We start from the raw sequence: 57,671 nt of genomic DNA, 5'->3' as shown, positions 1-57,671 counted from the left end.
AAATATCGCGCATAATCGTAATCTCTAACCGCGCCTGCTCCATATCACCCAGTTCCACGTAAAACCAAGCAAGATGGGCGTGAAACCAGAAAAAGCCCGGCGTGGGAAAACGGCTAATCTCAATCAGCGCGCTTTCAAAATCATGAGCCCGGGCCATACGCCAGCAGTGCGCAAAATGATACCAACCTGGGTGATTGGGACTCAAAGCAATGGCTCGGTCTAGTAAGGCAATTGCACGGCTCTCCTCTCCCAAGAAAGCAAAGCAATGGCCCAATTCGGCCAGAACGTCGGCATGACCATCATTCAGGCTTAGCGCTCTTTCGGCAGCATCACGAAAACCGGCTTCATCGCCTTTGTAGAACCGTATTGTGGCCAAGGCGGTTTGGGCAAATGCATCTTCGGGATCGGCCCTAACCGCGTTGCGTGCTGCAGTGTACGCTTCACTCAATGCATCGACGCCGAGCCTTTTGTTAAGGTGAAATCGGTGCTCTTCCAATAACACTGTCGCATAGCATGCCCAACCAAGCGATGCCCCAGGATCACGCTCAAGGGCTTTCGGAAAGGCGTCACGCAGCATGGCGTGAAGCTCGGGCGAGTAGGTACAGTAGAATTCATGGAACCGCGCGACCAGCTCACAAATCTCCCAAGTGCCTAGCTCACCTCGGCGGGTATTGTTGCGGTCTATGTGGTCGGCGATGGCCCCATAACGGCTGGCCACGCGCCCCACGATAAGCCCCGCGATCTCATCCTGAATGTCAATAAGATCAGCGACATTGTCATCGCGATCAAATTGATCTGTTAACAGGATTTCACCAGTATCGGTGACACTAACCTGCACAGTGGCACGGATGCGCGGCGAAGACTTACGTATGCTCCCTTCGACAATATAACCAACACCGAATTCACGCAACAACGCGTCCGGTTGCAACCCGCTTTCGGCCATCTGAGTTGTCGTGCGACGGGAAAATACGAACAATTCTCGAAAATGAGATAGGTTAACGATAATTTGTTCCGTCAGCCCGTCAGCGACGAAGGCGTCGGCGGCATCCGAACCCAGCATCTGAAAGGGAAACACCGCGATGGTGGGGCGATTGTTGCGGTGCGCTTCGACCATAGCCGCTGGTGTTTGGAGCAGGTCCTCTGCTCCGTCGTCGGGAAGTACGTCGGCCACAAAGCGAAATCCGTGACCATGAAGCGTCTTGATCGTATGCTGCTCGCGACCGGAGTCGCCGACTGCAAGCCGCGCTTCTTTGATAGCTGTAGATAGGCTGGCATCCGAAACAATTCGATCGCCCCACACCAGTCTGACCAGTTCATCTTTCGTCAAAACCCTGTGCCGATTTCCGATCAAGGCCTTCAGTATGCGCATTGTCTGAGGCGTCAAGGGATGGCTCACGTCATCACGCTGTATCCGGGCGAGGTTCGGATCGAATACGCAATTGTTGAATTTGATGATCATAGATCCTGAGCACCTGCAAAGACCGCGTTGGAGTACATATAGGTGAAATCCCTCGTGAATGCTCCAGAAAACTCAGGAAATTCTCAGGAATTCATTCAGACCCACAGTCTGGCACTCTTTATAACCTTCTCAACACACAGCCCGCACCTCGGGCTCGGCGCTTAAGAGGGACTTAGAATGAAGTATAGACACGCGTTGCCGCAGCTGCGTGGCCAAAAAATGATGACCGATGGAGGGCTGGAAACCGTTCTGGTGTTTAAGGAAGGAATAGACCTTCCCTTGTTCGCCGCCTTTAAGGCGCTAGAGACCGAGGCCGGGATCGAGGCCGTTACGCGCTACTTCGACCAGATGGCCAACATTGCTGTCGAAACCGGCCGTGGTTTTATCATGGATACGCCAACGTGGCGCGCAAGCACAAAATGGGGGGGCGAACTGGGTCTTTCGGCGGCCGAGCTGAAGGAAATCCACCGCGAAGCCATCGCAAGTTTCATCAAGCTACGAGAACAGTACGAAACACCACAAAGCCCGTTTGTGATCAATGGATTGGTTGGCCCCCATGGAGACGGCTACGCCCCAGAATCAGAACTGTCGATAGAGGAGGCGCAGGTATATTACTCTGAACAGGTTCAATGGTTTAGCGAACTTGGCGCTGATATGGTGTCGGGCATGACCATCACCTCCATATCCGAGGGTATCGGCATCGTTAAGGCAGCTCAGGCGGTGAATATTCCCTCGGTCGTGTCCTTCACCGTCGAAACCGATGGTCGCCTGCCATCAGGCGAAGGGTTGGCCCAGGCCGTCAATGCGGTAGACCGGGCCACCAGCGGGGCGGCGGCGTATTATATGATTAATTGCGCCCACCCCGATCACTTCCTCGATGTGATTTCAGACGGTAGCGACTGGTTGAAACGTGTCGGAGGTTTGCGCGCGAATGCGTCCCGTTTGTCACATGCTGAGCTAGATAGGGCGGAAGAACTGGACGATGGGAACCCTCAAGAGTTGGGTCAACTATATCGCCGCGTGGCTGAACTACTGCCGAATTTGAATGTGGTAGGCGGCTGCTGCGGTACCGATCACCGCCACATAAGGGAAATCTGCGCGGCACTCGACTCTGTCTAACAATCGATTCACAGCGCGCAAATCAACTCAGAGTCAGTACACGCAATTAGCCAGCGTGGCTGACTCATAGTCCCACCGTTGCAGTAATGGCAACGCAGCCCTTTGAGGTCAAAATCATGAGCATCGACACTCTCAAAGCAGAGCTGATTAGTTTGTTGCCGAGGCTTCGGAGATATGCGCTGTCGTTGACGAGAAATCATGCTGATGCCGATGAGCTCGTTCAGGATGCCTGCCTTCGAGCGCTGTCCTATGCAGATCAACGGAACAACGAACAACCACTCGCCGGCTGGTTGTTCCGTATCTTGCATAACGCCTGGATATCAGAAATCCGCAAAAGGAAGGTGCGCACCGGTCAGGGAAATATTGCAGCCGAGGATGCAACGGAGTTGATGACCCGCACGACGGGCGAAAACCACGCAATGGCGTCAGATGTGTACGCGGCTATCATGTCACTCCCGTCGCATTTGTCTACAACGCTGCTCCTCGTGACGGTCGAGGGGCATTCGTACAAAGACGCGGCCGAACTTTTGAATGTGCCAGTAGGCACTGTGATGAGCCGGATCAGCCGTGCACGGTCGCAACTTGTCCATCAAATCGACCCTCAAACGGGAAGTTCGTCTAAGGTAGACGAATGAAACCCGCACTCTCCAAGTAACTCGCTGATTTTCGCCGTTGTGAGCACGTTGTTTATGATGTTTCTCTGGATGTGGTTTGCTGCGAGAGTCATGTCTCATGGGGCGCCTTGCTGCCGCGATGAAAAACTCGCAGCCGAGCCACAAATAGTGGCATTAGGGTCTCGTCCGCCCTGCTTCATCAGCTCACCGGATCGCAGGCACCGTCCAGGCAGAATATTCTTGTACAGCAGCTGGTTTCTGTCGAACATCACGCCAGATAAAGCGTCGCTTGAATGGCGTCAGACGCTACCTAAGTCCAATCGTGATAGGAAGACCATGAATAAGTCGGAAATTTTAACTTATTGGTTGAATTCTGTGTGGGGTTCGGGTGAATTTGAAAGTTTTGAGACGCTTTTTTGCAAGGGCGCTACAATTCGTGGAGCAATGACACGGGAGTCATTAGAGCCACGAGAGATAATTGAGTTTGTTGCTAATTTCAGGAGCCTCGTTCGAAGCTTCAGGGCTGAAACTGATATGAGCATAGAGGAGGAAAATTGGCTTGCGTCAAGAGTGAAGATGCACATAATGCCAATTGATGGAGGTGATGAGTTTGTTGCTGTTGATCATTTTTTTGTACGCTTCAATGGGTCTAAAATATCGGAAGTCATCAGCCATTTAGACTATTTTTCCTTTTTTGAAGGCACGGGGCAGCTTCCAAAAGACGCTCTTGCAGCGTGCATGACGGGTGATCGCCTCACTTGGCACAATTAGCGTTGGAGCAGCAGCGTTACCTTATCTTATGTCGAACAGATCATTAAACTCCTTGCTTTGCGTAGAATGTACTACAAAGAATTTAAAGTGCCTCCTATGTCAAAGCCAAATCAGCTAAAAAATGATACCTAACAAGGAGAGATGCTTTGTCTGGCACTGGGCGTAATGTGAAAGGTCGAGCCTTGGGAAGGTTAGAAAGTTATAGGCAATTGAAGAGAGCCATACCCGGTTTGGATAATATTTACACAATCATCCCAACACTAATCCATGGCTCCAACAACGACACGCCGAGTATTTTGATCATCGGAGCTGGCGGTGGCAGAGAAATTGAAGTGATAAAAAGAAGTGGCGCTTTGGGACAGGTCACTGCTATCGACCCATCGGCTGAAAACTTAAATTTAGCACGCGCTGTTACCGGATCCGATTCCAATATAAAGCTCATCAATGGAACAATGGACATTTTGCCTCATGGAGAAACTTTTGACATCATAACGTCTCTTTTTGTCATGCACCACCTGCCGGATGATTGCGAAAAGCTAGAATACTTGAGATCGATCAAAAAACACTTGGCAAAAAGCGGCGTTTTGATTCACGCTGACGCGTGCCTCGAAGAGGCTCGAGAGCTCGAGAGATTGGTTTCGTATTTTGAGGCGACTTCTGATGCCCTTGGTATTCCAGACGAGATAGTCTCTTTGGAGCTGAGTTCAATAAAGAATTTACCGTTGATATCGGAAGAAAGGACATATGAGCTTTTTGCTCAATCCGAAATTTTTAATCCCCAAGTAGTATTTCGAACGCTGTGGTATCGCTGTTGGGTTGGTAAAAACACCTAACAGGCCACTGAATCCGGTTGACTGGTAACAGAACTCATTCCACCATGGAGAACAGCGTCCCGCTGGCCTGACTAATTAAGAGATCTGCTAAGCGCTGGTCAGAGAAACGTTAATAGTCTTCAAAAAGATCTTCGCCTAGAATGATCAGCACATTGGGACGGAGAGGATGCCAGTCTAGACAAGGATGGGCACGACGACCAAATTAGTAGCATCATCAGATAATTTTTTGGGCCGGGATCATGGGGGCAAGGCGACTCGTATAGTTTGAGTTCAATACACCGCAACGCTCGGTATTCCACCTTCGCGCACGGTGGCACGATACATTCCGTTACAGTTGAATGGCGTCGCGATGTTGCCCAAACGGTCAACTGCGATGACACCGCCGCTGCCACCGCGCGGTGCCAGATCTTTCTGCACAACGTAGGTCGCCGCAGGGATGAGATCCTGTTTGGCGTATTTCATGCGCGCGGCGATTTCATAGGCCGCGGTGCGCTGCAAGAATATTTCACCGTATCCGGTTGCCGATACCGCGCAGGTTTCATTATCAGCGAAGGTGCCTGCACCAATGCAGGGCGTATCGCCAACGCGGCCCGGAGCTTTGGCGGTCATGCCTCCGGTCGAGGTCGCAGCGGAAAGGTTGCCGTACAGATCCAGCGCAACAGCGCCCACTGTTCCGTGACGTCGCGCGGGATCATCGCTTTCCTGCCCGACTTTGCGCAGTTTCATAGTCTCTTGCAGCATGTCCCAGCGTTTCTGGGTGAAAAAGTAATCCTTACCTTCAAAGGGTACGCCCGCAGATCGCGCCACGTCGAGCGCATTTGGCCCGATCAGAAAGACCTGATCGGTCTGCTCCAAAACGGCGCGGGCGACCTGTACGGGATTGCGCGGACCAAAGATGCCGGCGACGGCACCGGCGCGACGGTCCTGACCCTGCATCACCGCGGCATCCATTTCGTGTTCGCCGTTGGCGTTGAATACCGCACCGCGGCCCGCGTTGAACAGCGGTTCATCTTCTAATTCGCAAACGGCCCGTGTCGCGGCGTCCAGAGCCGTCCCGCCGTCGCGAAGAATGGTTTCGCCGACCTCAAGGCACCTGGCCAGAGCCGCCAGCAGGGCGGCTTGTTCTTCTGCGGTCATTTTGTCCTTGGGCGGCACACCGGCCCCACCATGAATGGCGAGTGCGTACATCAGATTGCTCCAGTTTCAGCTGTCATTGCGGTCCTTCGCCAGGGCAGTCGGCATTCAAGGACCGGTGCTTGGCCAGTCTTTCTGCCTGCCTGCGAAGGGAGAGGCACCCCGCAAGAGATGTGCTCCTGCGGGCGAGGGTTGGTTTTGTTGTTCAGAGCGACGTGATTTTTGCGGAGCGAGGCAGCGCAGGCGCGCCTGCAACCAATCCCCGCTTAGTGTTGCAAGATCTGGTTCAGGAAACGCTTGGCGCGCTCCGTCGCCGGGTGTTCAAAGAAGCTGTTCGGATCATTTGCCTCGATGACGCTGCCTTCCTCCATGAAGACGACCTGATCAGCAACCTCGCGGGCGAACCCCATCTCATGGGTGACGCAGATCATGGTCATGCCATCACGCGCCAGTTCGATCATCACCTCCAGCACTTCTGAGATCATCTCGGGGTCCAGCGCCGAGGTGGGTTCGTCAAACAGCATGACCTTTGGGTCCATTGTCAACGCGCGGGCAATGGCCACGCGCTGTTGCTGGCCGCCGGACAGCTGGCCGGGGAATTTCCGGGCCTGTTCGGAGATCTGAACCCGCGACAGCAGGTGCAGGGCCTTGTTCTCGGCTTCTGCACGACCGACCCCGAGCACCCGGCGCAGGCCAAAGGTGCAATTGTCCAGCACCGTCATATGCGGGAACAGGTTGAACGACTGGAACACCATGCCGACGGTCTGGCGAATGGCCTCGATGTCTTTCAGGTCTTCGGCCAGTTCGACACCATCCACGAGGATCTGTCCGCCGTTATGCTGTTCCAGGTTGTTGATGCAGCGGATCAGCGTTGACTTGCCGGAGCCCGAAGGGCCGCAGATCACAAGTTTCTGACCCGGTATGACATCAAGCGAGACATCGCGCAGCGCATGGTAGTCGCCATACCATTTGTTGACGTCTTTCAAAGAAATGATCGGGGATTGCGTGGTCATTTGGGATTTCCTTGCAAGGGGTCAACGACGGGAGGCTTCGATGCCGCGCTCGAGATGGGCGCCGTATTGAGCGATCGAGAAACAGATGATGAAGAAGAACAGCGAGACCATCAGCAGGCCTTCGACATGCAGGCCGATCCATTCTGCGTCCTGGAAAACCGCCCGCATGGTGCCGACCAGTTCCAGCAGACCGACGATCATCACCAGCGTGGTTTCCTTGAACAGGCCAATGAAGTTGTTGATCAGTGCCGGCACCGAATTGCGCAGGGCCTGCGGCATGACGATGTAGATCACGGTTTTCCAATAGCCGCAGCCCATCGCATAGGAGGCTTCGACTTGACCGCCTGGCAGCGCCTGGATCGCACCCCGCAGGATTTCGGCCTTATAGGCTGCCGAAACAAAGATCATCACCGCCAGAACCCGCAGCAGACGGTCGATCTCCATGCCGCCGGGCAGGAAGATCTGCAACATCAGCGAGGCCATGAACAGGAAGGTAAGAAGCGGGACTGCGCGCACAAATTCGATATAGCCGACGCAGATCCAGCGGATCACCCGCAATTTCGACTGCCGCCCCAAGGCCAGCAGGATCGACACCGGCAGGGACAGGCACATTGCAATCGCGCCCAGGAAGAAGGTCAGCATCAGACCGCCAAAGACGGTTGAGGGCATTGCTTCGAGAATGCCGCCGCCCTTGAGTAGGAGCCACAACGCCACCGGCAGGAGGGCGATATAGGCCAGAATGAATTTGCGCGGCATGCGGCGCGAGAACAGGAGCGGAAAGGCCAGAACGCCCAGAAGGAAGGCGGCATTCACCCGCCAGTGCTCCGGGGCGGGGTAGGGGCCATAGACAAAGACGTTGTAGAAATCGACGATCGGAATCCAGCAGGCCGCGTGCGGGACGCAATCTGCCCGGCCTTCGCCGGTAAAGACCGCCGAAAACAGCATCCAGTCCAGCGCCGCGGGCACCTGCCAGAGCAGGATTGCGGTGATCAGGATCGTGACCAGGGTGCTTGGGATAGTCTGAAACAGGTTGCGTTGCGCCCATTTAACCGCTCGCTTCAGCGAGAGCGGGGCCTTGGGCTGGCTGCGCGCAGTAACAGGCGCGCCGAAGAGGTTATCCGTGGACATCGCTCATCTTTCCTTGATTTGCACAGCTTTGTTGACGCGCCCCATAACCCAGGACAAAGCCAAGTTTAGGACCATGTAGGTGAGCATCACAATGGCGATACATTCGATCGCTTGGCCGGTGATATTCAACGTACTGCCGCCGGTGGTGCCCATGACATCGAGGAAGCCAATCGCGGTCCCCAAGGACGCCGCCTTGAGAATATTGATATAGTTTGAGGTCATCGGCGGCACGATGGCACGCAACGCCTGCGGGATCACCACCTCGAGCATCACCAGCTTGCGAGAGGCGCCGAGCGCCTGAGCGGCCTCTGCCTGTCCCTTGTGGACGCCCATGACCGCCCCGCGGATCACCTCGGCGCAATGGGTCGAGAAATAGACGGTCACCGCGGCCCACATCGTCATAATCTCGGGCGACAGCGTCATACCGCCATCAAACCCAAACCCTTTTTTCACGGGATAGTCGATCTGGGCAGGCACGCCGGAAATCAGTGTCGCGAACACAGTGATTGCCGCCACCGCCGTCAGCGCTGCCAACGCACGCAGAGGCCGGGACAGGTGACGCAGGCGCAGCCAAACTGCGGCGACGCCGCCGACACAGCAGATTAGGAACAGAAACAATGCCGCTGAATTATATTGCCAGTCAAACGTCGGCAGGAAGATTCCCCGGTTCGAGACAAACCCCATATCAAACAACGGTATGGCCTGACGCGCGGCAGGCAGCGCCAAAAAGAGCCCGTACCAGACGAAGATATGCACCAGGACCGGCACGTTACGCAGGTACTCCAGCACCACGCGCGCGGTTGTTGATAATAGCCAGTTCGGGGACAGCCGCGCCATTGCCAGCGCGAGCCCCATCAGAGTGGCAGTCACGATGGTCACAACCGCAAAGAACACGGTGTTCAATGTGCCGACCCACCAGGCATAGGCATGGCTTGCGCTTTTGGGGGAGTAGTCGATCAGCGAAAAACTGATGTCATACCCGGCGCGTTCGGTAAGGAAGCCAAAACCGCTGGTCACGCCAGAGCTTTGCAGGTTACGCGCCGCGTTGAAACCGGCGGTTCCAAGTATCGCCAGCAGACCGGCAAGCGCCATGCCCTGAAGCAGGAGGTTGCGCAATTGTCTGTTGTTCCAGAGCTTTTGCATCTTATGGGCCCTTCGGCTGAGAAACGGCGAAGCGGCAACTGCCGCTTCGCCAGCAGGATCAACGGATCGGGTAAGCGTAGAGTAGGCCGCCGTCGCTCCATTGCGCATTCAGGCCGCGTTCAAAAGCCAGCGGGGTTGCGTCGCCCAGGTGACGGTCGAACAGCTCGCCGTAGTTGCCAACCGCTTCAATCGCGGCGCGGGCCCAACCGGCTTCCAGTCCCAAGCCTTCTCCAATGCTGCCTTCTGACCCCAACAGACGCTTGATGGCGGGACCTCCGGTTTTGGCCAGTTCGGCGGTATTCGACTGGGTCACACCCAGCTCCTCTGCCGAGATCAGCGCCATTGCGGTCCAGGTCGCCACTTCGCGCCAGCGGCCTTCGCCTGCCTTGACGTAGGGGCCAAGCGGTTCCTTGGAGATGGTTTCCGGCATCAGGACATGGTCGTCCGGGTTCGGCATGCCGACGCGGTTGGCAGCCAATGCCGAGCGGTCGTTGGTGATCACGTCGCAACGGTCCGCCAGATAGGCCGCCTTTGCTTCGGCTGTGCTTTCGATAATCAACGCCTTGTAGCTCATGCCGTTGGTTTCGAAATAGTCGTTGACGTTGCGCTCGCTGGTGGTGCCGGGATAGGTGCAGATCACCGCGCCATCCAGCTCTGCGGTGCTGGTGACGCCCAGGGCTTTCTTCACCAGGAAACCCTGGCCATCATAGAACCAGGGGGTGGTGGTATCGACGCCGTTGCGCATGTCGCGGGTCGCTGTAAAGGTTGTGGTGCGCGACAGAACGTCGATTTCGTCCGAGACTAGAGCCGTCAGACGGTTCTTGGAGCTCATAGTCGAGTATTCGACCTTGTCCGGATCACCGAGCACAGCCGCTGCCAACGCACGGCAGTAATCAATGTCAAAGCCTTGCCACACGCCGTTAGCGTCCGGAGTGGCGAAACCAGCCTTGCCCGGATGGATACCGCATTTCAAAACGCCACGCTCCTTCACTTCATCCAGTTTGTCTGCAAGCGCCGGGCTGGTAAAAATTGCTGCCGAAGCAAAGGCAGCTAAAAATGTACGAGCAATCATGCCAATCTCCCTCATTGTGCGTCCAATAAGTAGTCGCAAAATCTAGTTTTGTATACAATAATTTTGACGATCAGTCGGAGACATGGGGAAGGATCCCTCAACAATCTGAATATTAACGTTTTTTACGAGATCGGACGGTCTCATCCGGACTGCTGGCTGTCTGCAAATAGGCGGCTCACGCTACGTGTTCGCCTGTACCGCCACCAGGCGTTCAATCAGCGCATGCGAGTTCAGTAGGATGTGGCTTTCCATCCGGTCGCAAGCACCCTGCACATCACCCTTGTGACAAGCCTCAATAATGTCGCGGTGGTCGCGTAGTGACCTGTCATGATCCCGCAGCGATTTCGTCAAGGAAAGAAGCCGCTCGGTGTAGCTAGCGTTCAACTCTTCGATCAACAAAAGAGTATGTGGCTTGTTTGCAGGACTGCTGAGGGCACGATGAAACTCAAAGTTAAGTTGACTCCATTCCGCCTCATTACAATTCGCCATCTTTTCATTTATTTCAAACGCTTGATCCAGTTGTTCTGCAGTAAGCACCGGTATCGCCAGCTTCAGCATCCAGATCTCAAGCTGACAGCGGACTTCATAGTACTCTTTGATCATCGCCGGGTCGATGCTAGCTACAACAGTGCGTCCTGTTGGCGAGATTTCCACCAAACCTTCAGTGGCCAGTTCTTTCAGCGCTTCACGAACTGGTGTGCGACTAACCCCCAGAAGCTCGGCTAGCTCTGTCTGCCGCAGCGCTTGACCGGGTACATAATCATTACTTAGCACAAGCTCCCGCAGACGCTCGGTGGTTTGATCGGCTTGGCTTTTCTTCTTCTCTAACGTCATATTGATCCCGCTTACGGTGAGATGTCGAGCCCTAACAATAGAACGAATCCGACGAAAACGTATACTAAATCGATCCGGATAGGCGCTGAATGTATGCGTACGACAGAGGTGGTCCTGGAAATTCGACCAGTTTGCCGCGGTGCTAAGCTATAACTTTGGTTTCATTTCAGGCGGCAACCTTCAGGTCCGGAGCTCGTCTACCATAGGCCTCGTCCGGCGTCATGATCCCATGTGATGAGTGCGGGCGTCTTTCGTTGTAGTAGCTGATCCAGCCACCGATTCCGTCCCGGGCTTCGGAACCGGTTTCGAAGGCGTTCAAGTAGACGCATTCATATTTGAGGGATAGCCAGAGCCGTTCGATCATGCGTTTGTCGATCCAGCGTCCCCGGCCATCCATCGAGATTTTCACCGTCGCATCGCGTAGGACGTCGGTGAAATCGGTGCTGGTGAATTGGGAGCCTTGATCGGTGTCGAATATCTCAGGGGTGCCGTATGCTGCCAGCGCTTCTTTCAACGCCTCGACGCAGCCCCCCGCGTCCATGCTGTTCGAGAGCCGCCAGCTCAGCACCTTCCGGCTGTGCCAGTCCATGATGGCAACGAGGGAAAGAAATCCCCGGCGCATAGGGATGTAGCTGATGTCCGCGCACCAGACCTGGTTGGGCCGGGTGATGGGCAAGTCCTTCAGAAGATGTGGATATATCTTGTGCTCCGGGTGCTTCCTACTGGTCTTCGGCTCTTGGTAAATCGGCACCAAACGCATGAGCTTCATCAGCCGCCGCACACGATGTCGCCCACATCTGTGGCCCTCCCGCTGCATGTGGCGGGCCATTTGTCGGGACCCATACGACGGTGTCTCCAGGAACTGCCGGTCGATGATTTCTATGAGCTTCAGGTTCTCGGCGCTTTCCCCGCGCGGCTGATTGTAGAGAGACGAGCGCGCCAGTGACAGGAAACCGCATTGCCGCCGGACACTGAGATCAGGATGATCTTTCTTTACCGCTTTTTTACCTCCAGTGCCGAGGACGAGATCGGAGGTTTCCGATATCGTAGCAGCGCCCGTGACCCCAATGGAGCCGCGTAAGCACTGCGGAGCATCCCGCTTCACGACCAGCTGCCCGAGTTTGGCGTGAAACTTTTCGACAGCTGCCGTCGATATCGTCGGCTCGGCGATCGACTGACCTCTGAAGGCCTGTACCATGTTCTCGATCCCGGTGTTCGTCGGGAAAACAGCGCCCCACGCTGTTTTCTGTTCCTCCTCACTCCAGCCGCTATTCATAGTAGGATGGATGCCATACTTCGTGGCAAGGTCTGCCGTCGTCAGCTCCTCATGGAGGACTTCCAGAGCAACCTACGCCTTGAACTCCGCCGAATAGCGTTTCCGTTTGGTCATTTCTGCGCGTTCTTCCTCAGGCGCTACACCTTAACACATGGTCCGAAATCCCGCGACCACATCTATTTCGCGCCGTCGATCCACCGTACGTCGGCGCTGACATGAAAAATCGTGATCTGATTGGAATAGATTCTGCCACTGGCGCGTCTTCTGTCCTGAAACACACAAATAGCACTCATTCGAAGCGAACAAGGACAGAGCATGTACAAGGTTGGATCATCGGCCTCCGAGGTCATGAAAGGCAGCAACGGTGCCGAGATTTTCTTTGCCTTCGCGGGGCATGACATCGTTTACGCCTATGGTGGAAACGACGTGGTCCACGCGGGCGATGGCGATGACATCGTTTTTGGCGGCTCCGGTGACGACATTATTTCCGGCGGGTCGGGCGACAACTGGCTTTATGGCGATTCCGGCTCGGACATCCTCAAGGCCAGCGGCAGCGGCTACAACTACCTGAACGGCGGGTCTGGAGTGGATCTTGCCAGCTTTAAGGACATGGATTTTGGCATCACCGCGAGCCTTACAACCGGGGAATATGAACGCGAGGAAGGTGCCTATAACCCCACGCTTGGACGGTTGGTCGGCATCGAAAACCTTCAAGGCTCAGCCTATGACGATTTTCTCAGTGGTGACAGCGCTAATAACGCGTTCTGGGCCGGCGGTGGCAATGATCAAATTTGGGCCGGCGACGGAGACGACATACTTTATGGCGAAAGCGGCCGCGACAACTTGGGTGGCGGCCGTGGGGATGACAGCCTCTATGGAGGCACGGGCAACGATGTCCTTTACGACATCTATGGACAGAACCATTTCGATGGCGGCGATGGTCAAGACACGGCCGACTTTCTTGGCTCTTATGTCGGCGTTTACGCCTCACTCCGCAACCTGACCGGATTTGCCCATTCCGACGATATGTATACCTATCTGGACTCCATCGAGAACCTGTTTGGCTCCGGTCAGGATGACACCTTGAAAGGTAGCGAAGTCGACAACATCATCAATGCCAATGGGGGTGACGATGAGGTCTGGGGATACGGTGGTGAAGATTTGCTAAGGGGTGGTGACGGTCGAGATGAGCTATTTGGTGGCTATGGGGATGACACGCTCAACGGGGGTGTGGGAAATGATACAATGGAAGGCGGCGCGGGCAACGACCTTCTGGTCGGCGGCGGGGGTAAGGACGTCTTTGTGTTCAAAACGGGTTCTGGTGTCGATCGGATTACAGATTTCCGCGAAAACGACAAAATCGACCTTTCGGAGCATTGGAGCGCGTCTTATTGGCCCGAGTATCCCGATTGGGACGACATCTCCGCCATCACCAACGAAAACGACCTGACAATATATGTCGGCAACGATGAGATTGTTCTGGTCGATTATCTGGACAGTGGGTTTTGGTTCTCGATGGACAATTTCATTCTTTGATGCCGCACGGCGTCGGCGAAAACCGCACCACTCGAGCAAACCCCCGCTCGGGTGGAGGCAGCCGTTTTGGTGGGGCACACCGTGGGCCGCAAAACCAAGGAGAACCAGCACATGACATCCCGCCATCTTCAGACCGGATTGGCTCTTATCTTTCTTGTCTTGGGGGGCTGGTGCCTCATCGCCCCGGCAATGGTAGTGCGGTTCGCCTTTCAGCCCGAATTCAACGAGGCGACGCAGCAGGCCCGGTTCATTATGGGCTGTTTCGGCGCGCAGGCGGTGCTGAACGGGACCCTCCTGTTAACCGCACGGTTCACGCCGATGACCTTCCTTGTCTTTGGCCTTGTCGGGTCGGTTGCGGTCTTTGTGTTCAACGTTTGGTTTTGGCTGGTCGAGCCGATTTTAAACGCCTGGATGTTGCTGGATCCGGCGGGCAACATTGGGATTCTGTCCTGCGGTCTGTGGGGTTGGGCGCTGGCGCGACGGGAACAAACGCAGGCCGGCAACTGACCGCGACGGCGCGCCGTTTCGCGCAAAATCCGCAGCGAATGACGTATGCGCAAGGTCATCTAGTAACTGTCCAAAAAAGACTGCCTCCAAAAGACGACGCCGTTATTTCTTAGGTCAAATTACAACGGTTCTCTGGTGCATTGGCTGTAGTGTGATTTCTCGTAGTGGTGGTATATTACGCTTCGTTCGAGAAGGCGTTACAATTGCTACTGAGGGGGAGTACTAATATGACGGTAACTACGGAAACGGATCGAAAGGCAGATGGAGTCAAAGGTGCATTGTCATCGCGGGTAGTGAAGGTCAACGGCGCGAATATCTATGTCGAAACCGTTGGCAAAGGGCCGGCCATTCTGCTTATGCATGGTGGATTCGGGCTTAGTCATAATTATCTGCGCCCGTATTTCGATCAACTGTCCACAAATTTCCAAGTTATTTATTACGACCATTTTGGAAATGGCAAATCCGACAAGCCGGACGATTATAGGGTAATGACGTTTGAACGTCTGGCCTCGGACGCGGATCAATTGATGACGGCATTGGGGCATGATCGCTTTACCCTGATCGGCCATTCCTGCGGGGGGTTTATCGCTCAGGAATTCGTCATTCGGTATGCCGACCGGCTGGATGGGCTGGTCTTGGTCGATACGGCGCCAGCGCTGGATTTCGAACTGCACGTTTCGGGCAGCGACGTGCAGCTGGCGGCCCTGGACAAACTGTTTTCGCAGCCCATGGCGGACGATACGGAATGGCGTTCGACTTGGAACACCGTCTTGCGAATGTATTTTCATCAATGGAGTGAAGAGGTTGGCGCCGATCTGGATGCGCGCACGGATTATGAACACCGGGCCTGGAACGCCTCGGGCGATCTGTTCTATACGTTCAACGCGGTGGGCAGATTGGGTGCGGTCGCAACCCCAACGCTGGTCATCTCGGGCCGCCACGACGGCATCACCCCGCCGGACTCCGGCGCCGAACGGATCGCCGCAGAAATGCCCAACGCCGAGCTTTCAATATTTGGCGAGTCCGGGCATTATCCGTTCATCGAAGAAAGCGATGCGTTCTTCGATAAGCTGAACACCTGGCTTTCCCGGTGACGCTATGCAAAACATCAAAGACTAAAACCACTCACATCATATCGGCCGGCTGGTTCGCGCAAGCGCATCGGTCGGGTGTTTAATTGGGATCTTACGAATTCAATCAGAACGGGCGCGGCATTCGGCACCGGAATAACCAAGGTCGCTGTATCGCACGATACCGCAGGGGGCGTGTGGATTTGGGTATGCTTATCAACATCCGCAGCAGTCTGTTGAAAAATGGCACTGCGCATCAGAATCTTCATTGGGTCGCGTCAGGCCCTGATTTTGCATGCCGGATCATAATTGGAATGACCGCTGGGTATTTCTGGTTACTGCATCTCGCAGCAAAGGGCTCCAATCAAGATGCTCTTGAAAATAAAAAATAGGGACACGAAGGCATGAGCGATATTTCTCCACTTGACGAATGGAAGCGCAACCAGATTGAACAGATCTCGGACACGGACCTGAACGAGGTCAGTCTTCTGACCTATCTGACCAAGACGCTGTTCGGTTTCGGGGCCGCCGACAAGCTGGCCGAAGAGCTTGACCTACTGTCGGTTTCCCGGCCACTCTTTGTGACGGACGCGCCGCTTTTGAACAGCCCCATCGGCGACACCATCCGGGACATGGCAGAGGGTCATGTCGTCTATTCGGGCACGCCCGAAAACCCGACGGAACAAAGCTGCCGGGACGCGGCGGATATGTATCTGGCGCACAATTGCGATGCCATCGTCGCGGTTGGCGGCGGGTCCCCGATGGATCTGGCCAAGGCGGCGGCGTTGCTGGCGTCGCACCCCGGAGAGCTGGCGACCTATGCGCTGGCAAACGGCGGACTGGACCGGATCACAAAAGCATGCCCGCCCATCATCGCCATTCCGACAACGGCGGGAACCGGCAGCGAAGTGGCCCGGACAACCGTGATTATCACGGCCGGCGGCCAGAAACTGCCTATCGGCAGCCCCTATCTGATTCCCGCGCTTGCGATCTGTGATCCGGCGCTGACGCTGAGCCTGCCACCGCGCCTGACTGCCGCAACGGCCTTTGACACCATCGCGCATTGCGTCGAAAGCTTTTCGTCCTCGCGGATCAACCTGCCGGCCGAAGCGATTGCGCTGGATGGCCTGCAGCGCGCGGTCTGCTTTGTCGAAGAAGCGGTCCAGGACGGGTCCGACCGGCGGGCGCGCTGGCATCTTCTGATGGCCGCGATGCAAGGCGGTTTGAGCTTTCCCAAAGGTCTGGGCGCGATCCATGCGCTGGCGCACCCCTTGGGCGAAACCGGCGTGCATCACGGGACGGTCAACGCGATCCTATTGCCGCATGTCCTGCGCCAGAACAGCAAGGCGCTGGGATCGAAAATTTCGCGGATGGCTCAGGCGCTTGGCCTGGCCTCGCCCGATATGCTGCCGGATTTCTTCACCGATCTGAAACAGCGCACCGGGCTGCCCACGCGGCTGTCGGAAATGGGCCTGAACGAAAGCATCCTTGAGGCCATCGCGGCGAAGGCGGAGATCGATTCCTGTAACACCACAAACCCGCCGCCGCTGATAAAATCGCAGTATCTGGACATTCTGCGCGCCGCGTTCTGAACGCGCGCAGGTCCCGGCGGCACAATTCGCCAACCACCGGGCCCTGCGTTTTAAGGCTGAACGGGCGTGGCGAAGGTTGGCGAAAGGCCGGCCTAACCTGCGCCAGCCACCCCAAAGGCATAGAACGGCAATCAGGCCAATCACTCGGTTGCCGCTACATCGACAGCTCGGGCGCGGCATAGGCAAACCGCCCACGGCTGACGGTTGCGACCACATTGGTCTCCCGCAGATCCGCGGCGCCGCAGCCCTCCGAAAAGGGATCGCGGTCCAGCAGGACAAGATCGGACAAGCCGCCGCTTTGGATGCTGCGGGTTTCGGCCGGCTGGCCGAACAGGGTGCTCGCCGCCGTGGTATAAAGGTGCAGCGCTTCGAGCGGGGTAATCGCCTCGACCTCGCCAAAGGCCTTGCCGGTGGCGGTTTGCCGTTCCACGGCGGCGGCCATTCCTGCTAGCGGTTCGAGGCTGCCGGCCGGCGCGTCCGAGCTGAACACAACGGACATGCCCCGATCCAGCAGGCTGCGCACCGGATACATATCCTGCGTGGTGTCATAACCCATAACTGATTGAAACCCGTCGCCCATCGAGCTGATAAAGCTTGGCTGGGTGACAACGGCGGCGCCGGCCTCGGCCAGCGTCTCGATAGCCGATGTGGTGGGCAGGGCCACATGCTCGATCCGCATCGGGCCGGGGCTTGTTCCGATCCGCGACCCTTCCAAGAGCGCGTTTGCCGCTTGTGCGATGGCGAGGTCCCCGATGGCGTGGATGCCGCATTGCCAACCGTCGCGCACCGCTTGGGTCACCTGATCGCACAACTGATTGCCGGGGTACATAATCATCCCCGGCTTGCCGCTGTCGCGATAGGGCGCGTTGAAGGCCGCGGTGCGGGCGCCGACAATCCCGTCTTCAAAGAATTTCAGCGTGGCGACGCGCCAATCGGGGTGCGCCACCGCCGGGCGCAAACCGCGCTCAACCGCGTCGGCGGGATCGAGCCGCAGCATGAAGTCCATGCGCTGCGGATAGTCGGGATCGGCCTTAAGCTGCTCCCAGACCTGCCATTCATCATCGAAACTGTTGGTGAACCCAACCGCGGCCTCGCAGCATCCGGTGACACCGTATTGCAGGAGCTTCTTGGCCAGGTTCTTAACCGCGGCGCCGACGTCTTCGGGGGCGGGTTTGGGCACATGCAAATTGACCAGATGCATGGCCATTTCGCGCAGAACGCCGGTCGGTGCACCGCCATCCCTTTCGATCTGCCCGCCCAGCGGATCCGCGGTGGTTTCATCAATCCCGGCAATCCGCAGCGCTGCAGAATTGCAGGTCGCCGAATGGCCGCAGAACCGCCGCAGATAGATCGGGCGCCCCTCGCCGACCGCGTCCAGTATGTGCCGATCCGGCAACCGCCCTTCCTTGAGCTTGAAATCGTTCACGCCGATGCCAAAGATCCATTCATCCGGCCCCTTGCTCCGGGCCTGATCGCGGATCAGATCACAGATATCGTCAAAGGATTCGGCCTCCAGATAGCTCCGGCACAGGGTGTCATGGCCGATCCAATACAGATGCACATGCGCATCGACAAAGCCCGGAACGATGGTTTTTCCGTTGCAATGAAACTCCTTGCACCCGCTGGGCGCATCGGCGTCATCCCCCACCCAAACGATGTTGTCGCCGTCCAGCAGAACGGCCTCGGCCATTGGCTGGTCTGGGTTGAGGGTTCGAATGTTGGCGCCGCGCAACAATAGTTTGGATTGCATGTATATACCTCCGGTTGAGGTGGATATTGCGCGACCTGCGTTGGGCAAATCGTATCTCGCGATACAAAGTATCCCGGTTTTCAGGCTGCCTGACGCTGTATACCGGTATACCAGCCCGGCTTTCGTTTCGTGATCTAATCACTCCCAATCAACAGGGGGTACGAAAATGTCTTCATTCATCAAACCGATCAAACCCGGACTTCAAATGTCGAGGCGCGGCTTTCTGAATACCGCGGGCACCGCATCGGCGCTGGCGATGATGCGGCCGGGCATGTCCATGGCAAGCGGCAACCCGCTTGTCATCGGCACGTTTGGCACGGAGTCCAACATCTGGTTCGATAAAGCCTGGGCGAAACCTTTCACCGCCGCAACGGGCAAGGAGGTCGTGCTTGAGGGCGTAAACCCCCTGGATGGCAAAATTATCGCGATGGTCGAATCCGGCAAAACGGTTTGGGATCTTTGTGACAGTGACGGCTATAGCGCTATCCGTCTGGGCCGTATGGGCTATCTTGAAGAGATTGACTATTCGGTGGTGGACAAATCCAAGGTCCGCGAAGGTTGGGCCTGGCAGCACGGGATTGCCAACCATTCCTACAGCTACGTGCGAGCGGTCGATACACGCCAGTTTGATGGCGATCAGCCCAAAACCTGGGGTGATTTCTTTGACACCAAGACCTTTCCCGGCAAGCGGTCGGTCTGGCGGTATATGGTTGGTGCGCTGGAAGGCGCGCTAATGGCCGACGGCGTGCCCGCCGATCAGCTCTACCCGCTGGATATCAAGCGCGCGATTGCCAAACTGAAGACCATTGAGGATGACCTAATCTTCTGGAACAACGGCGCCGATGCTTTCCAGCAACTCGTGGACAGCGAAGTGGCCATCGGTTTTGTCTGGCATAATCGTGCCCTGCGCGCGAATGAGGCCACAAACGGTGCCATCTCCTGGGACTTTGACCAGGGCCTGTTCTGCCCGGCCTCCTGGGTCATGCCAAAAGGCGGCTCACAGCCTGAGGTGGCGCAGCAGTTCATCGCATCCTCCCTCGTGCCTGAACGTCAAAAAATCGTGTTTGATGGCCTGGCCAGCGGCACAACCAACCCAGCCGCCGAGACTCTGATGTCGGCTCAAGAAAAGCTCGTGAACCCCGGTACGACTAAGAACCTAGGCATGCAGATTCAGCGTGACGAATATTGGTATGCTGACAACTACGATGATGCGCTGAACGCCTTCCTCGATTCCTTCTCGTAAGGTTTCGGGCTAAGATATCCGGTGGCAAGGCCGGTTTTCCCGGCCTCGCCCAATTTGCAAGGCTTGTCATGACACAAAGGACAGATATGTGGCGCTAACAAACAGCCAATGCGCACCTGCGCTCCGGGTCATGCGCCTTTACGTCTTATGCGTCCCCGCAGGATTTTGACGCGCGAGGGCGGGCAACTCGCCGCGCGCACTCGGCATGGCCTGCTCCAGGGGCCGTGCGTTCCATTCCAATCTTCGGATCGCTGGTGGGCTTGGCCGCGTGGCAGGGCGTTGGCGATCATTTCAAGCGGCGGACGTATCGCATGTCAATTCACTCCCAACCTCACCCGGCAGGCGCAGACCAGGTTGAGGCCCCCCTTCCCGTATCGGGCAATGATGCCCTGCTGAACATCGCGCTTTTTCAATCCGCGCTGGACAAGGCCGCGGGCCTTGACACGGCGGGTTATGTCAGCGGCTATCGCGGATCGCCCCTGGGCGCCCTGGACAGTGTCGCGGCGCGGCGCACCAAGGAATTCGAGGCCGCTGGCGTCGTGTTCGAACCGGGCCTGAACGAAGATCTGGCCGCAACGGCGGTCTGGGGCACGCAACAACTCGCTTTTGATCCCAAACGCAAACACGACGGTGTTTTTGGCATCTGGTACGGCAAAGGGCCGGGGCTGGACCGGTCCATCGACCCGATTAAACACGGCAACTTTGCCGGGACCAGCCCCAAGGGCGGTATTCTGCTTTTGGTGGGCGACGATCCAACCGCGAAATCCTCATCGGTCGCTTATCAATCCGAACAGGCGCTGATCTCGGCGCTGGTGCCCGTGCTGAACCCGTCGAACGTGCGCGAGATGACCGAATTCGGCCTGCACGGGATCGCCATGTCTCGGGCCAGCGGGTGCTGGATTGCGCTGAAGTGTCTGACCGATTTGGTGGACAGCAGCACCTCGCAACCCTTTACCGCCGAAGAGTTCGACGCGCAGATCCCCGAAGGATTGCCGGACGATCTGCACATCCGCTGGCCGGATCTTATGCTAGAACAAGAACGCCGGCTGCTGCGCAAGAAGCTGGACGTTGTGCGCCGCTATGTGCGGGCCAATGGATTGAACCGGGAAACGCTGACGCCGCGGACGCCGAAATTGGGAATTGTCGCCTCGGGCAAGACCTATGCCGTGGTGCATGAGGCGCTTGGCCATCTTGGGCTGACCGAGGCGCAGTGCCAGAGCCTTGGCATCGGCCTGTTCAAAGTGGGGTGCCCTTGGCCGCTGGAGCCGGAGACGATCCGCGATTTCGCGCGCAAATACCCCGAAGTGCTGGTGATCGAGGAAAAGCGCAATCTGATAGAGGATCAGCTTGCTCGCGTGCTGTACGGCCTGCCCGACGGGCGGCGGCCCGCCCTGTCCGGCAAAGAAACCCCGGATGGCACGCGCCTGATGGAATCGGACGGTGAATTGAACGTGCAGGATGTGCTGCCGGTTCTGACCGCGCGGCTGTCGGCCCTGGGCATTGCCCATGCCGCGCCGCCGGTCCTGCCGGATCTGGCGCAGGTGCCCGCGCTGTCGCAGCGGTCGATCTGGTATTGTGCCGGCTGCCCGCACAACCGGTCGACCAAGACCATCGAAGGCAGCCGCACCATCGCGGGAATCGGCTGTCATTCCATGTCCATCTTCATCGACCCGGCCAATACCAGCGGTGCCACGCATATGGGCGGCGAGGGCGCCAGTTGGATCGGCCAGGCGCATTTCACCAACGAAAAGCACGTGTTCCAGAACATCGGTGACGGCACCTTTGCCCACAGCGGGCTGACGGCGATCCGCGCGGCGGTCGTGTCGGGCACCTCGATCACCTATAAGATCCTCTATAACGATGCGGTTGCCATGACCGGCGGTCAGGAGGTCGAAGGCGGCATCACGGTCGAAGACATCTACCACCAACTGCGCGGCATCGGCGTGACTGAAATCCGCGTGCTGTCCGAAGATCCCAAACGGTTTGGGCGCGGCGCGCCGTTCAAGGCCCTGCCACGCGGCGCCTTGAAGGTGATCGAAGCCGAGCTGCGCGAGGTGCCGGGCTGCACCGCGATCATCTACGATCAGGTCTGTGCCGCCGAAAAAAGGCGGCGGCGCAAACGCAACCTGATGGAAGACCCCGACAAGCGGATTTTCATCAATGACCGTGTGTGCGAAGGCTGCGGCGATTGTGGCGACGTGTCCAACTGCGTGGCGATCAAACCGCTTGAAACCGCCTTCGGCCGCAAGCGGCAGATCGACCAGACTGCCTGTAACAAGGATTATTCCTGCGCCGAAGGGTTCTGCCCCAGCTTTGTCGCACTGAGCGGATTGAAGAAACGCAAGGCCCGGCCCGTAACGGACGGCGATACGGCCGCCCTGCCGGACAGCCCGGTGGCAAAGCTGGACGGGGCCGAGCCCTACAATGTCGTTCTAACCGGAATCGGCGGCACCGGTGTGGTGACTGCAGCGGCCATGATCGCGGGCGCGGCCCGTGTCGAAGGGCTGGAGGTGCTGACCCTCGATCAGACCGGGCTTGCCCAGAAGAACGGACCGGTGCAAAGCCATGTCCGCCTGGCGGCGGCGTCCGGCGCGATTGACACGCCCAAGGTGCCGTCGGCGCAGGCCGATGTCATCATCGGCTGCGACAGCGTCGTGGCCGGATCGCTGCCCAGCCTGTCGCTGATGGCCTCGGCCCGCACACGCGTTGTTCTGAATTCGGATACCGAACCGCTCGCCGCTTTTGCCAAGTTGCCCGATCTGCAAACGGATTTTGCCGCCTATCGCGCCGCAATCGCGGATCTGACCGGCCAGGCGGCGGTGTCCGAACTTGCCGCCAAGACCGAAGCGATAACCGCAACCGGCAGCACGGCAAGCGTGAACATCGTGATCCTGGGCTATTGCGTGCAATCGGGTCTTTTGCCGATTTCGGCGGCGGCCTTTGAACAGGCCATTCGCCAAAGCGGCAAGGCGGTGGATCAGAACCTGCGCGCATTTACCCATGGCCGCAGCCTGGCCGCCGGCACCGCCTGGACCGCCCCGGCCGAACCGGCGCGCGATCCCGCCGACCACTTCAGCGGCGAATTGGCCCAATACCAAAACCGCGCCTATGCGGAGCGGTATCGTGCCGTTCTGCGCAGCGTGCGGGAGGTCGAACCCGAAGACCAAACCGCGCTCAGCGCGGCGGTCACCGTGTCCTTGTACAAGCTGATGGCCTACAAGGACGAATACGAGGTTGCCCGGCTTTATGCGGAAACCGATTTCCTGGACCGGATCAAGGCAGAGTGGGAAGGACGCCCGAAGATCAGCTTCCATTTCCTGCCGCCAGCCTTGGGTGCCCTGCGCGGCGGGCGGCCGGCCAAGATCACCTTTGGCGGCTGGATGCTGCCGGTGCTGCGGATTCTGGCAAAGGGCCGGGCCCTGCGCGGCAGCTGGTTCGATCCCTTCGGCTATGCGCAGGATCGCCAGCTGGAGCGCGCCTTGCGGGACGATTACATTCGAACCATGACGGCGTTGCAGCGCCCGCTGGACGACGCGGCTTATGCCGCCGCTCTGGCCTTTGCACAGCTGCCCGAGGCCATTCGCGGCTATGGGCATGTCAAGACCGCCTCGGCGCGCCGGGTTCTGACCAAATGGTTCGAACTGCAGGAAACGCTTGGGATCATTCCGGGCAAAGAGACGCTTGGCCGGTTCCTGACCTAGGGCAAATCGCCGAACGCCTGCCAGATGCGCGGCGCTTGGGCGATCGGCTCCGGCGAGACGGACGTTTGCCGGGCCGCCGTGCCCCTTCGAATTTGAAATCACAAATCCAAAACCAAACCAAAACTATAAACACACGAGGAAACCCGATGTTTTCACAACGTATCACCACCCTGACCGGCCAGGATCTGGGGGGGTGGGATCTGTTCCTGAAATCGCGGGCCATGGTGGCCGCGGGCGAAAAGATCACCGAACTGACAATCGGCGAACACGATATCCCGACCTCGGCGGACATCCTGGACGCCTTGCACAGCGCCGCCAAAGCCGGACACACCGGCTATGCCGACATTCCCGGCCTGCCGGACCTGCGCGACAAGGTGGCAGAACGGGTGCAGGCCACCACCGGCGTGCCCACCACGCGGGACAATGTGATTATCACCGCCGGCGGGCAGGCGGGGCTGCTGGCCACGCAATTGCTGACCTGCGATCAAGGCGATCACGCGCTGTTCATCGACCCGTTCTATCCGACCTATCCCGGATCGATCCGCGCGGCCGGCGGCGTGCCGGTGGCGGTGAATGCGCTGGCCGAACGGGGCTTTCAGCTTGATGTTCCGGCCATTGATGAGGCTGCGGCGCGCACGGGCGCAAAATCCCTGCTTATCAACACGCCGAACAACCCCACCGGCACGATCTATGGCCGCGCCGAGCTTGAGGCGCTGGCCGAGGTGGCCAAGGCGCGCGACTTTTGGGTGATCTCGGACGAGGTGTATGATTCTCAGATCTGGGAGGGCGCGCATCTGTCGATGCGGGCGCTGGACGGCATGGCCGAACGGACCCTTGTGATCGGGTCGATGTCGAAAAGCCATGCCATGACCGGTAGCCGCGTCGGGTGGATCGTCGGCCCGAAAGCCGCCATCGCGCATCTGGTGGCGCTGTCGACCCACAGCACCTATGGCGTGCCCGGCTACATTCAGCACGCCGCGCTTTTTGCCTTGAACAAGGGGCAGGGGTTCGAGGATGAAATCTCGGAACCCTTTGCCCGGCGCCGCCTTATCGCGCTCGATATCCTCGCCGGCCAGAACGTCCTGCGGGTCTCGTCGGCGCAGGGGGCGATGTATATGTTTGTCGATATCGCGGGCAGCGGGCTGTCCGGGCGCGACTTTGCCGAGAAACTGCTGGACGAGCGCAAGATCGCGGTCATGCCCGGGATCAGCTTCGGCCAGGTCGCCAAGGATTATGTGCGCATTGCGATGACGGTCGATGACGAGACCTTTGGCCGCGCGATTCAGGACATCGCCGCCTTCGCGCAGGCGCAGGTGTAACGCGGATCGGCGTGCCCCGGCGCTTGTCACTCGCGCCGGGGCCGCACCGGATCATTCCGATTTGGGGAAATCGGGCGCGCCGCGACGGGGCGCCGGTGTCAATCGTCTTCCCGGCGGAGGATCAGCTTGCCGCCATCAAAGCCGATCTTACCCTCTTCGCGCAGCTTCTGCAGCGTCCGCGTCACCGTCACTCGGCTGGTTCCGGTCATCGAGGCGATCTGTTCATGGGTCAGGCTCACGGTCATCTCAGAGCTGGGATCGACCTCGGCCAGCCGCTCGAACAGCTCCATCAGGCGCGAGGCCGGTTCGCGGTAGGTCATATGCTCCAGCCGGCTGGCGAGAATCCGTTGCTTCAGACACGCCACCTCAAGCAGGGTCATGGCAAATTCGCCATCCTCGCGGAAGGCGTTCATCAGATCGCCGGTTGCAAATTCAATGACCACCGACGGAACCGTGGCCGCCGCCCGCGAGAACCGGGGCAGCTTGTCGAACGCCGCCCCCTCGCCACAGATCGTACCGGCCCCCATAAGTTCCAGAACCACTTCGGTGCCGTCGATCTTGATGATCGAAACCTCGATAAGCCCGCTTTCCACGAAATAGAAATGCCGCGATTCATCGCCCTGATTGTAGAGCAATTCACTCGCACGCAAGGTGCGGCGTTTTCCCAGCTCTTTGTGCCTCAGAATGCACCGAACGATGTCGGACTGAAGGCGCCAGGTGGATTTGACTGCGGGTTTCACGTTGGTCTGCCAATGCTCCAATGGGCCATTAAGGGACCATAAAGCCAACCAAATGGCAACCACCGTATCCTGCGATACAGCCCCATCAGCTTAGCCCTGCCAGTGTCTCCTATCAACACGCCACGCTGGCGTTGAGGGTCCGGAATGCCCGGATCGACCACTGGGGGTTGGGTTGGCTGACATGGATGTTTTCTGGTTTCTGCTGATCGATGGGATCGCCTGGGGCGCCGCTTACGGCATCGTGGCGCTAAGCATCGTTCTGGTGCACACGGTGACCCGTGTGGTGAACATTGCACAGGGCGAATACGCCACGCTGGGCGCGCTTGGATTTTACATGGCGCTGAATGTCGGCGGGCAGGTCTTGACGATGGCGGTCTGCGGCGCGCACCTGGCGCTGGCCGCGTTGACCATTGGCGGCAATGTCCTAAAGAAACGCCGCTTTCTGCTGGCGGCCGAATGGAACCTCGGCACCGCGCTTTGTCTGGCGCTGGCCTGGGTGCTGGTGGCCGCGACCGGCGGCAACTACTGGGCGGCGGCCTTGTATGCCATGGTCCTGGCCGCGGCCTTTGCAGTCATCATCTTCCGGCTGACCGTGCGCCCGCTGATGAACGCCTCGCCGCTGGTTCTGGTGGTCTGCAGCATCGGGGTCTTTCTGACCATGTCCGGGCTGTCTCTGGCGCTGTTCGGGGCCGAGCCCCGGCCAATCGCGCCGGTCTCAAACGGCGGTGTCATGATGGGGCCGGTCTTTGTTCAATACCAAAGCCTGCTGATTGCCCTGTCGTCCATCGGCGTAATGGCCGCGCTATATGTCTTTTCCGAACGCACGATGACGGGGCGGGCGCTGCGCGCTTCGGCCGTCAACCGGGACGGCGCGGAAATCTGCGGCATTCCCGTGCTTTGGGCCGGCAACCTCAGCTTTGTGCTGGCTGCAGTGTTTTCCGCCCTGGGCGGGCTGCTTTTGGCGCCCATGATTACCGCCAGCTACGATATGGGGCTGACCCTTGGGCTGAAGGCTTTTGTTGGCGCGGCCATGGGCGGGCTTGCCGAATACCCCGCCGCGGTGATCGGGGTGCTGCTGGTCGGAACGATTGAATCCTTTTCGGCCTTTAGCGCCAGCTCGTTCCGCGATGTCATCGTCTACACGCTCATTATCCCCATTCTGATTTGGCGCAACGCGGTTAAGCCGCCGGAGGATCACTAGGACCATGGCGCGACTTTCCTTGAAAACGACGAACCGATCCGCAGCCCTTTTCCTTGCGATTTTCGGCGTGGCTGTTGCGGTCTTTGCCCCAAGCTATCAGGTGGGTCTGCTTACGATTGTCGGGATCGACACGATTGTGACGCTGGGCCTGACCATGTTGCTGATTTCCGGGCAGATCTCGCTTGGGCATGCCAGCTACATGGGGATCGGCGCCTATTGCACGGCGATCCTGGCGCGCGATCTCGCCATGACGCCGGTTCTGGCGCTGGTGTTTGGTGTCGCGGTGGCCTCGCTGGCTTGTGTGGTGATCGGATCGCTGACCATGCGCCTAAAGGGGATATTTGTCCCGCTGGCCACTCTGTCGATCGGCATTGCCGTGCCCACCGCCATCGTGGCGCTGGATTGGCTGACCGGCGGCGCCTCGGGCTTTCCAAACGTGCCGGAGTTCAACCTGGGGCCGATCAGCTCGGGTGGTGAAGGCCGGGATTTCGCGGCCTTTGTGTGGATTGTGATGCTGCTTTTGCTGCTGGGCTGCGCGACGCTTTTGAATTCGCGGTTCGGGCGCGCGGTTTCGGCGGATGCCGCGCATCATGACATGGCCTTGGTCTTTGGCAGTTCGATTGAATACACGCGCCTGACGACCTTTGCCCTGTCGGGGGCGCTAGCCGGGCTGGGCGGTGCGCTTTACGCCTTTCAGCTCAACTTTCTCAGCGTGTCGCCCTTCAGCCTTGCGGCGGGCATCCACCTTTTGATCGCGGTGGTGTTGGGTGGCATCGTGCACCCCTTCGGCGCGTTTCTGGGCGTCATCGCCGTCACCCTGATCGAGGCGTTTCTGCAAAACGTGGTCGCCCGCAGCATGGGCCTTTCCGGCGCGGCCGAGATGATGATCTTTGGCGTGGTGCTGGTTGCGGTGCTGATTAAGTACCCCGGCGGCATCTGGTCGGTGATCGCAAGGATCTGGCCGGAGTTCACCTTCCCGCGCTCGCCCGCGACCCAGGCAACGCCCGCGCCCGCCGTGCCCGAGGTTCAGCCCGTGCATGTGGAGAAAGCGGCCAAGCATTTTGGCGGTCTCAAGGCACTGGATGGGGTCAGCCTGCACATCGGCAAGGGCGAGATCATCGGCCTGATCGGACCAAACGGCGCCGGCAAATCGACCCTCTTCGATCTGTTGTGCGGCCTAACCATTCCCACCGAAGGGTCGGTTGCGATCCTGGGGCAGACGGCCTCGAAGAATCTGACACGTCTGGTGCGGTTCGGGGCGGCGCGGACGTTCCAGCATGTCAAGCTGATCGACCATCTGACGGTTCTGGAAAACGTGGCCTTTGGCGCGCATGTGACCGAAAAAACCGATCTGTTTCGGAGCATGACGGGCTTGGACCGGGCCGCCGAGACCCGGATTTTCGACCGAGCCTGGGATGCGCTGCGGAAGACCGGCCTGGAAGAGCTGGCCAATGCCAAGACCAGCACCCTGTCGATGGGGCAGGCCCGGCTGGTCGAGATCGCCCGCGCCCTCGCCTCGAACCCGACGCTTTTGATGCTGGACGAACCGGCGGCTGGCCTTCGATCCGGCGAAAAGCGGCTCTTGGCGGATCTGCTGCACGAATTGCGCGGGCAGGGGATGTCGATCCTGCTGGTGGAGCACGACCTGGAATTCGTCGTATCCTGCGTCAGCCGGATCTATGTGCTAAACCGGGGCACCCTGCTGTCCAGCGGCACCCCGCAAGAGGTGCAGAACGATCCGGCTGTGATCGAAGCTTACCTGGGGATGAGCAATGCCTGACCTCAAAATCGAAAACCTGTCCGTCGGCTATGGCAAACACCCGGTTCTAAGCGACCTGTCCATGGGGCTTGACGCCGGCGAAGCGGTGGCGCTGCTGGGCGCGAACGGCGCCGGGAAAACCACGCTGCTGAAGGCGGCCCAGGGCATCCTGCCGCTGTTTGGCGGGCGCGTGATTTTCGACGGCGAAGACATCACCGCGCTCAGCAGCGACCGGCGCGTGGCGCGCGGCATGGTGCTGGTTCCCGAAAACCGGGAGCTCTTTCCCACGCTGGATGTGCGCACCAACTTGGAGCTGGGCAGCTATCTCAAGCCCATGGGCCGCCATACTCGGCTGGATTGGGTTTATTCGCTGTTCCCGATCCTGGCCGAACGCAGTCGCCAGCAGGTCAAGACGTTGTCGGGCGGCGAACAGCAGATGGTGGCGATCGGGCGCGCGTTGATGTCGTCGCCGCGCCTTTTGATGCTGGACGAACCGTCCATCGGTCTGGCGCCCAAGATCATCCGGGAAATCTTTGATGTGATCGGCAAGCTGCGCGACGAGGGCATGACCATCCTGCTGGTGGAACAGAACGCCCGGCTGGCCCTGGGCGCGTCGCAGCGCGGCTATGTGATGGAAATCGGCCATCTGGTCGTCGAAGGCACGGCGCGCCAGCTCGAATCCGACGAACGGCTCAAGAAGGCGTATCTGGGGATGAACACCAAGACAGCCGACGAAAACAGCCCGTGAACATCACGGATCGATTGGCGGGAATATCGGGAAAGAAAGGGACAGACGTGTCGGAAAATTATGATGCGATTATCGTAGGCGCGGGCCACAATGGTTTGGTCACCCAAGCCTATTTGCAGCGCGCGGGGCTCAAGACCATCTCACTGGAACGCGGCGCGGTTGCCGGCGGGGGGCTTTCAACCGTTGAGTTTCCGGGGCGTGAAGGGTTCAAGCACAACACCCATGCCTATTTCCATCGCGGCATCCCCCAGACGCCCTGGTTCAAGGATCTGGAGCTGGAAAAGCACGGGGTCGAATACTACAGCAACGATCTTTATGTCACGATCCTGCTGGACGACGGCAACACGCTGGAGTGGTGGAACGATTTCGAAAAGACCTATGCGTCTTTCGCCCGTATCAGCAAGGCTGACGCCGACAAACTACGCTGGTGGCGCGAACGCTTCGTGTCGATCACGCGGGATATCCTGGCGCCCGAAGCGCGGCAGAAACCGGTGCCCGCCGATGTGCGCCGCGAACGGCTGGAACAGACCGAAGACGGCCGGTTTCTGCTAGAAGTGTCGCAGCTGTCGCCCTTTGAATTTGTCCAGCGGGAATTTAAGCACCCGACCATTCAGGGCGGATTGCTGTTCATCAACGGCATGCGCGAGGTCGATCTGCGCGCCAAGGGCTTTGGCCACCACATCGCCTCGCTCTTTGCAACGCCCGCCCGGGTGCAGACCTGCCGTGGCGGATCGAACGGGCTGGCGCAGGGGCTGGTCCGCGCGGTCCAGGCGGCGGGAGGCACCGTGCGCACCAATGCGCCGGTCAAACGCATGATCGTCGAGGACGGGCGCTGTGCCGGGGTCGAGCTGGAAAGCGGCGAGGTTATTCGCGCAAGCCGGCTGGTGGCCTCGGCGCTGAACCCGAACCTGACCTTTGGTCAGATGCTGGACAAGGCCCACCTGCCACCTGAACTGGAACAAAAGGTCGACGGCTTCCAGTACAACAAGCTGGGCCCGCTCTTTGCCATCCACCTCGATCTGGACGAGCCGCCGATCTACAGCGTTTCGGACAAAAAGCCCTGGGTGCAGGATTCGCTCATGGTTATCATGGGACTGAACCATGTTGACGATTTCGTCAACATGGCCGAGGCGCACGACCGCAATCAAACCGGCCATCAGGTGCTATGGGGCGGCACGCCGACAATGCTCGATCCCAGCCAGGCGCCGGCCGGCAAGCACACCGCGTTCATGTGGGAGAAGACACCCTTTGCGCTGGATGGCGACCCCGAAAACTGGCGCAGCGCGCGCGGTCCCCACGGCGCGACGATGTTCGATCTGTGGTGTAAATTTGCGCCCAACCTCAGAAACGCCACCCTGGCGATGTCGAGCCAAAGCCCGCTAGACACCGAAGAGCAGAACCCGAACATGCGCGCGGCGGATGTGCTGATGGGCTCGTTTTCGAACGGGCAGGTCGGTATCAACCGTCCGTTCCCCGGCTTCGGCGAATACCGGACCCATATCGACAGCCTTTATCTGTGCGGCTCCGCCTGCCATCCGGGCGGCAATATCACCGGGTATCCGGGGCTGAACTCGGCCCGTGAAATCCTGCAAGACCTTGACCTGGGAGAACCGAAATGACCGATCTTGTTCTGATTGACGACGCGGGCGAACCGGCCATCAACCCGCCGTTCTTTCCTTCCCACCTTGGGGACATGCCGCAATCGCGCGCCTGGAAAAGAGCGGTGCACGGAGACGGCGTGGTCAGCGCCGGCATATGGGAATCCGATCCCGGCACCTGGGTGATGGACTACGAGGTCTGGGAATTTTGCAGCATTATTTCGGGCCGCTGCACGATCACGCCGGAAAACCAGGGGCCGGCGCATCTTGGCCCCGGCGATTCCTTTGTTTGCCAGCCCGGATTGCGCGGCACCTGGACGGTGGAAACGCCGTTGCGAAAGAACTTTGTCGTCTACCGTGCGGACTGACGCCCGGGACGGTATCGGCGGATACAGACAGAAATCCGCTTGAACAAAAGACTTGCTCAGACCCCGGACATCCTGCGCCGGGCCTGTTCAACAGGAGGTTTCAACACATGCACTTTAACATCAAAGCCGGACTGTTTGCCGTGGCAAGCGCGTTAACATTCGCAAGCTCGGCCGTGGCCGACGATAAGCCCACCTTTACCATCGGGGCAATCCTCAGCACGACGGGGCCGGCCGCCGCATTGGGCGTGCCCGAAGAACACGCGCTGCGGCTGCTGCGCGATACCCTCGAAGCATCGGGCGATCTGCCGTTCAATCTGCGCTTTGTCATGTATGACGACAAGACCGACCCGACCGAAGCGGTCAACCTCACGCGCAAGTTGATCGAAGAAGACGTCGCGCATGTCGTGATCTGCTGCACCACAACGCCGGCCTCGATGGCGATCCTCGATGTGGTCAACGAACACAAGACGCCGATGATCTCGATGGCGTCGGGCTCGACCATCATCGAGCCGGCCAGCGAACGCTACTGGACCTTCAAGACCACGCCCAGCGAGCGGTTGATGTTTGTGCGCGTGTTCGACCACATGCGCGCCAAGGGGATCAAGACGCTTGCCTTTGCCGGGAACCAGGATTCCTACGGCGAATCGGGCTGGAACGTCTTTAAGGAAATGGCCGTGGCCGAAGAGTTCGAAGTTGTGAGCGACGTCTGGTTCGCGCGCGGCGACAGCAACCTGACACCGCAGGCCCTGCGCGCCAAGGCGGCGACACCGGATGCCGTTTACATCCATGCGATCCCGCCCTCGACCAACCTCATGCATCAGGCGCTGAACCGCGTTGGTTTCGACGGCGATGTCTATCACGGCGCCGGCGCCGCGAATAACGCGTTCCTGTCAATTGCCGACGGCGAGGCGGATGGCGGCTATGTCGGTGTGGGCGCCGTTCTGGTGGCCAACCAGCTGCCGGACGATTTCCCGCTGAACGCGGTGCTGCGCGATTTCACCACGCTGTATGAGGCCGAATTTGGCGCCGGCAAGGCCGACATGTTCTCGGTTTCGGGCTGGGATGCCGGCCGGGTCGCGGTTCATGCGGTTGGAAAAGTGGCCACCGCCGACGGCGCATCGACAGAGCTTGGCGCACAGCGGCAGGGCATTCGCGATGCCATCGAAACAACCACCGGCTTCGAAACAACCTCCGGCGTGTTTAATTTCAGCGCCGAAGATCACCTTGGCCTCGACAGTTCGGCCCTGATGGTCGCAACCGTCAAGGACGGCAAATTTCATCTGGAGGACTGATGGCCTTGACCACTGCACATGAAAAAAAAGCCACAATGCCGGACACCGATGCCATGCGCGCATTGATCCAGAACTACCTGGAAGCAATGCAGACCGACGACATCGAAACCGTCGCGGCGCTCAGCGTGGATGACCCCTATCTTGAGTATCCCGGCGGGGTGAGCTTTACCGCCCTCGAAGAGTTGCTGAAATGGTCGCACGGACGCCACAAATTCGTCCGTCACCAGATCGAAAGGGTGGAGCCGGTCCCGGCGCAGCCCGGTAAAGCGACGCCGGTTTGGGTCAACGGTACGCTGCGCGGCGCCTTTGCGGATGGTGAGACATACGAAGGCATCCGTTTCGCCTATCGCTTCGAAGTGGTCGGTGGGAAGGTATCCCAGACCGTCCTATGGAGCGACATGTCCGAATACATTCGGCGCCACCGCTCATAGGTTCAAAACCAAACCCCTTACCCAAACCCCTTACATCGCCGCGTGGAACGCGGCGATGTAAGGGGTTTGGGCCTACGCTTTTGGGCCTACGCTTTTGGGCCTACGCTTTTGGGCCTACGCTTTTGGGCCTACGCTTTTGGCGCCCATGCTGTAACTCACGATACACCTCGGCCCCGCCACGTTTGACATAAACAGTGGGGTAGGGAGGACGATATGTTTCAGCATGACAATAACAACAATGGCACGCGCCCCGCGCGCGGCCTGTGCCATAGCGCATGGCCGGGCGGACGCCACATTGCGCGCGCCCTGCCCACCGGGCTGCGCGCCGCACAGATAGGCGGAGGCACGCCGGAATGACGCGCTCGCAATTCGCCTATATTCTCCCGGTCCTTCTGTTTCTGGTGCTGCTGTATTTCCTGCCGATGTTCAAGATCGTCGGGATCAGCCTGGAATTCCCGGATTTCGATCTGAAACACTACGTCAAGCTGTACGAAAGCAATGCGGTGCGCCGGATTGCCTGGACCACCTTTGTCATCTGTACAGCCACAACGATCATCACCGTCTTTCTGTCCTATATCTTGGCCTATGACCTGCGGTTCGCATCGCCGGGCCGTCAGAAATTCATGTTCATGCTGGTGCTTTTGCCGCTGTGGACATCCGCCCTGATCCGCTGTGTCGCCTGGCTGATTCTGCTGCGGCAGAACGGGCTGGTGAACGAAGCGCTTATGTTCGTCGGGGCCATCGATACGCCGCTGGAGCTGGTGCGCAACAAGATCGGCGTGATCGTCGGCATGGTGCACTTCCTCGTGCCCTTTGCGGTGCTGACCCTCTATGCATCCTTCCGGGACATCGACGAACGCCTGATGCAGGCCTCGCGCAGCCTGGGCGGGCGACGCATTGACACGCTGAGCAAGGTGTTCCTACCGCTCAGCGCCACGGGCGTGCTGCAGGCGGTCACACTGACCTTCGTGTTCTCGCTTGGCTTCTATGTGACGCCGGCCCTTCTGGGCGGTGGGCGGACCGTCATGCTTTCGGAATACGTCTCAGTCTCCGTCCTGCAAACGCTCAGGTGGGGCTTGGGCACGGCGATCTGCATCGTGCTTGCCGTCTTGTGCATCGGGTTGGTGTTGCTCAGCCAACGCGCAATCAAACGCTGGAACGGAGCGGTGGCCTGATGAATCCCGATTTCACCTCCTATTTTTGGAAAACCGTGTCTCTGGTGATCGCGTTTTTCCTGGCCGCGCCAGCGATTGTCATCATCCCGGTTTCGCTGACACCGTCGAACTATATCGAAATGCCCGGGGTGTCGGATTTCAGCCTGCGGCACTATCACGAACTGCTGAAAGACAACCGCTGGACCACGGCGGCCTGGGACAGCCTGCGCATCGCGCTGTTGTCGTCCTTTCTGGCGACAAGCCTGTCGCTGGTGGCCTCGATCGGGATCTGGAGATCGCAAAGCAAATGGTCGGCGGCGATTCAGTCGGCGCTGCTGGTACCGCTGATTATTCCGCAGATCGCAACCGCGCTGGCCCTCTATTCGATCTGGGTTCAGACCGGGCTGTACGACACGCTGATTGGTGTGGCGATTGCCCATGCCATCCTGGCGGTTCCGTTCTGCATCGTCACGATCTCTTCCTCGCTGTCCAACCTCGATCCGCGTCTGGACAAGGCCGCGCTTAGCCTCGGCGCCAGCCATTTCCGGTCGATGTGGGATGTTCTGATCCCCTCGCTCAAACCCGGTATCGCGGCGGCGGCGCTGTTTTCATTCGTGCTGTCCTGGGACGAGGTGGTGGTCACCCTTTTCGTCGCCAGCCGGTCGGTATCGACACTGCCCCGCGAAATCTGGAACGGTGTGCGTGAAAACCTCGATCCGAGCGTCGCGGCGGTTTCGACCCTGTTGATCCTCATTAGTATCTGCATCGCTCTTGTTGCCTGGGCCAAGGATTTGTCGGTGCGCGCAAAAAGCGGAGAAAGACAATGAACGATATGAAAACGCGCGGCAAATTTCTGGATATGGACACGTTCGAGGCGGTCAGAATCGACAACGTGTCAAAGTATTACGGCGCGGTGGCCGCTGTTAAGGATGTCGATTGCACCGTGCAATCGGGTGAATTTCTGACCCTGCTGGGGCCGTCTGGGTCCGGGAAGACGACGCTTTTGATGATGCTCGCGGGCTTTACCACACCCTCCGAAGGGCAGATCTGGGTCGATACCAAGGACATCACCCATGTACCGCCGGAACAGCGTAACTTTGGCGTGGTGTTCCAGGGCTACGCGCTGTTTCCGCATATGACCGTGTTCGACAACGTGGCCTATCCGCTGCGTCTGCGCAAAATGCCCGCGCGGCAGATCCGGCAGAAGGTCGAACAGATCCTAAGCCTGGTCCGGCTCGATGCCTATGCGGATCGGCATCCGCGGCAATTGTCGGGCGGGCAGCAGCAGCGGACGGCGCTGGCCCGAACGCTGGTCTACGATCCCATCCTTATCCTGCTCGACGAATCGCTTGGAGCGCTGGACAAACAGCTGCGCGGCGAGCTGCAACAAGAACTGAAGGCGCTGCACCGCCAGCTGGGGCGCACCTTTGTCAACGTGACGCACGACCAGCAGGAAGCGCTGGACATGTCGGACCGGATCGTCGTGATGAACGAAGGCGGGGTCGAACAGATCGGCACGCCCCGGGAACTTTACGAACGCCCCAATTCGCGTTTTGTCGTGGAGTTTTTGGGCGACAGCAATTTGCTGCCGACCTCCCTGGCGTTTGGCGGCACCGACGATCCGTCGCGCAGCGCCCTGATCCGACCCGAGGCGATTTCAATCGGCGCAAGCGACACGAAACCAACCGGCGAAGATCAGATGATGGTCCGGGCCACCGTCCGTTCAACCTCCTATTTCGGGTCCGATCAGCTGGTCGAGGTCGCGCTGGACAGTGGCCTGACCCTGCGCGTGCGGGTGAATTCGGCCCATGCCATTCCCATCGAGGAAGGTGGCAGCGTTTCGATCTCCTGGGAACGGCGCAATCTTCACCTCGTGGACAATTGACCAAGTGGCCAAAACTAGCTCGAGCATATGAACGAAAGGACCAAAATCATGAGCGTACCGATCAACCCCAAGAGCATTGCCCCGCCCGCAAGCCATTACAACCATGGCTTTTACATTCCGGCCGGCGCGGCGATTATGACGCTGTCCGGCCAACTGGGTGAACACGCGGATGGTTACTGCCCGGAAGACGCCGGCGAACAGGCCCGCATCGCCTGGCACAACATCAAGGCGATTCTCGCCGAAAAAGGCTTTGGCGTCGAAAACGTCGTGAAAGTCACAAGCTACATTGTCGGCGAAGAAAACATCGATCCCTATGTCGCCGTCCATCGCGAAATTGTCGGCGACCACATGCCGCCCTGGACCCTTGTGGCCGTGCCCGCGCTTGGACGGCCGCAGTACAAGATCGAGGTCGACGTGATGGCGGCCGGATAACGTAGAAATTCCTCCCTGACTTGGCCCGGTAGATCCATGTCTGCCGGGCATTTTTTTGCGTTTGGATCGACGCGGAAACGCGCCATAAGACGCGCAGATGTATCCAAGGATACGGACGCCTTCGGAAGAGTTCATTAGCTATCGAACCAATCAAGGAGGATCAAAATGTCCGGTATCAGCGGCGCGGCGAAGGTCGCACACCAAAATGAAGCGCAGTTCCTGGATTGGTTGAAGGAACAGGCGCAACGCGTCGAAGACGAAAGCCGTATTCCGCAGGATGTGTTCAACGAACTGGTGGGGCGAGATTATTTCCGCATGTCCCAGCCCCGGCGGCACGGCGGGCTTGGCCAGGAACCGTCGGTGTCGTGGGCCCGGGTCATGGATCTGGCCTCCGGCTGCGCGTCCTGCGCCTGGGTTGTCGGGCTAGTCACCGCAAATGTGCTAATGGTGGGCAAATTCTCCGAACAAGCGCAGCGCGATGTCTTTGGCTGCGGCAAACCGGCCGTGGTGCCGATGCTGACCGGGGGCGTTGGGTTTAACGTGACGATTGAACGCCGCGACGGCGGGATCAACCTGTCGGGCAGCTGGCGCTATGCCTCGGGCATCGACAACGCATCCTGGGTTGGCCTGCTGGTGGATATCCCGAACCCGGGTGGCGAAGGTGCCGAACCCTATGTGGTGCTGATCGAGGCGGAGAATTTCCGGATCGACCATTCTTCCTGGCAGGTGCTGGGCATGCGCGGCACCGGGTCCAAGAACATCGAGCTTGATCCTGTTTTCGTGCCCGAACACCGTTTCATGAGCTGGAAGGCGCTGCAGGCCGGGGAAAAGCACCCCGACTGTGAAAGCGACGAAGCGATCTATGATTACCCGCTGAACAGCATCTTCGCGATGTCGGTCGCCGCGCCCACCTTTGGCGTCGCCGCCGCCGTGGCCGATGAATACCGCGCAGTCATCTGCAAGCGGGTCAACTCCGCGACGCGCCAGGCCCAGATCGACGACCGCATGGCCCATATCCAACTGGCGATGTCGCAGGCGAATATGTCGATTGCCCGCGATACGCTGCTGCGCGACGCCGATTTGATACTGCGCAAATGCTACAGCGGCGGCCCCTCCCGAGAGCTGCGGGCCGAGGTGCGGTCCCGCATCGCCGCAACCAGCGCCGCGGTGCTGAATGATGCCCAGGGCATTTTCCGCTCAGTCGGCGGCAGCCTGCTGCCGTCCAACACGCGCATGCAGCGCTTGTTCCGCGACCTTCACGCCATGAGCTCCCATTTCCTTCTGCAAAAGGAACCGATCGGAGAGCTTTACGGCCGCCTGCTGCTTGATCTCGATCTGCCCGCCGGCGCGCGCCTCTAACACTTAAGAAAAGGACGACCCACATGACTGTGCAAACCTTCAACCCAACCGATGCCGCGTTCAAGGCAACGGATGATGAAACGATTTTCGACAAATTCCAATATTCCGCCGCCGTGCGCGCGGGCGATTTCATCTATGTCGCGGGCCAGATCGGCCTGAACCCCGATGGCTCAATGCCCGATGACCACGCCCAGCAGATCCGCAATGCCTTCGACCGGATGAAACTGGTGCTTGAGGCGGCAGGCGCCGGGTTCGAACATATCGTCGAACTGGTGTCGTACCACGTCAATATCTCTGAAAACCTTGGGGATTTTGTCCAGATCAAACAGGATTACATTGGCGAGCCCTACCCGACCTGGACCATCCTCGAAGTCGCCGGCCTGGCCCGGCCGGGGTTGATTATCGAGATCAAGGCGACTGCCTATCTACCCACCTAAGGCAGGCGCGTGGTCGGATGCGCCATCCTCCCATGGTGTGTCCGGCCGTACGATTTTCCGGCAACGTTCAAAGGGAAAGCCCATGCAGTTTGTGAATTCGAAATGTATCGATCAAGGGGATTACCGGCGCAGCCTTGGCCGGTTTCCCACCGGCGTTGCCGTCGTCGTGGTGCAGGACGGGGAAGATGCCCATGGCGTCACGGTCAACTCCTTCACCTCGGTCAGCCTGACGCCAAAGCTGGTGCTGTTCTGCCTCAAGAACGAAAGCCGGCAGTTGGAGCGGATCCGCGCCCGCAAGAAGCTGACGATCAATTTCCTGTCCCAGGCGCAGCAGGATGTTTCCAGGCGCTATGCCGGCAAGGCCGAGGCGGCAAGCGCCGACTACTTCTCGCAAGGATCGGGGTATTCATGGATCAAGGGCGCGCCGGTGGTCTATCGCTGCGAAATCGAAAATGTCGTGCCGGCGGGCGATCACCAAATCCTGGTGGTCCGTGTGAACGATATGGGCGAAGAGAAAGCCGAAGACGCGCCGTTGGTCTACTACGCCGGGGCCTACTCGGAAATCCGCACCTCCGAAAGCCGGGTGTAGGCCGGCCCGCCGGGGGGACTGCGAGGGGACCGCGTTCTAATGTCGGGCACCGCCACATCCGCGCTAGGGCAGGTTGTGAACGCGCTGGCGGTCAGCGCTGACACCGCCTGCGTGACGGTGCCGGATGGCTGGGCCCAAGGGCAGACCGCGTTTGGCGGCTTCACCGCCGCCATGGCGCTGTCCAGCGCGCAGCGCGTTCTGGCGGACCTGCCGCCGCTGCGGTTCGCCCAGATGACCTATCTTCGGCCCGTGGTCGGCGCGCTGCGTTTTGCGGTAACCAAGCTGCGCGAAGGCCGCAGCGGCAGCTTTGTCCGGGTCGAATGCACATCGAGCGACGCGCTGGTCTTTGTGGCCAGTTTTGGGTTCTTCCACCCCCGGCCCAGCGGGGTTGCGCACCGCTTTGTGCCGTTTCCTGATGTGCCGCCGCCCGCGTCCTGCCCGGACATCGGCATCTATAGCGGGCGCCCGGATTTCCTGTCGCGTTTCGATATGCGTTTGGGCGGCGGGGCGCTGCCGGTGACCGGATCGGATTGCCCCGAAATTACCCTATGGAGCCGTCTGGCCCAGGCCCGCGATCTGCGGCCGGATGTGGCGCTGCTGGCCGTCGCGGACAGCCATCCGCCCGCGGTCATGACGGCCCTGCCGGATCTGGCGCCGCTCAGCACGATTTCCTGGGATCTGGCGCTGACGCAGGTTCCCCCCACGGCATCGGCGTGGATCTGCCTGCAGGCTTCCAGCCGACAGGCACAGGACGGCTATTCGTTGCAGGAAACCGCCTTGTTTGACGCAGATGGCGCGTTTCTCGGCTGGTCACACCAAACGGTGGCCGTATTCGGCTAGAATGGTTTGCGGGGCATGGTTTTGGCGCTTGCCTTGACCTGCCACTTGGTGACATTTGGACGCCATGGCCGACGAAAAACCCAGCAGATCCAGCACCAGGCGCGGCGGCGCCACCCGCAAGACCCGCCGCAAGACATGGGGCGACAAGGTGCTGAGCGTCGAAGATCAACGGTCCGCGCGGATGGAGATCCTGTTTGAGACTGCCGCGCGCATGTTCAACCGCTATGGCTATCACGGCGCGTCGATGAACGCCCTGACCAAGGAACTGGGGCTTACCAAGGGCGCCTTGTACTACTACGTCAGGGACAAGGCCGACCTTCTGTATCAGCTGCACCTGCATTCCGCCGAATGCAGCCGCGCGGCGCATCAACGCGGCGCCGCCGAAGGCCAGACGGGGTTCGAACGTGTGCGGCTGATTATCAAATACCACCTTGAACATGTGACTACATCGCGATCCGAAACCTTCATCATGCTGCACGAGGGCACGCTGGATGACGAACGCCTGGCGCATATCCGCAGCCTGCGCAAAGCGCTTGAACTTGACCTGAGGGACCAGATCGAAAGCGGCCTGGCCGATGGATCGATCGCGCCATGTGATCCCAAATTGGCCGCCTTCACGATTGTTGGGGCGCTGGCCTGGGTCACAAAGTGGTATGTGCGGGACGGAGATTGGACCTCGGCCCAGGTTTCGGCGGCGATGTCCGATATGCTGTCCCGGATGATTGCGCCGTCTCAATCCAGCGCGCTGGCCATACCGTTGCGCTAGGACCAGCGCCAGTTTTGACAGAAAAACACAGATCTATTGATCGTTTGTTCAATTATTTGAACGGCGCGGTTTTGAATATTTTTTCGCTATGTCAAGCAGCTAAAGGCACTCTTAAGCGCAAGTCAAGTTTCTCATTGCCAGACTTTAAACGGTCGTTTAAATTCCATCCACACCCAGTTGGGGGAGCGGAGATCGACATGGCTTTTTCTGTTGAAACGCGGCAAGACATCGCCGTGGTGCGCATGGATGACGGCGGGATGAACCTGCTGTCGCGCCACTTCAACGCGCAATTGATCTCGGCGCTGGAACAAGCTGCACAGACCACCTGCAAGGCCATTGTCCTGACGGGGAACGCCCGGGCGTTCTGTGCCGGCGCGGACGTATCCGTGTTGGATGACGCGGTGCTGAATCTGGACCCGAACCTGCAATATGCCGTTGCCGATGCAATTGCGCGGCTGAACCGGCCGCTTGTGGCCCTAATCGAAACCTGCGCCATTGGCGGCGGGCTGGAACTGGCCATGATGTGCCATTACCGCGTGGCGACGGCGTCGGCCAAGGTCGGGCTGCCCGAGGTGACCCTGGGCGTGCTGCCCGGCGCCGGCGGGACCCAGCTTTTGCCCCGCGCAATCGGGCTTGAGCTGGCACTGAACGCAATGCTCAGCGGCCGCGTCATGTGCGCGGACAAAATGCCCGCAGGTCTGTTCGACAAGCTGACAGGTGACGATGACGCCGACAATGACGCGCTGGGGACCGCCATCGCCTTTGCCATCGGCATCGCGGATCGACGCCCGCTGCCCCGCCTGCAGGATCGCAAGGTCGATCATCCCAACGCGGCTGGTTTTCTGGAGTTTGCCCGGACGGGCGCAGCGCGCGATCCGCGCCGGTTGCCCGGCCTGCTGCCCCTGATCGACGCGGTGGAATGCGCCGTGACCGAGCCCTACGCGCGCGGCCTTGAAAAGGAGATGCGCGCCTTTGAACACCTGCGCAGCGATCCGCGCGCCCGCGCCCTGCGCTATGCGTTTCAGGCCGAGGGCAAGGCGGCCCGCGTGCCGGGCCTGCCGCGTCAGGATGACCTGCCCGGCATCGCCACGGCGGCAGTCATCGGGGCAGGGGCTATGGGCACCGGCATCGCCATTGCGATGGTGGAGGCCGGCCTGACCGTCAAGCTCCATGATCTCGACCCGGCCGCCAGCGCGGCGGCGGTGACCCGCGCGCAAGGCACCTGGGACATCGCCCAGCAAAAGGGCCGGTTGTCCGAATACAAGGCGCAGGACCACGCTGCCCGCCTTGTCACCGCCGATGCGCATACGGACCTGGCCGATTGCGATCTGGTGATCGAAGCCGTGGCCGAGAACATGGATGTAAAACGCGCCGTCTTTGCCGCGCTGGACGCCGTGATGAAACCAGGGGCGATCCTGGCCTCGAACACCTCATCGCTTGACTTGGATGAAATTGCCGCCTGCACCACGCGGCCCGGCGATGTGATTGGGCTGCACTTCTTCAACCCGGCCAACATAATGAGGCTGGTCGAGGTAGTGCGTGGGCGCGTCACGTCGGACCGCACTCTGTCCGCCGCTCTGGATTTTGCCAAACGCCTGCGCAAGATTCCTGTGGTTTCGGGCGTCTGTGACGGTTTCATTGGCAACCGCATGATCGAAAGCTATGTCCGCCAGGCACAATCGCTGATCGAAGAGGGCGCGACCCCGGCCTCGGTTGACCGCGCGCTGGAACGCTTTGGTATGGCCATGGGGCCGTTCCGCATGCAGGATTTGGCCGGCAACGACATTATCGCCGCTACCCGTGATCGGCGCCGCGACGCTCACCCGGATCTGAAGTTTCCCGCCATCGCCGATAAGGTCAGCGGGCGCGGCTGGTTCGGCCAGAAGACCGGCAAGGGCTGGTACGATCATGTCCCAGGCGCGCGCAAACTACGCGAAAATGCCGATCTTTTGGCCCTGCTGGAGGCGCATTCCGCTGAAATTGGGCGCGAACGCCGGAAGATCAGCGATGTCGAAATCACCGAACGCTGCCTCTTTGCCCTGGTGAACGAAGGCGCGGCCATTCTGGCCGAGGGGATCGCCAGCCGGGCCAGCGATATCGATGTTGTCTATCTGAACGGCTATGGCTTCCCGCGCCATCTGGGCGGGCCGATGCACTTTGCCGAACAATTTGGCCTGTCGCGCCTTGTGCGCCGCATGGCGGAGTTTGCAGCGTTGCCGCAGGCCGATCCCGGCGTCTGGGTCCCGCACCCCTTACTGCAACAAGCCGCCGACCAGCTGATAGGCTGGCATGACCTGGAGAACGTGAAATGAAAGAGGCGGTCATCGTTTCGACAGCCCGCACGCCGTTTGCACGGTCGTGGAAGGGATCTTTCAACATGACGCATGGCGCCACCCTGGCGGGCCATGCCGTGCGCCACGCGGTGGCGCGCGCCGGCGCCTGCGATACGCTGGTCGAAGATGTCATCATGGGATGCGCCGCCCCAGAAGGCGCGACAGGCGGCAACATCGGGCGGCAATCCGCGATCCGCGCCGGGCTACCGGTTGCGGCGGCGGGCATGACGGTGAACCGCTTTTGCGCCTCGGGGCTGCAGGCGGTCGCGCTGGCCGCGCAGCGGGTCATGGTGGGCGAGGCTGAGGTTCTGGTGGCCGGCGGTGCCGAATCTATCTCCTGCGTCCAGAACCAGATGAACATGCATATGGCCCGCGATGCCTGGATCGAAGCCAACAAGCCCGAACTTTACTTGAACATGATCGAAACCGCCGAATGTGTGGCGCGGCGCTATGGCATCGACCGCGCGGCCTGCGATGCCTATGGCGCGGGCGCGCAGCAGAAAGCGGATCGCGCGGCGCGCGAAGGTCGCTTTGACGCCGAAATCGTGCCGATCGAGGTGACAACCGCCTCCGCCGACAGATTCGGTGCGCTCAGCACCCAGGCCGTCACCGCGAGCGCGGACGAAGGCATTCGCCCGGGCACAACCGAGGACAGCATATCAGGGCTGCCAGCGGTCCTGCGCGACGGTACGGTGACCGCGGGGAATGCCAGCCAGTTTTCGGACGGCGCGTCGGCCTGCGTGGTGATGGCGCGGGACAAGGCCGAAGACCTAGGGCTGACGCCGCTGGGCATTTTCCGTGGCTTTGCCGTGGCAGGCTGCGAGCCCGACGAAATGGGGATCGGCCCGGTGTTCGCGGTTCCCAAGCTTTTGCACCAAGCCGGGCTATCGGTGTCCGATATCGACCTGTGGGAGTTGAACGAAGCCTTTGCCGTGCAGGTGATCCATTGCCGCGATCACCTGGGCATCCCGGACGAGTGTTTGAACGTGAACGGCGGGGCCATCGCCTTTGGCCACCCCTACGGCGCGTCCGGGTCGCGCATGATCGGACATGCCCTGATCGAAACCCGCCGCCGTGGCGGGCGGTTCGCGGTTGCCACCATGTGTATCGGCGGCGGGCAGGGCGCGGCGGCCCTGCTGGAAACCTTCCCCACCTGATGATGCCTTACCGGAGAATGCCGCAATGACCATGTTCCCCCGCCCCCTGTTCAACGAAGATCACGAAGCCTTCCGCGCCATCGTCCGGCGGTTCTGCGAGAAGCACGTCGCACCCAACCATGCGCAATGGGCCGAGGATCACATCGTCCCGCGCGAGATCTGGCAGGCGGCCGGCGCGCTGGGGATGCTGAACGCCTGGCTGCCGGAGGAATATGGCGGCGTCGGCGACGGCATCCTTTTCGACGTCATCGTGAACGAAGAACTCAGCCGGATAGGCGCAACCGGCCCCGGGTTTTCGCTGCATTCCCTGATTGTAACGCCCTACGTTTATCACCACGGCAGCGACGCGCTGAAGACGCGGCTTTTGCCCAAGATGGTGTCGGGCGATGCAATTGCCGCCATCGCGATGACCGAGCCTTCGACCGGCAGCGATCTTGCCGCGCTGAAAACCAGCGCCACGCAGGATGGCGATGGATGGCTGGTGAACGGCCAGAAAACCTTTATCACCAACGGGCACAATGCCGATGTCATCGTCACCGCCTGTGTCACCGATCCGGCGCGGGGATCAAAGGGGATTTCCCTGCTGGTGATAGAGCGCGGCATGGAGGGGTTCACCCGCGGCCGGAACCTGCGGAAAATCGGCCAGCACGCGCAGGACACGGCCGAGCTGTTCTTTGACAACGTCCATGTGCCCGCCGAAAACATGCTGGGCCAACAGAACCAGGGCTTCAAATACATGATGCAGGAACTGGTTCAGGAACGGGTGATGATCTCTGTGCAATGCCAAGCCCGCGCCGAAGGTGTGTTCCGCGAAACGCTGGATTACGTGTCGGACCGCAAGGCGTTTGGCACGCGGGTCATCGACTTTCAGAACACCCGGTTCACGCTGGCGGATATCAAGGCCCAGTTGATGGCCGGACGCGCCTTTTGCGATCAGCTTATGGCGCTGCACGTCGAAAAGAAACTCGATCCGGTGCAGGCGGCGGCCGGCAAACTGTGGCATTCCGAAATGCTGGGCCGCGTGGCCGATGCCTGCCTGCAGCTGCACGGCGGGTTCGGATACATGGAGGAATACCCGGTGGCCCGCGCCTATGTAGATGCCCGGATCGAACGCATCTATGCGGGCACGTCAGAGATCATGAAAGAGATCATCGGCCGATCACTTGGCCAAGAGGCGCTGTGACCGACACCTATCGGGGCAGGTGGGCAAAGAGCAGCATGGCGTGCCCGGGCTTGGAGCGCAACCATCCGGCCTCCCGCCTATTCACCAACTAAAAAAGATGGGGACCTGATGACCCAAAATCGCCTGACAGCCGGAAACCCCTTTCCCAAGATCACCGTTCCAGTGCTGGGCGGCACCGAGATGACACTGGGTATGCCACGCAACGGCCTGGATTGGCAGCTGGTCGTCGTCTATCGGGGAAAACACTGTTTTGTCTGTGCAAATTACCTCAAGGAATGGAGTGCGGCGCGGTCAAACTTGACTGCCATCGGGATCGACATCGTCGCCGTATCCGCCGATTCCCTGGCGCGGGCCGAAACGCACATACCCGATCTCAACCTGAATTTTCCGGTAGGCTACGATCTGGGGATTGAGGACATGCGCAAGCTTGGGCTGTACATCTCGAGCCCGCGGTCGCCAGAAGAAACCGACCGGCCCTTTGCCGAACCGGGACACTTTGTGGTCAATGCCAAGGGCCTATTGCTAGTCGCCGATGTCTCCAACGCACCCTTTGCGCGCCCGCCCGTGAACTACTTTGTCGAGGGGTTGCGTTTTATCAAGGATCCGGCCAACAACTATCCGATCCGCGGGACCTTCCAGAGATAAAATCCATATACTTCATTATGCGTTTTTATACTTGGTGGGCTTTGTTGCACAAATGGTGTGAGGGATTCACTGTTTGAATCCAGTGGGGTAGCAACGGTGCATGAGCAGTTGGTCCCCTACGAGGTACAAGACCAGGAACTGGCCTTCGTACAACACGGCGCTGAAGCAGCGCGGTTCGCTATCAATTTGGTTTGATCCTGAGATGTCGTGGCATGCGCTGCCGACAGGCAAGCGGGGGCGTCAGCCCGAGTTCAGCGATGCAGCGATCCAGATTTGCCTGACGATGAAGGTGTTGTTCGGCATGCCCCTCCGGCAAACCACCGGGTTCGTCGAAAGCCTCCTCCGTCTGGCAGGACTGGACTGGAAAGTCCCGGACTTCAGCACCCTGTGCCGCCGTCAGAAGACACTGAACGTCGCCATCCCGTACCGGGGCGGATCGGGACCGCTCCACCTGCTGATCGATGCCACCGGGATCAAGGCCGAGGGCGAAGGAGAATGGAACGCGCGCAAACATGGCGGATCAAAGAAACGCCTGTGGCGCAAGCTTCATCTCGGTATGGATGAGGAAACACGGGAGATCCGCGCGGTCGGCGTCACGACAAGCAATATCGGCGATGCCCCGATGCTGCCCGATCTTCTGGACCAAATCCCGCCCGATCAGGAGATTGCCACGGTCACCGCTGACGGGGCCTATGACACGCGCAGGTGTCACAATGTGATTGCCGCTCGAGGTGCCGCTGCCGTCATCCCGCCGCGCAAGAATGCGCAGCTGTGGAAGCCAACGACAGCGGGCGCCATCGCGCGAAACGAAGCCGTGAGGGCCTGCAAATATCTCGGACGCGCCTTATGGAGAAAATTGACCGGCTACCACCGCCGAAGCCGCGCAGAGACGCAGATGAACTGCGTCAAACTTCTCGGCCAAGGCCTCATGGCGCGAGACTTCGACCGGCAGGTTGCGGAGCTCCAAGTCCGGATCGCGGTGCTCAATCGCTACACGGCCCTTGGCATACCCATCACAGAGCCCGTAGGATAGGTCCGTCTGGGGAAGGGGAAGTCCGCTCAAACCCCGATTTGTGCAACAGAGCCGTTGCACCGCCGTTATCCCACCTTCGCCGGTTCGGGTTTTCGAAAGTTGAAATCACAAATTTCACCGCCGCCGGCGATGGTTTCGCGGACGTCCACTCGAATGGGCTTGTCCGAGACATTCACCTCTGCATGCCAAGCCGTGTCCCATGCACACAGAATTGGGGTGAGGTCAGACCGGCCGACGTTCCAGAAATACTCGTGGAACGGGCAGGCCAAGACACAGAGCGAGACCTGGTCTGGACCATGTCTGTCTTCGACAGCCATCCCGTTCCCCCACAAGGCTTTGGCAACCATCGAAGGACCGCGCCTTACAACGCCTTCGAACGGGTCGCGTTCCAAACGCAGCCAAGTCCGGATCACACTCCGTGCAAGCCATGTGCCGCTCACGCCAAAGGCGGCGCCGGCAATCCTGACGGCTTCGACGGGCGAGATAGCAGCGTCGCGTTCCAAAAGGATAACAGACGCGTGCAGGCTTTGTGCGAGTGCCAGGTTGAACCTGTGCGCACCGTCGGTGCCCGGCATCGTGCTGCGCGGCAAACGCGCGATTTCGCCGCGCAGGTTTCGCCACGTGAACCTGATCCCTGACTGACGCGAAAGGTTTCGCGCGAACTCTATCTGCCAAAAGGCAGCCATCATGCGTCTCACGGCGTCGCCTCCTTCGTTGCGATTTGTGTCATTTCCGGTCGTTAATAAACTTCCTTTTGGGCAGCTTCGGACGCTCCGGGTTTGCCGATGAACCGCGACATTCCACACGGTCAATCATGTTGGCTGGCTCCATCTACACGCTTGTTGCCCTGTCCTTCAGAGTTCGCTTCCTGAATTCCGTGGGCGACATACCTTGCGCAGCACGAAAGGCCCGGTTGAATGGTCCGATCGACGAAAAGCCAACGTCGTAGGCGACGCTTTGAATCGGGTAGTCCAGCTTCATCGGGTCGGTCAAAATCAGCCTCGCTTGTTCGATACGGTAGCTGTTCACGAAACTCGGGAAGTTGCGGAAACCCAGCTCCTTGTTGATCGCGCGTCTGAGGCGATGCTCCCGGGTTTCGAGATGTGCGGCGAGTTGCGCTATGGTGAGACCTTCCTCTTGCCACAGCCCCTCATCCATCGCCGATTGCGCGCGACCGGCCAGGAGCTCGTCGGCGGGTGACCCGGGGCTGATCTGATCTGGCGCATCGGGCTTCGAAGGCCAGATCTCCGACACGGGCCGCACCGCCCACACGAGGAACGCCGTGGCGAAACACAGAAACGCAGCGGCGTGGATCGCGAATGCCCAGTCGGGGAGTTCATCGTCTTGCCCAGTGAGCTCCAGGCCGGTGATGACGATGACCGCCGCTGCCATCATCAACAGGAACCATTTCCGAAACTGCCGGCGCTCTTCGACGAGGTCTCCGTCGCCACTCGCGACGACCACAAACGCGAGATGGCTGAACAGGATGATGACCGCGATGCCGCGTGTGAGGTCGGCAAAGGGAACAGCCGGCGGAAGCCATGCGCCGGCGATCACGACAAAGCCGACGGCAATCTGCCAACGTGCGAAGCTCACCTCGTCGACAAAAAGCTCGTGCGAGGCCCAGTACCCCAGGATTGGCACAAACCTTGCCAGCCCGATCAGGATCGCGGCCGTGGATCCTGCTGGCACCGGGACATGCGGGGAGGACACGAGCAGATAGCAGCACAGTCCAACGCAGAACGCGGCCACCGACAGCGATTTCCGTGTCGGCCTGAGCCGAACTGAGAAGAGTGCGGCGCACGCCAACAGGGCCGTGACTGCACCGCCGCGCAGGAAGACGTCAAGAATGCCCGAAGTTTCGCTCATGCCCCAAAGACACATGCAGGACGTCATTTCGTCAACACGGACTCGCTGATCGATTCCAAAGAATGCTGGTCGAATCCGAAGATTCTCATGCGGTTTCAGAAATCGGCGCGCATGGACGAGGCCGAACGGTCACCAATCCGGAAACGGAAACCGGAGTGACCACATGACACAGATCCTCGATGCCGCCCAAGACCTTCTGGCACTGTATGTCGACGTATTCGGAGGCGACCTCCTGCGCTATCTTCTCGGCGCCGGAGGCGTCTTCCTCGCGATCAATCTCGCAATGTCGCGACAACTTGCGGGCCAGAAGATCGGCGAACGCAAGATACCCGCCGGGCAGATGTGCCGCGAGATACTCGCCAGCCTGCGCACGGTCGCGATTTTCGCGACTGCCGGCACCATGATTGCCGTCGGGGCCCGAAGCGGCGTGATGAGGGTGTATCCGGATGTCTCGGACTACGGTCTCGCGTATTTCTGGATCAGCACGGCGCTCCTGATCGTCCTTCACGACGCGTGGTTCTACTGGACACATCGGGCGCTGCACTTTCCTCCGCTCTTCCGCCGGTTTCACCGACTGCATCATCGATCGAACCGACCGACGCCCTTCACATCCTACAGCTTCGATTTCGGCGAGGCCGTCGTGAACGGGATTTACCTGCCGTTGATCCTGCTCGTGCTGCCTGCGCATCCTTTGGCGCTTCTGATCTTTGTCACGCACATGATGTTGCGCAATGCACTCGCGCATTGCGGCTACGAGGTGTTTCCTGCAAGGCGGGACGGGCGTCCGCTTTTCGGCTGGATGACCACGGTCACGCATCATGACATGCATCATGCTTACGCGGGCAAGAACCTTGGTTTCTATTTCACTTGGTGGGACCGCTGGATGGGCACGGAGCATCCGGCCTATCTCGACGCCTTCAAGGAGGTCAGCAAACCGGTTACCGCAGGCTCCGTCCGGTTGGGCCTCGTGCTCGTCGTGTTGTTTCTTGGCCTCGGCGCCGGAGGTGCGCTCGCGTCGGATCTGAAGGGCAGATATGCGGCCCCAGGACTGTCTGCCATCGTTGAGTTCACGCCTTGTCAGGTGTCTCCGGACAGGCGGTGCGGCACGCTTGTCTGGATGTGGACTCCCGACGAGATGCCCCATGGCGAGATCGGCGAAGTCATCCTGCCAGACCTCGAATTCGATGGGCGGCGATGGGTCGGGCGTTTGAAAAGCCCACAGAACGGATGGGTCTTCCGAGGAGAGGTGACGGCGGTCAGCCGCGATCAACTTCACCTGAGGGGATGTGCCGGTCCCATCTGCGCGCAGCAGACCTGGTGGTCGGTCAATCACCTGGCAAAAGTTCTCGGCCATGGCCCTTGAGTGTGTAGCGTCGCTGCGCCGGAACCCGCAGTGCCACCTAGAGCATCGCGGCCTAGGCGGGTATGAGTTCGCCAAACGCCGCAGGCCTTCAGCCTCCCTCTGTGAACATCTCTTCGACGTTCTCGCTCCTGAATACGACCGCAGTCGCGTCCGTTGGCTCAGATACTTAGCCGGTTAGGTTCAAGCTGCCGTGGAGGGTGCCATCCGCGCGCTTGTCGCGCCAGACGTCTACATGCTGGATGTCGGCTCGGGAGTGGACAAGACTTGGGAGTATCTGTTTCTGCTGGTGGTTGATTGAGATTGGAATCGCCGAGGGCGTGCGGATTATTGTCGAGAAGACGTTTGGGAACGGTACGACAAAAAAGCCTCATTTCGGCCGGTTGTCCCGCCTGTTTCGACGCACCCGGCCTGAGGGTTTCAAGTTGTTTCTTGAATATACGAAAACGATCTTGGGACAATTGCAGGATGCGATCCTGCTCGATCAAATCGCGCAAATTTCCGAAACCAGCAGGATCTGTTCCGACGGCGACGAGGTCCGGGCCATACATGATTATCGGCCAAGAGTGAGTATATCGACACTGAACTGAACCAGCGGTCCACAGCCTTGTTGAGGAACTAGAAGACCGGATCACCTAGGCAATCGTCAGGGATGATCGCCTGTCGCAAACTGCCATCGTCTTTCGCTCCATCAAGCGGGGCGGCCAGGTTGCCAGCAAGATGCTGTTCGCAGCTATGCCCGAGATCGGCACTTTCAGCCGCGAAGTGGCTGTGGTATCCGTGAGACTGGCTCCAGTCGCGCGAGACAGCGGAACTCTGCGTGGGAGACAGACCATCGCTGGATGTTCGTAGAAACCTCCATCACCTGATTTTCAAAGCCGCATATGAGAAGCATCATTGCCGTTGCCAGTAAGCTTGTCAGCATCGCGAACGCGGTGCGCAAGAGCTGTCAGAGATGGACCGATGCAACGACATTAGAGATACGGTCTCTAAAGGTTGCCGACTGAAGTCAACCCAATGCTTTAGCTTTGCACCGCCATCTATTCCTCTCATCCAAAGCCTATGTCCGAGACGGATTGCACCTCGTATTGAGATCCTAATTCGATTGCGCATTGACATGACATCGGTGTCATGACACCGATGTCATTACCAAAGAATCGCATGTTAAGAAACAGGGCAGTGGGTAATGGCCACGATTTATGACGTTGCAAATCTGGCAGGCGTTTCGGTGAAGACCGTCAGCCGGGTCCTTAATCGTGACGCGCCTGTCTCGAAGGCGACGCGGCAACGGGTGGAGGCGGCGATGGCGGAGCTGCAGTACATCCCCTCAATCGCCGCCCGGTCGATCAAGTCGCAGAAATCGGGCCTCGTCGGAATGATTACTGGTGCCATCAGTACGGTTGCGGACAAACCCGGCGATGCGGGGCTGCCGGAAATTCATATCGTGCAGGGTGCGCAGGGGGTTTTTGAGGTGTCGGGCAAGACGCTGCTGATTTCCGACACAGGCGGCAATTCTGACCGGGTGCCGCATCTCATTCGCACCTTTCGGCAGCACCGGGTAGAGGGGCTTTTATACGTTGCGGATCACTTCAAGCGGGTCGATCTGGATATTACTGAAGCCGCAACTAAGGCGGTATTGGTGAACTGTATTGACGATCGCGGCACTCCGGCGGTGATCCCCGATGATGAAAGCGGCCAATTGGCACTGACCCGCAAAGTGGTGCAGGCCGGGCACCGGCGGATTGCCTATCTCACGCTCGGACGGGCGATCCTCGCCACTCAGGCGCGCCTGATCGGCTACAAGCGGGCGCTTGAGGAGGCGGGCATCGCCTTCGACCCCGATCTGGTTGCGGCCTCCGAGATGTTTGGCACCCAGGGCGAGCATCAATTGATCTGGGATGCGTTGGACCGGTTCCTGTTGCATCCGCAGCCACCGACCGCAATCTGCTGCGGCAACGACCGGCTGGCGATGGCGGTCTATGGAATTTTGCGCGACCGTGGCGTCGGTGTGCCGGATCAGATCTCGGTCGTGGGTTATGACGACCACAAGCTGGTGTCCGAGACGCTTTATCCGGCGCTGACCACCGCTGAACTGCCTTACACCGCGATGGGCGCGCGCGCGGCGGATCTGTTATTGAACCTGATCTCTGATCCGGCTGCTGAGCCGCCGCAACAACCGATCCATGTGCGAGGACAGGTCGTAGAACGTGCCTCGCTCAAGGCGCCGCCGCGTGACGGCAATGTCTATGACTTAAAAGGGAGGAAAGAACTGTGAATAAACTCTGTAATGCGACGGCGCTGGCGCTGATCGCCTGTGCAGGCATCGCCCATGGCGAAACGGAGCTGCGCCTGTGGTACCACGGCGCAGGCAGCGCCAACGCCGAAGAAAAGCTGGTCAATCAACTGGTTGTCGATTTCAACGCCAGCCAGTCCGACTATAAGGTGGTGCTCGAGACCTTCCCGCAGCTGGCCTATAACGATGCGGTTGGCGCGGCGGCGCTCGCGGGCGAGTTGCCGGACATCCTCGATGTCGACGGCCCCATCATGCCGAATTGGGCCTGGGCGGGGTACATGCAGCCGCTGGGCATCGATGAGGCGGCTCTCGAAGGCTTCCTGCCTGGTGCCATCGGGCGCTGGAATGGCAAGGTCTATTCCGTCGGCTTGTGGGACGCTGCAGTTGCGATGACGGCGCGGCGCTCGGTGCTCGAGGCCAACGATATCCGCATCCCGACCCTCGCCGAGCCCTGGACACGGGTGGAATTCGACGCGGCGCTGGCGACCCTCAAGGCGACGGGCGATTACGATTATCCGCTCGATCTTGGCATGGCGTGGAAAGGGGAGTGGTATCCCTATGCCTTCTCGCCGTTCTTGCAGAGCTTTGGCGGCGACATCGTGGACCGTGCCGCTTACCAGACCGCCGAAGAGACACTGAATGGAGATGCGGCGATCGCGTTTGGCGAATGGTGGCAGGATCTGTTTGCAAAGGGTCTCGTTCCCGGCACCAGCCAGGATGCGGCGGATCGGGAGACCGGCTTCCTAGAAGGCAAATACGCGCTGAGCTGGAACGGTAACTGGGCCGCGATGCCGGTTGTCGAGAGATTTGGCGACGATGCGCTGTTTCTGCCCGCGCCCGACTTTGGCAACGGGTCTGTCATCGGCGGTGCGTCCTGGCAGTTCGGGATTTCGGCTTCCAGCGCACATCCTGACGGCGCGCGCGAATTCATCGAGTTTGCGATCCAGCCGAAATACCTCGCGGCCTTCTCCGACGGCACCGGCCTGATCCCCCCGACGGTGGAAGCCGCGGCCGAGACCGCCAATTACAAGGCGGGCGGCGCGCTGGAGGTCTTCTACGGGCTGTCCGAGGCGCAGGCCAAGCTGCGGCCGGTCACGCCCGGCTATATCGTGCAGGCGAAAGTCTTTGAAAAGGCGCTGGCCGACATCGCAAACGGTGCCGACGTTGCCGACACGCTGGACGCGGCGGTCGACGAAATCAACGAGGATATTCAGAGCAATCAGGGCTACGGCCACAACTGAGCGCTGCGCTGAAATCTTTGGCGCGGCGGGTCGATCGCCGTGCTCCTCTCACTCCAGTTTTGCGGGGGGACCATGTCTTCCAAACTGACCCGAGCGAACCGTGCCGGGTGGCTGATGGCCTTTCCGGGCGTGGCGCTGATGACGGTTTTTATCATCGTGCCGTTTTTCCTCGCCTTTGCGTTTTCGCTGACGAACCAGCGGCTCGCGTCGCCGTATGCCACCGAATATGTCGGCCTCAAGAATTACACCGACCTGCTGGGCCTCGCGGTCTTCACGCTTGAGCCGGAGCGGGACGACCGCGGTGCGATCCGCCGCGATGAGGCGGGAGAGATCGAATATCCCCGTTTGCGCAAGTTCACCCGCAACAACCCGGATTATCCGCACCTGCAAGGCAAGCGGGAGTGGTTCTCGTGGCAGTCCGGCGACCGGCGAACTGTGGTGCTGGCCTCTGATGTGGTCTTCATGAGAGCGCTGGTGAACACATTGACGTTTGTTCTGGTGGTGGCGCCGGTTCAGGCCGGGCTGGCGCTGGGGCTGGCGCTGCTGATCAATCAGAAACTGCGCGGCATCAATGTGTTTCGCACCATCTACTTCATGCCGGTGGTGGTTTCCATCGTGGTTGTGTCGCTGCTGTGGCAGTTCATCTATTCGCCCGGCGACGGGCTGCTGAACAATGTGCTTGGCTGGCTCAGTTTCGGCACCTTTCGCGGGGTCGACTGGCTGGGCAATCCCGATACCGCGCTGCCGTCGATCATGGCCATGTCGATCTGGCAGGGCGTCGGCTTTCATATGGTGATCTGGCTCGCCGGTCTGCAGAATATCTCGCCCACGCTCTACGAGGCGGGAGAGATCGAAGGGGCTTCCAAATGGCAGACCTTTCGCTTCATCACCTGGCCCGGGCTGCGCAATACGGCGGTGCTGATCCTGATTGTCATCACCATGCAGGCTTTTGCGCTTTTTGCGCAGATCGATGTGATGACCAATGGCGGCCCGCTCGACAGCACCCAGGTGCTGGTCTTTCAGGCGGTTGAGCGCGGCTATGGCAAGCAGGATATCTCCGGCGGCTCCACCATCAGCGTGATCCTGTTCGTGATCGTGCTGACCATCTCGCTGATCCAGCGTTTTCTGACCAGGGAGCGGTAATATGCCTGCAGTCAAAACAGACAATCGCGGCCTCCGACTCGTGTCGCGCTATGCGGCGCTCAGCCTTGTGGCGGTCGTTTTCATATTCCCACTGCTCTTCATGGTGATGTCCTCGCTGAAGCCCTCGGCGCAGCTTCTGCTCGACACCAAGAGCCTGCGGGCCTTCCTGCCGGTCGGAGATCTGTCGCTCGCGAATTATTCGGACGCGTTTGCCCGCGCGCCGATCGGTGTTTTTGTCTTCAACTCGGTTCTGGTAACCGGCGTCACGGTTCTGCTCTGCCTCTTCGTGTGCTCGCTGGCGGCGTTTGCCTTTGTGTTCATCGAGTGGAGCGGCAAGGCGGTGGTCTTTTCCATCCTGCTGGCTACGCTGATCATCCCCTATGAGACGATTTTCATCCCGCTCCTGCTGATGGCCTCGCAATTGCCATGGATTGGCGGTGACGGGTTCGAGCTGGGCTGGCTCAACACCTATCGGGTGCAGATCGTTCCCTTCATCGCGGATGCGCTGTCGATCTTCCTTTTCGTGCAGTTCTTCAAGGACCTGCCAAAGGAGCTGATCGAGGCGAGCCGGGTGGAAGGCGCGTCGTGGTGGACGATCTATCGCCGTGTCGTGATGCCGCTCTCCGGGCCGGTGATCGCGACCGCCGCGATCCTGAAATTTCTCTTTATGTACAACCAGTACCTCTGGCCGCTGATGGTGGTGCAGGATGAATCCATCCGCCCGGTCATGGTGGGGCTCGGGTATTTTACCGACCAGCTGAATGTGCCCTGGGGCGAGGTGATGGCCTATCTGACCATCATCACCGTTCCGGTGCTCGGCTTTTATCTGTCGCTTCAGAGGGTTTTTATTTCTTCAGTCGCATCCACAGGAGTGAAAGGCTAATGGGCTTCTCAATAAATGATAAATGGCTCTGGGATAGCTGGTATGTTCATGACGGGGAACTCTGGCATGGCTACTTCCTGCAGGCTCCGAAATCCATCGGTGACCCGGAGCAGCGGCACTGGAATGTCAGCTACCACCACGCCACCTCGCGCGATCTGACCGACTGGGACAGCCTGGGGACATGTTTCGCGCCCGCTGCCGCTCCGGCCTGGGACGATTGCACGACCTGGACCGGTTCGGTGGTGCGGGGCGACGATGGCATCTGGCATCTGTTCTACACCGGCACCTCAACGGCGGAGGCTGCAAAGAAGCAGCGGCTCGGCCATGCGGTGAGCACGGATCTGCACAATTGGCAGCGGGTGGGCGATGGCCAGATCCTCGATCTGGCGGCGCCTTACGAGGAATATGCCGAAGGGCGCTGGCATGACCGGGCCTTTCGCGACCCCTATGTGATCCGCGACCCCGAGGGGGCGGGATGGTTGATGTATTTCACCGCGCGCGACGCCCGTGTCGGGGAGCAGCTGGAGGCGGGCGCGATCGGTTTTGCCACCTCGCCGGATCTCTATACCTGGACCTTGCAGGACCCGGTCTTCACCGGCGGTTTTGGCGAGTTGGAAGTGCCGCAGATCTTTCAGGCGGAGGGGCGCTGGTATTGCCTGTTCTGCACCTCTGGACGGTTCTGGGCACCGAGCGCGGAAGCGGTCGCGGGGCCTGCGATGACAGGCACCCATTACCTGATCGGAAAAAGCGCGCGCGGCCCCTGGCGCATTGCCCCCGGCCCGGCGCTGGATTGCGCACCTTTTCCGAAACGCTACGCTGCCCGGATCGCCCAGACCGAGGCGGGCTTGAAATTGCTGGGCTTCCGCTGGTTCGACAGCGAGGGTGGCGCCTTCATCGGAGAGATCAGCGACCCCGATCCGGTTGCTGTCACGCCGGACGGCCTGCTGCGCCTGATCCCCAGAGCAGAGGAGGACGGATACAGTGGCTGACGTCAAACTCAAAGGGCTGCGCAAGAGCTACGGTTCGGTCGATGTCATCAAGGGCGTGGATATCGAGATCAAGGACGGCGAATTCGTCGTCTTTGTGGGCCCTTCCGGCTGCGGGAAATCGACGCTGCTGCGGATGATTTCGGGGCTGGAGACCATTTCCGGCGGTACGCTGGAGATCGGCAGCCGGGTGGTGAACAAGGTCCCCGCCTCGGAGCGCGGCATTGCGATGGTGTTTCAATCCTACGCGATTTTCCCGCATATGACGGTGCGGGAAAACATCGCCTTTGGCCTGACCATCGCCAAGGTGCCCAAGGCCGAGAAGGACGCCAAAGTCGCGGAGGCGGCGCGCATCCTGCAGATGGAGCACCTGCTGGACCGCCGTCCCAGCCAGCTCTCGGGCGGGCAGCGTCAGCGGGTGGCCATCGGCCGCGCCATCACCCGCAATCCCGAGGTGTTTTTGTTCGACGAACCGCTGTCGAACCTGGATGCGGCGCTGCGCCTCGACATGCGGATGGAGATTGGCCGCCTGCATAGATCGCTGGGTGCGACGATGATCTACGTCACGCACGATCAGGTGGAGGCGATGACGCTCGCAGACAAGATTGTGGTGCTGAAGGACGGTCTGGTCCAGCAGATCGGCACGCCGATGGAGCTTTATCACCGGCCCGAAAACCTGTTTGTCGCGGGCTTCCTCGGGGCTCCGTCGATGAATTTTTTCGACGTCGATATCGCGATGACCGACGCCGCGACCGCGCGGGTGGCCTCGCAGGTTGTGGCCGAGTTCGAGGCCCCAGTCTGGCGCGAAGGCGTGGGGAAGGGCGCGAAGGCG

General features: G+C 59.7%; 51 protein-coding genes and 1 pseudogene (2 of these 52 only partly in view). 40 read left to right on the top strand and 12 right to left on the bottom strand.

Annotation, left to right across the window (positions count from 1 at the left end; genetic code table 11):
* Window positions 1–1,459: the 5' portion of a winged helix-turn-helix domain-containing tetratricopeptide repeat protein gene (locus MHM97_RS17600; protein ID WP_239323857.1), read on the bottom strand. It extends 152 nt beyond the left edge of the window; 1,459 of the gene's 1,611 nt are visible here — the first part of the coding sequence; the start codon lies at window positions 1,457–1,459; the stop codon falls past the left edge of the window.
* 177 nt (window positions 1,460–1,636) lie between these two features.
* Here MHM97_RS17600 and MHM97_RS17595 point away from each other — a divergent pair, with 177 nt between their 5' ends.
* The 4 genes from MHM97_RS17595 (at window position 1,637) to MHM97_RS17580 (ending at window position 4,796) form a co-directional block, all read left to right on the top strand.
* Window positions 1,637–2,578 (top strand): homocysteine S-methyltransferase family protein, encoded by a 942-nt coding sequence (locus MHM97_RS17595; RefSeq protein ID WP_239323856.1) that lies wholly within the window; start codon window positions 1,637–1,639, stop codon window positions 2,576–2,578.
* A 116-nt stretch (window positions 2,579–2,694) separates the two neighbouring features.
* Window positions 2,695–3,213 (top strand): RNA polymerase sigma factor, encoded by a 519-nt coding sequence (locus MHM97_RS17590; RefSeq protein WP_239323849.1) that lies wholly within the window; start codon window positions 2,695–2,697, stop codon window positions 3,211–3,213.
* Between the two features lie 315 nt (window positions 3,214–3,528).
* On the top strand, window positions 3,529–3,963 hold the full coding sequence (locus MHM97_RS17585; protein ID WP_239323846.1) for a nuclear transport factor 2 family protein: 435 nt from the start codon (window positions 3,529–3,531) through the stop codon (window positions 3,961–3,963).
* Window positions 3,964–4,109: 146 nt separating this feature from the next.
* Entirely contained in the window at window positions 4,110–4,796 is a 687-nt protein-coding gene (locus tag MHM97_RS17580; protein WP_239323845.1) for a class I SAM-dependent methyltransferase, read from the top strand.
* 270 nt (window positions 4,797–5,066) lie between these two features.
* Here MHM97_RS17580 and MHM97_RS17575 read toward each other — a convergent pair whose 3' ends face one another.
* From MHM97_RS17575 to MHM97_RS17545, 7 genes are all read right to left on the bottom strand, one after another.
* Window positions 5,067–5,984: an isoaspartyl peptidase/L-asparaginase family protein gene (locus MHM97_RS17575; RefSeq protein ID WP_239323844.1), complete on the bottom strand. Its 918-nt coding sequence runs from the start codon at window positions 5,982–5,984 to the stop codon at window positions 5,067–5,069.
* Between the two features lie 212 nt (window positions 5,985–6,196).
* On the bottom strand, window positions 6,197–6,943 hold the full coding sequence (locus tag MHM97_RS17570) for an amino acid ABC transporter ATP-binding protein (RefSeq protein ID WP_255729897.1): 747 nt from the start codon (window positions 6,941–6,943) through the stop codon (window positions 6,197–6,199).
* Window positions 6,944–6,964: 21 nt separating this feature from the next.
* On the bottom strand, window positions 6,965–8,071 hold the full coding sequence (locus MHM97_RS17565; protein ID WP_239323843.1) for an amino acid ABC transporter permease: 1,107 nt from the start codon (window positions 8,069–8,071) through the stop codon (window positions 6,965–6,967).
* Between the two features lie 3 nt (window positions 8,072–8,074).
* A complete protein-coding gene (locus MHM97_RS17560) occupies window positions 8,075–9,214 on the bottom strand; it encodes an amino acid ABC transporter permease (protein WP_239323842.1) in 1,140 nt (379 codons plus the stop codon).
* A 58-nt stretch (window positions 9,215–9,272) separates the two neighbouring features.
* Complete coding sequence (locus MHM97_RS17555) at window positions 9,273–10,286, bottom strand: amino acid ABC transporter substrate-binding protein (protein ID WP_239323832.1); 1,014 nt, start codon at window positions 10,284–10,286, stop codon at window positions 9,273–9,275.
* Window positions 10,287–10,466: 180 nt separating this feature from the next.
* On the bottom strand, window positions 10,467–11,120 hold the full coding sequence (locus MHM97_RS17550; RefSeq protein ID WP_239323831.1) for a GntR family transcriptional regulator: 654 nt from the start codon (window positions 11,118–11,120) through the stop codon (window positions 10,467–10,469).
* A 166-nt stretch (window positions 11,121–11,286) separates the two neighbouring features.
* Window positions 11,287–12,462, bottom strand: coding sequence for an IS3 family transposase (locus tag MHM97_RS17545; protein WP_239323864.1), 1,176 nt, complete (start codon window positions 12,460–12,462; stop codon window positions 11,287–11,289).
* Between the two features lie 249 nt (window positions 12,463–12,711).
* Between MHM97_RS17545 and MHM97_RS17540 the strand changes: the two genes are divergently transcribed.
* The 4 genes from MHM97_RS17540 to MHM97_RS17525 all read left to right on the top strand — a co-directional run bounded on the left by MHM97_RS17540 (window position 12,712) and on the right by MHM97_RS17525 (window position 17,101).
* On the top strand, window positions 12,712–13,932 hold the full coding sequence (locus MHM97_RS17540) for a calcium-binding protein (protein WP_239323829.1): 1,221 nt from the start codon (window positions 12,712–12,714) through the stop codon (window positions 13,930–13,932).
* 111 nt (window positions 13,933–14,043) lie between these two features.
* Window positions 14,044–14,439 carry a hypothetical protein gene (locus MHM97_RS17535; protein WP_239323828.1) on the top strand — a complete coding sequence of 132 codons (396 nt, stop codon included), beginning with the start codon at window positions 14,044–14,046 and terminating at the stop codon, window positions 14,437–14,439.
* A gap of 227 nt (window positions 14,440–14,666) precedes the next feature.
* Window positions 14,667–15,533 carry an alpha/beta fold hydrolase gene (locus MHM97_RS17530; protein WP_239323826.1) on the top strand — a complete coding sequence of 289 codons (867 nt, stop codon included), beginning with the start codon at window positions 14,667–14,669 and terminating at the stop codon, window positions 15,531–15,533.
* 380 nt (window positions 15,534–15,913) lie between these two features.
* Window positions 15,914–17,101 carry an iron-containing alcohol dehydrogenase gene (locus MHM97_RS17525; RefSeq protein WP_239323823.1) on the top strand — a complete coding sequence of 396 codons (1,188 nt, stop codon included), beginning with the start codon at window positions 15,914–15,916 and terminating at the stop codon, window positions 17,099–17,101.
* 154 nt (window positions 17,102–17,255) lie between these two features.
* Here the strand turns inward: MHM97_RS17525 and MHM97_RS17520 are convergent, their stop codons facing one another.
* Window positions 17,256–18,851, bottom strand: coding sequence for an amidohydrolase (locus MHM97_RS17520; protein WP_239323820.1), 1,596 nt, complete (start codon window positions 18,849–18,851; stop codon window positions 17,256–17,258).
* Window positions 18,852–19,017: 166 nt separating this feature from the next.
* Between MHM97_RS17520 and MHM97_RS17515 the strand changes: the two genes are divergently transcribed.
* From MHM97_RS17515 to MHM97_RS17505, 3 genes are all read left to right on the top strand, one after another.
* The gene (locus MHM97_RS17515; protein ID WP_239323818.1) at window positions 19,018–20,094 is read left to right on the top strand and encodes an extracellular solute-binding protein; all 1,077 of its coding nucleotides are present in this window, start codon (window positions 19,018–19,020) and stop codon (window positions 20,092–20,094) included.
* 311 nt (window positions 20,095–20,405) lie between these two features.
* A complete protein-coding gene (locus tag MHM97_RS17510; protein ID WP_239323816.1) occupies window positions 20,406–23,795 on the top strand; it encodes an indolepyruvate ferredoxin oxidoreductase family protein in 3,390 nt (1,129 codons plus the stop codon).
* A 146-nt stretch (window positions 23,796–23,941) separates the two neighbouring features.
* On the top strand, window positions 23,942–25,114 hold the full coding sequence (locus MHM97_RS17505; RefSeq protein WP_239323814.1) for a pyridoxal phosphate-dependent aminotransferase: 1,173 nt from the start codon (window positions 23,942–23,944) through the stop codon (window positions 25,112–25,114).
* 98 nt (window positions 25,115–25,212) lie between these two features.
* On the opposite strand, the gene MHM97_RS17500 is transcribed toward MHM97_RS17505, so the two are convergent.
* Entirely contained in the window at window positions 25,213–25,854 is a 642-nt protein-coding gene (locus tag MHM97_RS17500) for a Crp/Fnr family transcriptional regulator (RefSeq protein WP_239323811.1), read from the bottom strand.
* A gap of 181 nt (window positions 25,855–26,035) precedes the next feature.
* Here MHM97_RS17500 and MHM97_RS17495 point away from each other — a divergent pair, with 181 nt between their 5' ends.
* The 21 genes from MHM97_RS17495 (at window position 26,036) to MHM97_RS17395 (ending at window position 47,064) form a co-directional block, all read left to right on the top strand.
* Window positions 26,036–27,055 carry a branched-chain amino acid ABC transporter permease gene (locus MHM97_RS17495; RefSeq protein ID WP_239323809.1) on the top strand — a complete coding sequence of 340 codons (1,020 nt, stop codon included), beginning with the start codon at window positions 26,036–26,038 and terminating at the stop codon, window positions 27,053–27,055.
* Between the two features lie 4 nt (window positions 27,056–27,059).
* Window positions 27,060–28,835 (top strand): branched-chain amino acid ABC transporter ATP-binding protein/permease, encoded by a 1,776-nt coding sequence (locus MHM97_RS17490; protein WP_239323807.1) that lies wholly within the window; start codon window positions 27,060–27,062, stop codon window positions 28,833–28,835.
* Window positions 28,828–29,562, top strand: coding sequence for an ABC transporter ATP-binding protein (locus tag MHM97_RS17485; RefSeq protein WP_239323805.1), 735 nt, complete (start codon window positions 28,828–28,830; stop codon window positions 29,560–29,562). The genes MHM97_RS17490 and MHM97_RS17485 overlap by 8 nt, the downstream gene beginning before the upstream one ends.
* Before the next feature lie 47 nt (window positions 29,563–29,609).
* Window positions 29,610–31,181 carry a phytoene desaturase family protein gene (locus MHM97_RS17480; RefSeq protein ID WP_239323803.1) on the top strand — a complete coding sequence of 524 codons (1,572 nt, stop codon included), beginning with the start codon at window positions 29,610–29,612 and terminating at the stop codon, window positions 31,179–31,181.
* Window positions 31,178–31,528 (top strand): cupin domain-containing protein, encoded by a 351-nt coding sequence (locus MHM97_RS17475; RefSeq protein ID WP_239323792.1) that lies wholly within the window; start codon window positions 31,178–31,180, stop codon window positions 31,526–31,528. Before MHM97_RS17480 ends, MHM97_RS17475 begins: the two co-directional genes overlap by 4 nt.
* A gap of 107 nt (window positions 31,529–31,635) precedes the next feature.
* Complete coding sequence (locus tag MHM97_RS17470; RefSeq protein WP_239323790.1) at window positions 31,636–32,820, top strand: ABC transporter substrate-binding protein; 1,185 nt, start codon at window positions 31,636–31,638, stop codon at window positions 32,818–32,820.
* Window positions 32,820–33,251, top strand: a complete 432-nt coding sequence (locus tag MHM97_RS17465) for a hypothetical protein (protein WP_239323789.1) — start codon at window positions 32,820–32,822, stop codon at window positions 33,249–33,251. The genes MHM97_RS17470 and MHM97_RS17465 overlap by 1 nt, the downstream gene beginning before the upstream one ends.
* 353 nt (window positions 33,252–33,604) lie before the next feature.
* Entirely contained in the window at window positions 33,605–34,426 is an 822-nt protein-coding gene (locus MHM97_RS17460; RefSeq protein ID WP_239323788.1) for an ABC transporter permease, read from the top strand.
* Window positions 34,426–35,232 carry an ABC transporter permease gene (locus MHM97_RS17455; RefSeq protein WP_239323787.1) on the top strand — a complete coding sequence of 269 codons (807 nt, stop codon included), beginning with the start codon at window positions 34,426–34,428 and terminating at the stop codon, window positions 35,230–35,232. Before MHM97_RS17460 ends, MHM97_RS17455 begins: the two co-directional genes overlap by 1 nt.
* Window positions 35,229–36,290, top strand: a complete 1,062-nt coding sequence (locus MHM97_RS17450) for an ABC transporter ATP-binding protein (RefSeq protein ID WP_239323786.1) — start codon at window positions 35,229–35,231, stop codon at window positions 36,288–36,290. The genes MHM97_RS17455 and MHM97_RS17450 overlap by 4 nt, the downstream gene beginning before the upstream one ends.
* A 48-nt stretch (window positions 36,291–36,338) precedes the next feature.
* Entirely contained in the window at window positions 36,339–36,722 is a 384-nt protein-coding gene (locus tag MHM97_RS17445; protein WP_239323785.1) for a RidA family protein, read from the top strand.
* 165 nt (window positions 36,723–36,887) lie between these two features.
* The gene (locus MHM97_RS17440) at window positions 36,888–38,081 is read left to right on the top strand and encodes an acyl-CoA dehydrogenase family protein (RefSeq protein WP_239323784.1); all 1,194 of its coding nucleotides are present in this window, start codon (window positions 36,888–36,890) and stop codon (window positions 38,079–38,081) included.
* Window positions 38,082–38,104: 23 nt separating this feature from the next.
* Window positions 38,105–38,518, top strand: a complete 414-nt coding sequence (locus MHM97_RS17435) for a RidA family protein (protein ID WP_239323783.1) — start codon at window positions 38,105–38,107, stop codon at window positions 38,516–38,518.
* Window positions 38,519–38,600: 82 nt separating this feature from the next.
* On the top strand, window positions 38,601–39,107 hold the full coding sequence (locus tag MHM97_RS17430) for a flavin reductase family protein (RefSeq protein WP_239323782.1): 507 nt from the start codon (window positions 38,601–38,603) through the stop codon (window positions 39,105–39,107).
* A 39-nt stretch (window positions 39,108–39,146) separates the two neighbouring features.
* A complete protein-coding gene (locus tag MHM97_RS17425; protein WP_239323781.1) occupies window positions 39,147–39,947 on the top strand; it encodes a thioesterase family protein in 801 nt (266 codons plus the stop codon).
* 64 nt (window positions 39,948–40,011) lie between these two features.
* A complete protein-coding gene (locus MHM97_RS17420; RefSeq protein ID WP_239323779.1) occupies window positions 40,012–40,713 on the top strand; it encodes a TetR/AcrR family transcriptional regulator in 702 nt (233 codons plus the stop codon).
* Window positions 40,714–40,910: 197 nt separating this feature from the next.
* Window positions 40,911–43,025 carry a 3-hydroxyacyl-CoA dehydrogenase NAD-binding domain-containing protein gene (locus MHM97_RS17415; RefSeq protein WP_239323776.1) on the top strand — a complete coding sequence of 705 codons (2,115 nt, stop codon included), beginning with the start codon at window positions 40,911–40,913 and terminating at the stop codon, window positions 43,023–43,025.
* Window positions 43,022–44,203 carry an acetyl-CoA C-acyltransferase gene (locus tag MHM97_RS17410; RefSeq protein ID WP_239323773.1) on the top strand — a complete coding sequence of 394 codons (1,182 nt, stop codon included), beginning with the start codon at window positions 43,022–43,024 and terminating at the stop codon, window positions 44,201–44,203. The genes MHM97_RS17415 and MHM97_RS17410 overlap by 4 nt, the downstream gene beginning before the upstream one ends.
* A 25-nt stretch (window positions 44,204–44,228) precedes the next feature.
* Window positions 44,229–45,386 (top strand): acyl-CoA dehydrogenase family protein, encoded by a 1,158-nt coding sequence (locus MHM97_RS17405; protein WP_239323768.1) that lies wholly within the window; start codon window positions 44,229–44,231, stop codon window positions 45,384–45,386.
* 108 nt (window positions 45,387–45,494) lie between these two features.
* On the top strand, window positions 45,495–46,031 hold the full coding sequence (locus tag MHM97_RS17400; protein ID WP_239323766.1) for a redoxin domain-containing protein: 537 nt from the start codon (window positions 45,495–45,497) through the stop codon (window positions 46,029–46,031).
* A 100-nt stretch (window positions 46,032–46,131) separates the two neighbouring features.
* Complete coding sequence (locus tag MHM97_RS17395) at window positions 46,132–47,064, top strand: IS5-like element ISRusp2 family transposase (protein ID WP_239323764.1); 933 nt, start codon at window positions 46,132–46,134, stop codon at window positions 47,062–47,064.
* Between the two features lie 65 nt (window positions 47,065–47,129).
* On the opposite strand, the gene MHM97_RS17390 is transcribed toward MHM97_RS17395, so the two are convergent.
* Window positions 47,130–47,753: an L-2-amino-thiazoline-4-carboxylic acid hydrolase gene (locus MHM97_RS17390; RefSeq protein WP_239323863.1), complete on the bottom strand. Its 624-nt coding sequence runs from the start codon at window positions 47,751–47,753 to the stop codon at window positions 47,130–47,132.
* 142 nt (window positions 47,754–47,895) lie between these two features.
* Entirely contained in the window at window positions 47,896–48,933 is a 1,038-nt protein-coding gene (locus MHM97_RS17385) for a helix-turn-helix domain-containing protein (protein WP_239323763.1), read from the bottom strand.
* 163 nt (window positions 48,934–49,096) lie between these two features.
* On the opposite strand from MHM97_RS17385, the gene MHM97_RS17380 reads away from it, so the two are divergent.
* The 8 genes and pseudogenes from MHM97_RS17380 to MHM97_RS17345 form a co-directional block, all read left to right on the top strand.
* A complete protein-coding gene (locus MHM97_RS17380; protein ID WP_239323762.1) occupies window positions 49,097–50,296 on the top strand; it encodes a sterol desaturase family protein in 1,200 nt (399 codons plus the stop codon).
* Between the two features lie 317 nt (window positions 50,297–50,613).
* A pseudogene (locus tag MHM97_RS17375) lies at window positions 50,614–50,862 on the top strand (ISKra4 family transposase); the annotation flags it as partial.
* Window positions 50,863–51,479: 617 nt separating this feature from the next.
* Window positions 51,480–52,568: a LacI family DNA-binding transcriptional regulator gene (locus MHM97_RS17370; protein WP_239323761.1), complete on the top strand. Its 1,089-nt coding sequence runs from the start codon at window positions 51,480–51,482 to the stop codon at window positions 52,566–52,568.
* Complete coding sequence (locus tag MHM97_RS17365; RefSeq protein ID WP_239323760.1) at window positions 52,565–53,827, top strand: sugar ABC transporter substrate-binding protein; 1,263 nt, start codon at window positions 52,565–52,567, stop codon at window positions 53,825–53,827. Before MHM97_RS17370 ends, MHM97_RS17365 begins: the two co-directional genes overlap by 4 nt.
* Window positions 53,828–53,899: 72 nt before the next feature.
* On the top strand, window positions 53,900–54,970 hold the full coding sequence (locus MHM97_RS17360) for a carbohydrate ABC transporter permease (protein ID WP_239323759.1): 1,071 nt from the start codon (window positions 53,900–53,902) through the stop codon (window positions 54,968–54,970).
* A gap of 1 nt (window position 54,971) precedes the next feature.
* Window positions 54,972–55,853, top strand: a complete 882-nt coding sequence (locus MHM97_RS17355; protein WP_239323758.1) for a carbohydrate ABC transporter permease — start codon at window positions 54,972–54,974, stop codon at window positions 55,851–55,853.
* Complete coding sequence (locus MHM97_RS17350; protein WP_239323757.1) at window positions 55,853–56,842, top strand: levansucrase; 990 nt, start codon at window positions 55,853–55,855, stop codon at window positions 56,840–56,842. Before MHM97_RS17355 ends, MHM97_RS17350 begins: the two co-directional genes overlap by 1 nt.
* Window positions 56,835–57,671, top strand: partial view of an ABC transporter ATP-binding protein gene (locus MHM97_RS17345; protein ID WP_239323756.1) — the 5' portion only. The gene runs 264 nt beyond the window's last position; only the first 837 of its 1,101 coding nucleotides appear in the window; it begins with the start codon at window positions 56,835–56,837; its stop codon lies off the right edge, out of view. The genes MHM97_RS17350 and MHM97_RS17345 overlap by 8 nt, the downstream gene beginning before the upstream one ends.

The sequence above is a fragment of the Epibacterium sp. Ofav1-8 genome (genome assembly GCF_022348185.1).
GTDB lineage: Bacteria > Pseudomonadota > Alphaproteobacteria > Rhodobacterales > Rhodobacteraceae > Epibacterium.
This window is presented reverse-complemented; position numbering and strand designations above follow the sequence as displayed.

Bases quoted from the DNA above. Each gene is read 5' to 3' on its own strand.
- MHM97_RS17550 (WP_239323831.1), bottom strand. From the start codon at position 11,120: ATGACGTTAGAGAAGAAGAAAAGCCAAGCCGATCAAACCACCGAGCGT.
- MHM97_RS17350 (WP_239323757.1), top strand. From the start codon at position 55,853: ATGGGCTTCTCAATAAATGATAAATGGCTCTGGGATAGCTGGTATGTT.
- MHM97_RS17360 (WP_239323759.1), top strand. From the start codon at position 53,900: ATGTCTTCCAAACTGACCCGAGCGAACCGTGCCGGGTGGCTGATGGCC.
- MHM97_RS17355 (WP_239323758.1), top strand. From the start codon at position 54,972: ATGCCTGCAGTCAAAACAGACAATCGCGGCCTCCGACTCGTGTCGCGC.
- MHM97_RS17430 (WP_239323782.1), top strand. From the start codon at position 38,601: ATGCAGTTTGTGAATTCGAAATGTATCGATCAAGGGGATTACCGGCGC.
- MHM97_RS17415 (WP_239323776.1), top strand. From the start codon at position 40,911: ATGGCTTTTTCTGTTGAAACGCGGCAAGACATCGCCGTGGTGCGCATG.
- MHM97_RS17380 (WP_239323762.1), top strand. From the start codon at position 49,097: ATGACACAGATCCTCGATGCCGCCCAAGACCTTCTGGCACTGTATGTC.
- MHM97_RS17420 (WP_239323779.1), top strand. From the start codon at position 40,012: ATGGCCGACGAAAAACCCAGCAGATCCAGCACCAGGCGCGGCGGCGCC.
- MHM97_RS17405 (WP_239323768.1), top strand. From the start codon at position 44,229: ATGACCATGTTCCCCCGCCCCCTGTTCAACGAAGATCACGAAGCCTTC.
- MHM97_RS17505 (WP_239323814.1), top strand. From the start codon at position 23,942: ATGTTTTCACAACGTATCACCACCCTGACCGGCCAGGATCTGGGGGGG.
- MHM97_RS17370 (WP_239323761.1), top strand. From the start codon at position 51,480: ATGGCCACGATTTATGACGTTGCAAATCTGGCAGGCGTTTCGGTGAAG.
- MHM97_RS17450 (WP_239323786.1), top strand. From the start codon at position 35,229: ATGAACGATATGAAAACGCGCGGCAAATTTCTGGATATGGACACGTTC.
- MHM97_RS17570 (WP_255729897.1), bottom strand. From the start codon at position 6,943: ATGACCACGCAATCCCCGATCATTTCTTTGAAAGACGTCAACAAATGG.
- MHM97_RS17535 (WP_239323828.1), top strand. From the start codon at position 14,044: ATGACATCCCGCCATCTTCAGACCGGATTGGCTCTTATCTTTCTTGTC.
- MHM97_RS17525 (WP_239323823.1), top strand. From the start codon at position 15,914: ATGAGCGATATTTCTCCACTTGACGAATGGAAGCGCAACCAGATTGAA.
- MHM97_RS17560 (WP_239323842.1), bottom strand. From the start codon at position 9,214: ATGCAAAAGCTCTGGAACAACAGACAATTGCGCAACCTCCTGCTTCAG.
- MHM97_RS17540 (WP_239323829.1), top strand. From the start codon at position 12,712: ATGTACAAGGTTGGATCATCGGCCTCCGAGGTCATGAAAGGCAGCAAC.
- MHM97_RS17410 (WP_239323773.1), top strand. From the start codon at position 43,022: ATGAAAGAGGCGGTCATCGTTTCGACAGCCCGCACGCCGTTTGCACGG.
- MHM97_RS17395 (WP_239323764.1), top strand. From the start codon at position 46,132: ATGAGCAGTTGGTCCCCTACGAGGTACAAGACCAGGAACTGGCCTTCG.
- MHM97_RS17595 (WP_239323856.1), top strand. From the start codon at position 1,637: ATGAAGTATAGACACGCGTTGCCGCAGCTGCGTGGCCAAAAAATGATG.
- MHM97_RS17520 (WP_239323820.1), bottom strand. From the start codon at position 18,851: ATGCAATCCAAACTATTGTTGCGCGGCGCCAACATTCGAACCCTCAAC.
- MHM97_RS17400 (WP_239323766.1), top strand. From the start codon at position 45,495: ATGACCCAAAATCGCCTGACAGCCGGAAACCCCTTTCCCAAGATCACC.
- MHM97_RS17575 (WP_239323844.1), bottom strand. From the start codon at position 5,984: ATGTACGCACTCGCCATTCATGGTGGGGCCGGTGTGCCGCCCAAGGAC.
- MHM97_RS17455 (WP_239323787.1), top strand. From the start codon at position 34,426: ATGAATCCCGATTTCACCTCCTATTTTTGGAAAACCGTGTCTCTGGTG.
- MHM97_RS17590 (WP_239323849.1), top strand. From the start codon at position 2,695: ATGAGCATCGACACTCTCAAAGCAGAGCTGATTAGTTTGTTGCCGAGG.
- MHM97_RS17470 (WP_239323790.1), top strand. From the start codon at position 31,636: ATGCACTTTAACATCAAAGCCGGACTGTTTGCCGTGGCAAGCGCGTTA.
- MHM97_RS17425 (WP_239323781.1), top strand. From the start codon at position 39,147: ATGTCGGGCACCGCCACATCCGCGCTAGGGCAGGTTGTGAACGCGCTG.
- MHM97_RS17475 (WP_239323792.1), top strand. From the start codon at position 31,178: ATGACCGATCTTGTTCTGATTGACGACGCGGGCGAACCGGCCATCAAC.
- MHM97_RS17485 (WP_239323805.1), top strand. From the start codon at position 28,828: ATGCCTGACCTCAAAATCGAAAACCTGTCCGTCGGCTATGGCAAACAC.
- MHM97_RS17565 (WP_239323843.1), bottom strand. From the start codon at position 8,071: ATGTCCACGGATAACCTCTTCGGCGCGCCTGTTACTGCGCGCAGCCAG.
- MHM97_RS17385 (WP_239323763.1), bottom strand. From the start codon at position 48,933: ATGAGCGAAACTTCGGGCATTCTTGACGTCTTCCTGCGCGGCGGTGCA.
- MHM97_RS17555 (WP_239323832.1), bottom strand. From the start codon at position 10,286: ATGATTGCTCGTACATTTTTAGCTGCCTTTGCTTCGGCAGCAATTTTT.
- MHM97_RS17490 (WP_239323807.1), top strand. From the start codon at position 27,060: ATGGCGCGACTTTCCTTGAAAACGACGAACCGATCCGCAGCCCTTTTC.
- MHM97_RS17440 (WP_239323784.1), top strand. From the start codon at position 36,888: ATGTCCGGTATCAGCGGCGCGGCGAAGGTCGCACACCAAAATGAAGCG.
- MHM97_RS17515 (WP_239323818.1), top strand. From the start codon at position 19,018: ATGTCTTCATTCATCAAACCGATCAAACCCGGACTTCAAATGTCGAGG.
- MHM97_RS17465 (WP_239323789.1), top strand. From the start codon at position 32,820: ATGGCCTTGACCACTGCACATGAAAAAAAAGCCACAATGCCGGACACC.
- MHM97_RS17460 (WP_239323788.1), top strand. From the start codon at position 33,605: ATGACGCGCTCGCAATTCGCCTATATTCTCCCGGTCCTTCTGTTTCTG.
- MHM97_RS17390 (WP_239323863.1), bottom strand. From the start codon at position 47,753: ATGATGGCTGCCTTTTGGCAGATAGAGTTCGCGCGAAACCTTTCGCGT.
- MHM97_RS17445 (WP_239323785.1), top strand. From the start codon at position 36,339: ATGAGCGTACCGATCAACCCCAAGAGCATTGCCCCGCCCGCAAGCCAT.
- MHM97_RS17435 (WP_239323783.1), top strand. From the start codon at position 38,105: ATGACTGTGCAAACCTTCAACCCAACCGATGCCGCGTTCAAGGCAACG.
- MHM97_RS17495 (WP_239323809.1), top strand. From the start codon at position 26,036: ATGGATGTTTTCTGGTTTCTGCTGATCGATGGGATCGCCTGGGGCGCC.
- MHM97_RS17530 (WP_239323826.1), top strand. From the start codon at position 14,667: ATGACGGTAACTACGGAAACGGATCGAAAGGCAGATGGAGTCAAAGGT.
- MHM97_RS17510 (WP_239323816.1), top strand. From the start codon at position 20,406: ATGTCAATTCACTCCCAACCTCACCCGGCAGGCGCAGACCAGGTTGAG.
- MHM97_RS17585 (WP_239323846.1), top strand. From the start codon at position 3,529: ATGAATAAGTCGGAAATTTTAACTTATTGGTTGAATTCTGTGTGGGGT.